The sequence below is a fragment of the Blastococcus sp. DSM 46786 genome (assembly GCF_900109665.1).
GTDB lineage: Bacteria > Actinomycetota > Actinomycetes > Mycobacteriales > Geodermatophilaceae > Blastococcus > Blastococcus carthaginiensis.
In genome coordinates, this window is record NZ_FOAO01000027.1 from 1 (window position 1) to 57,671 (window position 57,671).

Here is a 57,671-nt window from a genome sequence, read left to right on the forward strand (position 1 = left end):
CCGACAACGCGCCACCCGCCACGGCATCGGCAAGATCACCACACGGAACCATCCCGACACCCACAACCAACAGGTCAGGGGTTAAACGGCAAGCTCAGGGCGCCAGGACGACGGGCGGCGGGCCGGGGACGGCGTCGTCGCGGCCGTGCCGGCCGAGGCCGTCGTCGGCGGCCACCAGCGCGCAGCCCAGGTAGACGAGCAGGGCGGCGAAGGGTGCGGCGGCCAGACCGGGCAGCGAGCTCAGCACCAGCCCCGTGGTGACCTGCGCGCCGACCTCGGACAGCTGCGCCTCCGACGGCGAGGGTGCGAGCAGCTCACCGACCTGCCAGGCGAGCACGGCGGCAGCCGACGCCCCGACCGCGAGGGCGACCAGCATGCCCACGCCGCGACCACGGCGCACCTGCCACGCCGCCGCGCCGGCCAGCAGGCCGAGCCCCAGCAGCAGGAGGACGAGGACGGCGTCGTCGGCCACCCGGACCTCGGCCGCCGGCGCGCCGACGGCCACCGGCCCGGTCTCGGTCAGCCGGAACTCGGCGCGCGGCGCGAGCAGCCACCAGAGCACCCCCGTGGGCAGCCCGGCGAGCACCAGCCCCACGAGCAGCGGCCGGGCGGCGTGCAGGTCCTCCCGGACCTCCGCCCTCCCCCGCCAGTAGGCGTGCACCGGCACGCCCGGGGCGGGCTGGACGGGCAGCGGTGAGGTGCTCACCCTCCCAGTGAACAACGATCGCGCGGCCGGGGTCGGGAGGACCCTCCTACAGCAGCGCCACGCTCGTCGGCCCGAGAAGGGCCTTGATGTCCCCCATCAGCGCCGTGCTCGGGCGCACCCGGAGCCCCTGGTCGAGCCGGAGCACCGTCTCGCGGCTGCCGTTGACGAGCTTGAGCTGCACCTCCGTGGTGCCCGGGTGGCTGCCCAGCACCTCGCGGAGGCGCTCGACGACCGGCGGGGTGCAGCGGGCGGCGGCCATCGACACCAGCACCGGCCCGCGCGGCCCCTCGGTGAGCTCGGGGATGGTGACCTCGGAGCCGAACAGCGAGGGCTGGTCGTCCCGCCGGCTGATCCGGCCCTTCACCACGATGATCTGGTCGCGGACGACCTTCTCCGAGACCTCGGCCCAGGTCTTGGGGAAGAACAGCACCTCGATGCCGGACTCGAGGTCCTCCAGCGTGGCGATCGCCCACGGCGCGCCCTGCTTGTTCGTGCGCGGTGAGACGGCGGTGAGGATGCCGGCGATGGTGACGTTGGCGCCGTCCTCGACGCCGCCGGCGTTGATCTCGGCGATCGGGGTGTCGGCGTTGGCCGCGAGCACGTGCTCCACCCCGTGCAGCGGGTGGTCGGAGACGTAGAGGCCGAGCATGTCGCGCTCGAACATCAGCCGCTCGCTCTTGGACCAGTCGGCGGTGGGGATCGTGATGTCCAGCGCGCTGCCGAAGGGGTCGTCGGCCGCGTCGCCCTCGCCGAAGCTGCCGAAGAGGTCGAACTGACCCTCGGCCTCCTTGCGCTTGAGGCCCATGGCGGAGTCGACGGCCTGCGCGTGGATCGCGACGACGCCCTGGCGCGAGTGGCCGAGCGAGTCGAAGGCGCCGGCCTTGGCCAGGGACTCGATGACCTTCTTGTTGCAGGCCACCGTGTCGATCTTGCGCATGAAGTCGGCGAAGTCCTTGAACGCGCCCTTCTCCTCGCGGGCCCGGACGATCGACTCGACGACGTTGGTGCCGACGTTGCGCACCGAGGCCAGGCCGAAGCGGATGTCGGTGCCGACGGCGGTGAAGTCCCAGGAGGACTCGTTGACGTCCGGCGGGAGGACCTTGATGCCCATCCGGCGGCACTCGGCCAGGTAGACCGGCCGGCGGTCCTTGTCGTCCTGGACGCTGGTGAGCAGCCCGGCCATGTACTCGGCCGGGTAGTTCGCCTTGAGGTAGGCCGTCCAGTACGACACGAGGCCGTAGGCGGCCGAGTGGGCCTTGTTGAACGCGTAGTCGGCGAACGGGACGAGGATGTCCCACAGCGTCTTGATCGCGGCGCCGGAGAAGCCGTTGGCCTTCATCCCCGCCTCGAAGCCGACGAACTCGGCGTCCAGGACCGACTTCTTCTTCTTGCCCATCGCGCGGCGCAGCAGGTCGGCCTTGCCGAGCGAGTACCCGGCGACCTTCTGCGCGATCGCCATGACCTGCTCCTGGTAGACGATCAGGCCGTAGGTCTGGCCGAGGATCTCCTCCAGCGGCTCGGCCAGCTCCGGGTGGATCGGCGTGATCTCCTGCTGGCCGTTCTTGCGCAGCGCGTAGTTGGTGTGCGAGTTCGCGCCCATCGGGCCGGGGCGGTAGAGCGCGCCGACGGCCGAGATGTCCTCGAAGTTGTCCGGCCGCATGAGCCGCAGCAGCGACCGCATCGGCCCGCCGTCGAACTGGAAGACCCCGAGGGTGTCGCCGCGGGAGAGCAGCGCGTAGGTGTTCGGGTCGGTCAGGTTCTTGCTGATCTCGTCGAGGTCGACCGGCTCCTTGCCGTTGATCACGATGTTGCGCAGCGCGTCGTCGATGACCGTGAGGTTGCGCAGCCCCAGGAAGTCCATCTTCAACAGGCCGAGCGTCTCGCAGGTCGGGTAGTCGAACTGCGTGATCACCGCCCCGTCGGCCTCGCGCCGCATGATCGGGATCGAGTCGATCAGCGGGTACCGGCCGATGATGACGCCGGCGGCGTGCACCCCCCACTGGCGCTTCAGCCCCTCGAGCTTGCGGGCCTGGTCGACGACCTCGGCCGCGCCCGGGTCGGACTCGTAGCGGGCGCGGAACTCCGTGGCCTCCTTGTAGCGCGGGTGGGCCGGGTCGAAGACACCCGAGAGCGGGATGCCCTTGCCCATCACGTCCGGCGGCATGAGCTTGGTCAGCTCGTCGCCCACCGAGTACGGCCGGTCCAGCACGCGGGCGGCGTCCTTGATCGCGGCCTTGGCCTTGATCGTCCCGTAGGTGACGATCTGGCTGACCCGCTCCTCGCCGTACTTCTTCGAGACGTACTGGATGACCTCCCCGCGCCGGCGGTCGTCGAAGTCGATGTCGACGTCGGGCATGGAGACGCGCTCGGGGTTGAGGAACCGCTCGAAGATCAGCCCGTGCTGCAGCGGGTCGAGGTCGGTGATGCCCATGGCGTAGGCGGCCAGCGAGCCCGCCGCCGAGCCACGGCCGGGACCGACGCGGATGCCGTTGTCCTTGGCCCAGTTGATGAAGTCGGCGACCACGAGGAAGTACCCCGGGAAGCCCATCTGGGTGATGATCCCGACCTCGTAGTCGGCCTGCTTGCGCACGTGGTCGGGGATGCCACCCGGGTAGCGCTTGTGCAGGCCGCGCTCGACCTCCTTGACGAACCAGGAGGTCTCGTCCTCCCCCGGCGGCAGGGGGAAGCGGGGCATCAGGTCGGCGCCCTCGGTGAAGCTCACCTCGCACTGCTCGGCGACCAGCAGGGTGTTGTCGCAGGCCTCGCGGAGATCGCCGGTGAACAACGCGCGCATCTCCGCGGCGGACTTCAGGTAGTAGCCGTCACCGTTGAACTTGAAGCGGTTGGGCTCGTTGAGCCGCGACCCCGTCTGGATGCACAGCAGGGCGTCGTGGGCCTCGGCGTCCTCCTTGTGCGTGTAGTGCAGGTCGTTGGTGGCCAGCAGCGGGATGCCGAGGTCCTTGGCGATCGCCAGCAGGGCCGGGCGGGTCTTCTTCTCGATGGACAGCCCGTGGTCCATCAGCTCGGCGTAGAAGTTCTCGCGCCCGAAGATGTCCTGGAAGTCGGCGGCCGCCTGGCGCGCCTTGTCCTCCTTGCCGGCGCGCAGCCACATGTTCACCTCGCCCGACGGGCAGCCGGTGGTGGCGATCAGGCCCGTGCCGTAGCGCTCCAGCAGGTCGCGGTCGAACCGCGGCTTGCGGTACTGCCCCTCCAGGCTGGCGAGCGAGGAGATGCGGAAGAGGTTGTGCATCCCCTCGGTGGTGCGGGCCAGCAGGGTCATGTGGGTGTAGGCGGCCTTGCCCCGGTTGGAGCCGCCGTCACCCTCCTCGTCGATGAGGTTGTCGCCGAAGTCGAACGGCGCACGGTCGAAGCGCGATCCGGGGGTGTAGTAGCCCTCCATGCCGATGATCGGCTTCACGCCGGCGGCGCCCGCCTGCTTGTAGAAGTCGTAGGCGCCGAAGACGTTGCCGTGGTCGGTCATGGCCAGCGCCGGCATGCCCTGCTCGGCCGCGGCCTTGGTGACCTCCGGCAGCTTCGCCGCGCCGTCGAGCATCGAGTACTCGGTGTGCACGTGCAGGTGCACGAACGAATCGGACGGGCTGCTCACAGCGGGTCTGGCTCCTCACGGGTCGTGCGTGCCCGGCCGGCGTCACGCGGCGGGCGACCGGCGGGGAAGACCGGCGGTGCGTGCGGGGGCGGCCGGCACCGGCGGGCCGGTGGGTCGATCCTCGCACTGGTTCGGTTCTACGCCGAGGGTCTGACAGGACGTGTCTTCTCACACCGGACCGTTCCGTCACACGGGTGCCTCAGGGCAGCGCACGCCGCATCGTCACGTGGGGGATGCCGGCCTCCGCGTAGACCTCGCCGACGGCCGTGTAGCCCTCCCGCTCGTAGAAACGGCGGGCCGGGAGCTGCGCGTGCAGTTCCACCTCGGTGGCGCCCCGGGCGAGGGCCTGGCGGTGCAGTTCCGCGAGCACCGCGGCGCCGTGGCCGCGGCCGCGCATCCCGGCGTCGGCGGCCATCCGGCCGATCCGCGCCGTGACGCCGTCGAGCAGCAGCCGCCCGGTCGCCACCACCCGGCCCGCGTCGTCCCGGCTGAGCACGTGGACGGCGGTCGCGTCGGCGTCGTCCTGCTCGATCTCGGGCGGGACGCCCTGCTCCTCGACGAACACCCGGGTGCGCAGGGCCAGGGCCTCGGCCCGGTCGGCGGGGGCGGCGACCTGCGCGGTGGGGCTCGGCACGGCCCCATTCTGGCGCCCCGCCCCGCCGGGCCGGTCAGCGCCCCGGCGGGCCGGTCAGCGCCCCGGCGGGCCGTCCGCCTCGTGCACCGACACGGGCAGCGCGCTGGCGGGCACCAGCAGGAACCGCAGGTCGATCAGCGCGTGCAGCAGGACCGGCAGCAGCAGCGATCCGGTGTCCACGTAGATCAGCGCCATGACGCCGCCCAGCACGCCGGTCAGCACGATCCCCGCGCGGCCCTGGTAGGCGTGCGCCAGGCCGAACGCCACCGCGGCGACGACCACCAGCGCCCAGGCGGGCGGCCCGCCGGCCATGGCGGCGACCACGGCGAGGAAGAACCCCCGGTACAGCCACTCCTCGCACACGCCGGCGGTGACCCCGACCAGGGTGAACAGCCGCCGCTCCCCCCCGGTCCGGGGCAGCAGCGCCAGCGTGGACTGCCCGGGCGGCTCGGCGTGCCGCCCCCGGGCGGGCGGGTGGTGACCCGGTCGGCTCGGCCGAGCCGCCTCCAGCAGCGCCCCGGCGCGCAGCTGGCGGGTGGAAGCGACCACGAGCAGCAGCACCACCACGACGACGACGGCGGTCGCCGGCCCGGGCCACTCCTTCGGCCACAGCAGCCCGACGGCCGCGGCGTCCACACCCGGGGAGGCCAGCCAGACGACGAAGGCCACCACCGCCAGGCCCCACTCGAGCACCAGCAACCGCCGGTAGAACGAGCGGCGCGCCCCGGCGTCGGTGCGCAGCCGCCCCTCGAACCGGCGGTGCAGCACGTGGCCGACGACGGGCTCGCCCACCACCAGGTAGACGGCCACGACCACCGCGGCCAGCGCCGCCGGGCCGAAGGCGTCGAGGGCGACCGGCAGGGTCGTCACCGCTGGCGGGTCAGGCCTCGGCGCGCAGCAGGGCCAGCGCGCCGGCGAGGTCGGGCGGGTACTCGCTGGTGAACTCGACCCACTGCCCGTCGGCCGGGTGCGGGAAGCCCAGCCGCACCGCGTGCAGCCACTGCCGCGACACCCCGAGCCGGGCGGCCAGCGTCGGATCGGCGCCATAGGTCGTGTCGCCCACGCACGGGTGGCGCAGGGCCGAGAAGTGCACCCGGATCTGGTGCGTGCGCCCGGTCTCGAGCCGGATGTCGACCAGGCTGGCGGCGGCGAACGCCTCGGTCACCTCGTAGTGGGTCACCGACGGCCGGCCCCCGCTGACGACGGCGAACTTCCAGTCGTGCCGCGGGTGCCGGTCGATGGGCGCGTCGATGGTGCCGCGCGAGGGGTCGGGGTGGCCCTGCACGAGCGCGTGGTAGCCCTTCGCCACCGTGCGCTCCTTGAAGGCGGCCTTCAGCGCGGTGTAGGCCCGCTCGCTCTTGGCGACCACCATGACGCCGGTGGTGGCGGCGTCCAGCCGGTGCACCACGCCCTGCCGTTCGGCGGCACCGGACGTGGAGATGCGGTACCCGGCGGCGGCCAGGCCGCCGATGACCGTGGGCCCGTCCCAGCCGGGGCTGGGGTGGGCGGCGACCCCGACCGGCTTGTCGACGGCCACCAGGTCGTCGTCGTCGTGGAGGACCGTCATGCCCTCGACCGGCTGCGGGGGCGCGGGTTCGCCGGGCGGGGGTGGCAGCTCGACCTCGAGCCAGCTGCCCCCGGTGAGCCGGTCCCCCTTGCCGCGCACCCGGCCGTCGACGACGACGTGGCCGGCGTCGGCCAGCTCGGCCGCCGCCGTGCGGGTGAGGCCGAAGAGCCGGGACAGGGCCTGGTCCACCCGCTGGCCCTCCAGGCCGTCGGGCACCGGGAGGGCCCGGTGCAGGCCGGGAGTGCTGGTCACGGCGTCCATTGTGCGGGTCGGGCCGGACGACATGGTGGAACGGCCCGCCTGCAAGGTCCCGGCGCGAGGCGGCGAACGGCGGGGAGCAGGCGGGTCCTCCTACCGGGCGGCGCTGGGCCGCCCGTCCACGCCGCTGCGGGTGCCGTCGAACTCGATGCCCCGCAGCGCCAGCAGCACCCCCAGGATGCCCCCGCAGACGATGGCCGAGTCGGCGACGTTGAACACCGGGAACACGCTCCCGTCGGGGCCGAACACCGAGAGGAAGTCGACGACGCCGCCGCGCAGGAACCCCGGGTCGCGGAACACCCGGTCGATCAGGTTGCCCACCGCCCCGCCGAGGACCAGCCCCAGCGCGACGGCCCAGCCGGTCGACCGCAGGCGGCGGGCGGTGCGCACGATGACGACGGAGACGACGGCCGCGATGAGGCTGAACAGCACCGTCGCACCCTCCGCGAAGGAGAACGCGGCGCCGGTGTTGCGGAGGTTGGTGAGGTACAGCGCACCGCCCAGGACGCGGATGTCCTCCCCCGGCTCGATGGTCGCGACGACCACCAGCTTGGTGACCAGGTCGAACGCCAGGACGGCGGCGGCGAGGGACAGCAGCAATCGGGTGCGCGGCCGGCCGGACGGCTCGGCGGCGGAGGAACCGCCGTCCGCGCCGTCGGCCGGGTCGACGTGCTCGGACAGGTCGGGCTCCTCGCTCGGTCGGCACCGGCCGGCCGACCCGGCGGTGCCGACGACGATAGCCGGGCCCGCCACCGGCGCTGCGGCGGCGGGCCGGGTGCCCGCTCAGCCCACGCCCACCGCCGTCGCCCCGCCGCGGGCGTCGGTCTCGCGGCCGCGAGCGTCCTCGGCCTGCTCCAGCCGGTCCTGCGTGGCCAGCCGGGTCAACTCGGCGCCGGCCTCGGCGTCGCGGGTGAGGTTGTCGCCGGTCTCGGGGTCGAAGACGTGGACCTTGCGGCTGTCCAGCCAGAACTCGGCCTCCCGGCCCTCTCGGATCCGGCTGGTCGCGTCGATCGAGACAATGGCCTGGGTGCGCAGCTCCTCGGAGTCGAGCTCCTTGGACAGGTCGCGCAGCTGCGCCTTGATCGAGTCGGGGGCGTCGTAGGGGATGTAGGCGTACTGCGAGTCGCCCAGCCACTCGGTGACGTCCACCCGCGCCCGGAAGGTGGAGCCGACCGGCCGCTTGGCCTCGTCGACCAGCGTCGCGTCCTCGAAGTACTCGGGCCGGATGCCCACCAGCAGCAGGTCGCGCCCGGCGACCGCCGCGGCCCGCTTCTCGTCGAGCTCGATGTCGCCGAAGGGCGTCTTCAGGCGGTTGCCCTCCGGCGTCGCGGGGAGGAAGTTCATCGGCGGGGAGCCGATGAACCCGGCGACGAAGAGGTTGACCGGCTGCTCGTACAGCTCGCGCGGAGAGGCGACCTGCTGGATCTTGCCCTTGCGGAGCACGCAGACCCGGTCGCCCAGGGTCATCGCCTCGGTCTGGTCGTGGGTGACGTACACGGTGGTGATCCCCAGCCGGCGCTGGAGGCGGGAGATCTCGGTGCGCATCTGCCCGCGGAGCTTCGCGTCCAGGTTCGACAGCGGCTCGTCGAAGAGGAACGCCTCGGCGTCACGGACGATGGGCCGCCCCATGGCGACGCGCTGCCGCTGACCACCGGAGAGGTTGGCCGGCTTGCGCTCCAGGTGCTCCTGAAGCTCGAGCACGTCGGACGCCGCCTCCACCTTGCGGCGGACCTCGTCGTCCGGGGTCTTGGACAGCCGCAGCGGGAAGGCGATGTTCTCGTACACCGTCATGTGCGGGTACAGCGCGTAGTTCTGGAACACCATCGACAGGTTGCGGTCGCGGGGGGCCAGGTCGTTGACCCGCTTCCCGCCGATCACCATGTCGCCGCTGGTGATGTCCTCCAGGCCGACGATCATCCGCAGCAGCGTCGACTTCCCGCAGCCCGACGGGCCGACCAGGATCATGAACTCCCCGTCGGCGATGTCCAGGCTGACGTCGTTCACCGCCGGGAAGCCGTCGCCGTACTGCTTCACGATGCTCTTCATCTCGATGGAGGCCATCAGGATTCGTCCCCTCGCTGGGTCGATGAGGTGCAACTGCGGTCGGTCACGGCGCTCAGCCCTTGACCGCGCCGTTGGTGAGGCCGGCGACGATGCGCCGCTGGAAGAGCAGGACGAGGACCACCACGGGGATGGTGACGATCACCGCGGCCGCCGAGATGGCGCCGGTCGGCTCCTCGAACTGCGAGGCACCCGTGAACAGACCGAGCGCCGCGGGCACCGGGCGGGCCGCCTCCGTGGAGGTCAGCGAGATGCCGTAGATGAAGTCGTTCCAGGCGATGAAGAACGCGATGATCGCCGTGGTGAAGACGCCGGGGGCGGCGAGCGGGACGATCACCTTGCGGAACGCCTGCCAGGTGGTCGCGCCGTCGACCTGCGCCGCCTGCTCCATCTCCCACGGGATCTCCCGGAAGAACGCCGACATCGTCCAGATCGAGATCGGCAGGGTCAGCGACAGGTACGGGATGATCAGCCCCGGCCAGGTGTCGTACAGGCCGATGTTCCGCCAGAGGTTGAACAGCGGCGTGACGATCGAGATGACCGGGAAGATCGCCACCGCCAGCGCCGTGGAGAGGATCAGCTTCTTGCCCGGGAAGTCCAGCCGGGCGATCGCGTAGGCGGCGAACATCGCCAGCAGGCAGGAGATCGCCGTCGCGATGAGGCAGATGCCGAAGGAGTTCACCAGGGCCGGCAGGAAGAGGTCGCTGGCCCCGCCGAACAGGATCAGGTCGTAGTTCTGCCAGGTGGGTGTGCTGGGCAGGAAGCTCCCGTTGGAGAGGTCGCTGGGCGCCTTGAGCGACACCGAGACGATCCAGGCGATCGGGAACAGGCAGTAGACGACGATGAGCGCGCCGCCGATGCCCCAGAGCACCTTGTTCCGCGTGGACATGGGTCACTCCCCCCGCGCCTGGGACAGGTCGACCTTGAAGAGCTTGATGAAGCTGAAGGCGATCAGCACGACCGCGAGGAACAGCAGCACCGAGACCGCGGACCCCAGGCCGATCTCCAGCCGGGCGATCGTCTGCCGGTAGGCCAGGAACGACACCGACTCGGTGCCGTTCGCACCGTTGGTCATGATGAAGATGCTGTCGAACACCCGGAACGCGTCGAGGGTGCGGAACAGCAGGGCGACCATGATCGCCGCCTTCATGTTGGGGATCGTCACCTTCCACAGGCGCTGCCACCGCGTCGCGCCGTCGACCTTCGCCGCCTCCTGCAGCACCTCGGGCACCTGGGCCAGCCCGGCGAGCAGGAGCAGCGAGATGAACGGCGTGGTCTTCCAGATCTCGGCGAGGCAGATGACCAGCAGCGCCGTCCAGCGGTCGCCGAACCAGTCGGTGTTCTCCGAGACCCCGGGCAGCCAGGCGAACCACGAGTTCACGAACCCGGACTGGATGTCGAAGGCGAACTGCCAGGCGAACGCCGACACGACGGTGATGACCGCGTACGGGATGAGGATCGCCGCCCGCAGGACCGGCCGCAGCGCCCGCAGGGCCTTGACCATCACCAGCGCCAGCCCGAAGCCGAGGACCAGCTCGACGGCCACCGTGACCACCGTGATGAAGGCGGTGACGCCGATGGACTGCCACCACAGGGAGTCGGTGAGGATCACCCAGTAGTTGGTGAGGCCGGTGAAGGAGCGGTTCTCCGGGTCGGTCAGCCGGTAGTCGAACAGCGACTCGTAGGTCGCCTGCAGGATCGGGTACGCGGTGACGAGGAGCATCACCGCGAACGCCGGCCCGGCCAGCAGCCACCCCAGCCGCTTCTCCCCGCGGGCCCGGTCGCTGGCCCTGACCTTGGGCGCCGAGACCGGTGCGTCCTTCTTGGTCGGGGGGAGCGTCGTCGTGCTCACGAGGACTCCTCGCCGGCGCTCGTGCCCCGCGGTCGCGGGGCTGCTCTGCCCATCGGTGCGCTCGCGAGCTCGCTCACAACAGATCCTCCTTCGCCAGGACCGCCTTGATGAGCTCGGTCGCGTTCTCCCCCGTCTCGCCGGGCTGGACGCTCGACGGCGGGTGGTAGCTGCGCTGGATGCCGACCGAGATCTCGTTGTAGTAGGGCGTCTGCGGCCGGGGCGCGGCCTGCTCCAGGGACTCCCGGATCACCGGGGCCATCGGGAAGGCCTCGAGCACCTCGGGGTCGTCGTACACCGCCGTGGACGACGCCGGGTTGCCGTTGGTCACGAAGTAGTAGGCCTGGTTCTCGTCCGAGACGATGCACTCGGCCGCCTCGTAGGCCAGCTCGGGGCTCTCGCTGAAGGCGCTCACCGCGAGGTTGATGCCGCCGTACGGCGGGGCGGCCGGCGTCTCCTCGTCCACCCGCGGGTAGATCGTCGCGGCGTAGTCCTCGGGGACCGACGGATCGAGGGTCCCGGCCTCGGCCGCCCCCAGCGCGCGGGGGTAGACGAAGGGGTAGTTGACCTGGAACCCGCCGGACTCGCTCTCGAAGCCGGTGGCGGTGGAGTCCTCGTTCGCCGTCGAGAAGGCGGCCCCGACCGCGTCGGACTCGGCGACCATCTGCATCACCTCGGTGGCCCGGACGCCGGCCTCGGAGGTGAGCCCGAGCTCGATCTGGGACGGGTCCCCGGGCGACGCCTCGGTGATGATGGAGCCGCCGGCGGACTCGATCAGGGCGTTGAACCAGACCGTCAGCGACTCGGCGCGGGTGCCCTGGGCGCCGACCAGCGTGCCGGTCTCCTCGGCCGCCTGGACGATCTGCTCCCAGGTCACGGGCTCGGACATGTCCAGCCCTGCCTCCTCCGCCACCGACTCCCGGTACCAGAGCAGCTGCGTGTTCGCCCAGAAGGGGACCGCGACGAGCTCACCGTCCCAGGTGGACCCCTCGACGGCGCTCTCGACGACGCCCTCGGTCACCCGGTCGGCGACGTCGTCGGGCACCGGGGCCAGGAAGCCGGCCTGGGCGAACTCGGGGATGAACGGCGGGTCCAGGCTCATGAGGTCGATCGAGTCGTCGTTGGCCGCGAGACGCCGGATCAGCTGCTCGCGCTGCGACGCCGCGTCGCGGGGCAGCAGGGCCGTCTCGATCGTGTACCGGCCGTCGGCCTCCTCGGTGCACCGGGCGGCGATCTCGGCCTGCCCGCCGGCGTCCGGGTTGATGTACCAGGTGAGCGTCGAAGCATCCCCGCCCCCGCCGCCGCAGGCCGCGAGCCCGGAGGCCAGGAGCGCGCCGGCGGCTGCACCCGCGAGGCGCCGCGGCCGGGCCCTGCCCTGGCCGGGAACCCCCGTGCGGGCTCGGGGCGAGTGGGGATCGGGGATCGCTGACACGCGCATCGCCTCCGTTGGCGCTCGGTGCAGCCCGATGATCTCGGGGGTGCTTGGAGCGTCGTACCGTCGCCGGAGGCTGTCAAACCGAACGAGACGTGCACGTGACACCGGGCCGACCGGCCCGTCACCTGCGGTTCATCCCCGGCCGGCGATGACCGAGGGCGTGGTGAGCTCCTGCGGCGTGCCCGGCAGGACGTTATCGAAGTAGGAACGCGCCGCCTTCGTCGTCCCGACGTCGCGCCCGGCCTTCTCCGACAGGAACCAGCGGTGCTCGAGGACCTCGTGGAAGACCTCGGCCGGCTCCAGCCGGCCGCGCAGGTGCTCGGGGATGGCGTCCACGACCGGCTGGTAGACCTCACCCAGCCAGCGGTGGCCGGCGATCGTCTCGGGCACCGACTGCCCCGACTTCTGCTCCAGGTACGCCCGGAAGGCCCGGACGTCGTTCAGCAGCCGCTGCGCCTGGCGCTCCCGCACCTCCAGCCCGGTGAGACGGAACAGCTCGCGGCGGTTGTGCCCGGGCTCGGCGACCCGGGTCTCCACCCGCAGCCGGGTGCCCTCGTCGGTCGTGAGCAGCTCCACCTCGCCGACGTCGAAACCGAGCTCGTTCAGCCGCTGCAGGCGTTCGGCGACGCGGTAGCGCTGCTCGTCGGTGCGGAAGACCTCCTCACGGGTGACCTCCTCCCACAGCGACTCGTACCGCCGCGGCAGGCCCTCGGCCACCTCGATGGGGTCGATGTCCTCGGGCAGCAGCCCGCCGAACTGCAGGTCGAGCAGCTCCGCGCCGACCCGCTCGCAGGCCAGGTCGACATCGTAGCGGCGCTGGCCGGGCGACAGCCGCGGGTGGCGCTCGACGGTCTCGGCGTCGACCAGGTAGGCGGCGAAGGTGCCGGCGTCGAGGCGGAAGAGGGTGTTGGACAGCGAGCAGTCGCCCCAGAAGACGCCGGCCAGGTGCAGCCGCACCAGCAGCACGACCATCGTGTCGAGCAACTGGTCGGCAGACTCGCCACCGCGCGGGCCGGAGAACAGCCAGCGGTAGGACATCGAGTACTCGAGGTAGCGGGTGACCAGGATCGCCGCCTGGCCGTCGGGCCGGTCGACGCAGATGCCGAGCACCGAGACGGTGGGCAGACCCTCGTTCTCGAACTGGGCCAGCAGCGCGTACTCGTGGCGGGCCAGCCGCTCGTCGATCTCCTTCAGCGCGTAGACCCGGTCCTCGACGGCGACGAAGCGCACGACGTGCCGGGAGATGCCGCGCGAGGGGACGTCGAGCAGGAGGTCGTCGTCCCACTCGTCCAGCGGCTGGTCCCACGGCAGCGACAGCAACCCGGTCGCGTCCGTGGCCGGTGGTCGGAAGAGGTACCGCATGGCGCGCTCCGGGGGGAAGACAGGTGCTGGCCGTCACGATCCCACGCCGCAGCCACCGCGACGTGGGGGAAGGGTGGTCCGTCGTCAGTCGGTCTGGTCGGGGCGGCCGTCCTCGCCACGCCACATGGCCAGCCGGCCGGCCCGGCTGACCGCCCGCAGCCGGCGTTCGGCCTCGGGCCGCGACGCGCGCGCCGAGACCAGCAGCGCCTGGTCGCCGTGCATCAGGCGGGTCGTCTCGTCGGGCACGAACGCCCGGCCCCCGCGCACGATGAGCACCACCGCGGCGTCCTCGGGCAGCCGCAGCTCGGGCAGGTAGACGCCGTGGAGGCGCGACCCCTCCGGCACCCGCATCTGCATCAGCTCGGCGTCCAGCTCCTCCAGTGGTGCGGCCTCCACCTGGATCTCCCGCGGCGCGATCGGCGCGCCGATCCGCAGGCGGCGGGCCACCCAGGGCAGCGACCAGCCCTGCACGAGCGTGAAGACGACGACGAGCACGAACACGGTGTCGAAGATCCGCGCCGCGCCGGGCACCCCGGCCGTGACGGGGAACGTGGCGAGGACGATGGGCACGGCACCGCGGAGCCCGGCCCACGACACGAACGCCTGCTACGGCCACGGCCACCGGAACCACACCAGCGACAGGGCGACCGACAGCGGCCGGGCCACCAGCAGCAGCGCGCCACCGACGACGAGGGCCGGCACCAGGGCGTCGAGCAGCCGCGGCGGCGAGACCAGCAGGCCCAGCAGCACGAAGAGCCCGATCTGGGCGAGCGACGCCATGCCCTCGGCGAAGCCGATGCTCGCCGTCCGGTGCGGCAGCGCGGCGTTGCCGAGCACGACGCCGCACAGGTACACCGCGACGATGCCCGAGGTCCAGGCCAGCGTGGCGGTCGCGAAGGCGAGCACGCAGAGCGACAGCGTCGCGAGGGGGTAGAAGCCGGCCAGCGGGAGCGCCACCCGCCGCAGCAGCTCCGCGCCGAGCAGCCCGATGACCACGCCGACGACGGCCCCGCCGACGAGCTGGCCGACCACCTGCAGGACGACCAGCCACCAGGCACCGGCCGCCGCGTCGGTGAGCACGGCGGCCAGCGTCGTCACCAGCAGGATCGCCGGGGCGTCGTTCAGCCCGCTCTCGGCCTCGAGGGCCGCGGCGAGCCGGCGCGGGAGCGGCAGCCGCCGGAGCGCCGCGAACACCGCCGCGGCGTCGGTCGAGCCGATGACCGCGGCCAGCAGGAGCGCGAACCCCCACGACGCGTCCAGCAGCCACACCGTGATCCCGGCGGTGACCGCCACGCTGACCGCGACGCCCACGGTGGCGAGGGTCAGCCCCGGGCCGATCGCCCGCCGGACGTCGGCCCACCGGGTGGTCAGCCCACCCTCGGCGAGGATGACCACGAGCGCGGCGACGCCGAGGTTCTGGGTGAGCTCGGCGTCGTCGAACTGGATGCCGAGACCGCTCTCCCCCAGCGCCACGCCGATCGCCAGGTAGAGCAGCAGGCTGGGCAGCCCGAGCCGGTCGGCCAGGCGCAGGGCCACGGCCGCGAGGAGCACGACGCCGGCGCCGAGGGCGAGGGCGACGGTGACCGTCGTGTTCACCGTCGCCGCCCCATGGGGGCAGTCTCCCGCACGGCCTCGCGGGCTCCCCCGGACTGCTGCGGGACGGCGGGTCGGCGGCACCCGGGGACGCACCGCCGGACCAGTTCGCCCGTGCGCCGCCGGAGGCGTCGGGTTCCCCACCGGAGGTGTGTTTGCCGTGCGCCGCCGGAGGCGTCGGGTTCCCCACCGGAGGTGTGTTTGCCGGTTCGGGGAGAATGGGCCGCGTGAGTGCCCCCACCGGTCCCTTCGGCGCGCTGCCCCCGCAGGTCGACCTCCCCGCCCTGGAGCACCGCATCCTCGAACGCTGGGAGAGCGAGAAGGTCTTCGACCGGTCGCTGGAGGCCTCCCAGGGCCGCCCGCAGTGGAACGTCTACGAGGGCCCGCCGACGGCGAACGGCCGCCCCGGCACCCACCACATCGAGGCGCGCGCGTTCAAGGACGTCTTCCCGCGGTTCAAGACGATGCAGGGCTGGCACGTGCCCCGCCGCGCCGGCTGGGACTGCCACGGCCTCCCCGTCGAGATCGCCGTCGAGCAGGAACTGGGCTTCGCCGGCAAGCCCGACATCGAGCGCTTCGGCATCGCGGAGTTCAACGCCCGCTGCCGCGCGTCGGTCGAGCGCCACGTCGACGCCTTCACCGAGCTGACCCACCGCATGGGCTACTGGGTCGACATGTCCACCGCGTACTGGACGATGGACCCGGCGTACATCGAGAGCGTCTGGTGGTCGCTCAAGCAGGTGTTCGAGAAGGGCCTCCTGGTCGAGGACCACCGGGTCGCGCCCTACTGCCCGCGCTGCGGCACCGGGCTCTCCGACCACGAGGTGGCCCAGGGGTACGAGTCGATCACCGACCCCTCGGTGTACGTCCGCCTGCCGATCACCGACGGCGAGTGGGCCGGCCGGGCCGACCTGCTGGTGTGGACGACGACGCCGTGGACGCTGCCGTCGAACACCGCCGTCGCGGTGCACCCCGAGGTCAGCTACGTCGTCGCCCGCCCCGCCGGCACCGACGACGTCCCCGTGGTGGTGGCCGAGCCGCTGCTGGCCGCCGTCCTCGGGGAGGACGCCGAGGGCCATGGCATCGAAATACTTGGCCGGGCGCCCGGCCGTGACTGGGAGCGCACCCACTACCGGCGGCCGTTCGAGCTGGTCGAGTTCCCCGAGGGGGACGCCCACTTCGTCGTCCTCGCCGACTACGTCACCACCGACGACGGCACCGGTCTGGTGCACCAGTCCCCCGCCTTCGGCGCCGACGACCTGGTCGTCTGCCGGGGCTACGGGCTGCCCGTGGTGAACCCGATCGACGCGACCGGGCACTTCCTGGCCGAGGTTCCGCTGGTGGGCGGGCACTTCTTCAAGGCCGCCGACCCGGCCCTGGTCGAGGACCTGGAGAGCCGCGGCGTGCTGTTCCGCGAGATCCGGTACGAGCACAGCTACCCGCACTGCTGGCGCTGCCACACGCCGCTCATGTACTACGCGCAGCCGTCCTGGTACATCCGCACCAGCGCGATCAAGGACCAGCTGCTCGCCGAGAACGCGCGCACCACGTGGTACCCCGAGAGCATCAAGACCGGCCGCTACGGCGACTGGCTGAACAACAACGTCGACTGGGCCCTCTCCCGCGACCGGTACTGGGGCACGCCGCTACCCATCTGGCGCAACGACGCCGACCCGGCGCGGATGGTCGTCGTCGGCTCGCTCGCCGAGCTCTCGGAGCTGACCGGCCGCGACCTCTCCGACCTCGACCCGCACCGGCCCTTCATCGACGAGGTGACCTTCACGCTCACCGGCGAGGAGGGCACCTACCGGCGCGTGCCGCAGGTCATCGACGCCTGGTACGACTCCGGCTCGATGCCGTTCGCCCAGTGGGGCGCGCCGTACCGGAACCAGGAGCGGTTCGAGGCCGCCTACCCGGCCCAGTTCATCTGCGAGGCGATCGACCAGACCCGCGGCTGGTTCTACTCGCTCATGGCCGTGGGCACCCTGGTGTTCGAGGAGAACTCCTACGAGAACGTGCTGTGCCTGGGCCACATCCTGGCCGAGGACGGCCGGAAGATGAGCAAGCACCTGGGCAACATCCTCGAGCCCATCCCGCTGATGGACCGGCACGGCGCCGACGCCGTCCGCTGGTTCATGCTCGCCGGCGGTTCGCCCTGGTCGGCCCGGCGGGTCGGGCACGAGACGCTGTCCGAGGTCGTCCGGAAGGTGCTGCTCACCTACTGGAACACCGCGAGCTTCTTCACCCTGTACGCGGAGACCAACGGCTGGGACCCGGCCGCCAGTCCGGCGCCGCCGCGGACCGAGCGCCCGCTGCTGGACCGCTGGGCGCTGGCCGAGCTCGCCGCCGTCACCCGTGACGTCACCGCGGCGCTGGAGGACTTCGACACCCAGGGCGCGGGCCGCCTGCTGGCCCAGTTCGTCGACGACCTCTCCAACTGGTACGTGCGCCGCTCCCGTCGCCGGTTCTGGGACGGCGACCTCTCCGCCCTGGGCACCCTGCACGAGGTGCTCGACGGGCTGACCCGGCTGATGGCCCCCTTCACCCCGTTCGTCACCGACGAGGTGTGGACCCGCGCCGTCGTCCCCGGCCTGGGCGGCTCGGACGTGCCGGACTCAGTGCACCTGGCCTCCTGGCCCGTCGTGGACCCCGACGCCCTGGACGACGCCCTGGTCGAGCAGATGGCGCTGGTCCGCCGGCTGGTGGAGCAGGGCCGCTCGGCCCGGACCTCCGCCAAGGTGCGCACCCGGCAGCCGCTGGCGCGCGCCGTCGTCGCAGCCCCGGGATGGGGTTCGCTCCCCCGCGACCTGGTCGCCGAGGTGGCCGACGAGCTCAACGTGGCCGAGGTGCTCGAGCTCGCCGCGGTCGGCGGTGACCTGGTCGACGTGAGCGTGAAGATCGACTTCCGCGCCGTGGGCCGCCGTCTCGGCAAGCAGGTGCAGGCGGTGGCCAAGGCCGTCGCCGCCGCCGACGCCCCGGCGCTGGTCGCCGACTACCGGGCCGGCACCGCGAGCGTCGAGGTCGACGGGGCGGAGGTCGAGCTCGTCGACGGCGACCTGATCGTCACCGAGACCCCGCGGGAGGGCTGGACGGTGGCCAGCAGCGGCGGGCTCACCGTGGCGCTCGACCTCGCGCTCACCCCGGAGCTGGAGCGGGCCGGGCTGGTGCGCGAGGCGGTCCGCCTGGTGCAGGAGGCCCGCAAGGGCAGCGGCCTGGAGGTCAGCGACCGGATCGAGCTGTCGTGGACCGCGGACGGCGCCATGGCGGAGGCGCTCACCGAGCACGCCGAGCAGCTCGCCGGTGAGGTGCTCGCCGTCGCCGTGCACGCCGGCACCCCCGGCACCGGGGAGGGCGTCGAGGGTCCGGAGGGCTCGCGCTTCTGGGTGGCCAAGGCCTCCGTCTGAGGGGACCCGGGGCGCGGCTCAGGCGCCCCGGGACCGGCGGGCGCGGGCCCGGTCGGCGAGCTGCCGGTCGGGCCGGCACACGCCGCAGGGGGTGAAGCCGTCGGTGCGCGCCTCGTCCAGCGGCAGCGGGATCGGCTCGTGGCGGCGGAGGTGGACGCAGCCGGGCAGGTGGTAGCGCGGGTGCTCGTCCACGACCAGCACCTCGTCGGTGAGGTCCACGATGATCAGCAGGTCGGTCACCTCGACCTCCTCGACCGGCGGATCCTCCAGCTCGGGTGGCGCGCCGACCGCGGTGCGGCCGCCGGCCGGAGGTCCGGTCGGCTGAGCCGGGAGCACGGGCTCGTCCGGCTCCACCGCGACCAGTTCGGAGGCGGGCGGGGTCGGGGCGGCGGCCGGTTCGGCGGCGGGCGGTTCGACGGCGGCCGGGTCGACGGCGGGCGGGTCGACGGCGGGCGGGTCGGCGGCGGCCGGCGGAGCGGTCACGGGCGGGACCGAGGTCGCACCGGTGGCGAGGTCCGGCCCGGTCGCCGCGGGGCCGGCGTCGGACGCCGGGACGCCGTCCGCCGTGGACGACGCCGGAGCCGTGGACCGCGCGCTCGACGCCGTCGACCCGGTGCCCACCGCCGGCGCGCCCGCCGGCTCCTCGGCGCGGGCGGCGAGCTGCCGGCGGGCCACCACCAGGACCCCCGCGGCGACGGCGCACGCCGCCACGCAGGCCCAGTACAGCGCGGTGCTGCCCGTCAGCAGGCCGCCCACGAAGAGACCGAGGCCCAGCAGCAGGAGCAGCGCGGCGATCACGATCACAGCAGGGACTGTAGGGCGCGGCCGGCCGGAGGCGCCCGCTGGACGCCCCCGGTGCGGCGGGTGTCAGCCCGGGGTCTGGGTGACCCGGAGCCCGGTCTCCGCGGAGAAGAGGTGCGCCTCGCCCGGGCGGATCGCGACGTGGACCACCTCGCCCTTCATGGGTGGGCGACGGGGGTCGGCCCGCAGCACGAGCTGCCGGTCCTCACCGCCCGCCTCCCCCGCGGCCAGCCGGCCGTAGGCGAAGGCGTCCGAGCCGAGCTCCTCCACGATCAGGACCTCGACCGGGATGCCCTGACCGGCGGCGACGAACTCGACCGACTCCGGCCGGAACCCGAGGGTCGCGGTGGCACCGCCCTCGCGGGCGATCGCGGACAGGGCCTCGCGCGGCAGCGGGACGGTGTGCCCGGCGACCTGCGCCCCGCCCTCGGTCAGCGAGACGGGGACGATGTTCATCGCCGGCGACCCGATGAAGCCCGCAACGAACACGTTGGCCGGGTTGTCGTAGAGGTTGCGCGGGGTGTCGACCTGCTGGAGCACGCCCTCGCTGAGCACCGCGACCCGGTCACCCATCGTCATCGCCTCGACCTGGTCGTGGGTGACGTAGACGGTGGTGACCCCGAGCCGGCGCTGCAGGGCGGCGATCTCGGTGCGGGTCTGCACCCGCAGCTTGGCGTCGAGGTTGGACAGCGGCTCGTCCATGAGGAAGACCTGCGGCTGGCGCACGATGGCCCGCCCCATCGCGACGCGCTGCCGCTGGCCACCCGAGAGCGCCTTGGGCTTGCGGTCCAGGTAGGGCTCGAGGTCGAGGATGCGGGCGGCCTCCTTGACCCGGGTCGACCGCTCCTCCTTGGAGACCCCGGCGATCTTCAGGGCGAAGCCCATGTTCTCGGCGACGGTCATGTGCGGGTAGAGCGCGTAGTTCTGGAACACCATCGCGATGTCCCTGTCCTTGGGCGGGAGGTGGGTGACGTCCCGGTCCCCGACCCGGATGGCGCCGTCGGTGACCTCCTCCAGGCCGGCCAGCATGCGCAGCGACGTCGACTTGCCGCAGCCGGACGGGCCGACCAGCACCAGGAACTCGCCGTCGGTGATCTCGAGGTCCAGCGCGTCGACCGATGGGCGGGTCGCGCCGGGGTAGACGAGCGTGGCGTGGTCGAACGTGATGGCGGCCATGGGTCCCTTCCTGCGCCGAACGGTGCCGTCACTCTGGCACGCCCGGGGCCACCGGGACCACCATCACGTCGCCGTCGTCCCCGACCGGGTCACCCGGTCCGGACAGATTCCTCCCCCGATCGTGCACCGAGCACGGGACACCGTGGGAGCGCTCCCATATGCTCGCCGACGCAGCCACCGCCGAAGGAGCCACCACCGCTCGGAGGCTGCACAACCGTTACGGCAACGTTGCCGCCGGGGATCTCCCGCGCGGCTAATGTCGCCGGACGGATGTGGCGGCCGCACCCGGGATCGGGTGCCGGGCACGAGTCACACGATGCGGCGACGGAGCCGCAGGAGTCTGGAGGGGACCACATGACCAAGCGTGCGAGAGGCCGCGGCGCGGCGGCGCTGGCCGGCGGGCTGGGGCTGACGCTCCTGCTCACCGGGTGCGGCGCCGACGAGGTCGACGGCGGCGGCGGTGGCGGCGCGGCGGCCGCCGACACGGAGATCGACTGCGCGCCCTACGAGGAGTTCGGCGACCTGGAGGGCGAGACGGTCTCCGTCTACACCTCGATCGTCGACCCCGAGGACCAGCCGCACATCGACTCGTACGTGCCCTTCGAGGAGTGCACCGGCGTCGACGTCGAGTACGAGGGTTCCCGGGAGTTCGAGGCGCAGCTCGTCGTCCGCACCCAGAGCGGCAACGCGCCCGACATCGCGTTCATCCCGCAGCCGGGTCTGCTGGCCAACCTCGTCCGCTCCGGCGACGTCGTGGCCGCTCCCGCGCAGACCGAGGCGAACGTCGACGAGTACTGGGACGAGAGCTGGAAGGAGTACGGCAGCGTCGACGGCGAGTTCTACGCCGCGCCGCTGGGTGCCAACGCCAAGTCCTTCGTCTGGTACTCGCCGTCGGCCTTCGAGGAGGCCGGCTACGGGGTGCCGCAGACCTGGGACGAGATGATCGCGCTGTCCGAGGAGATCGCCGCCACCGGCGCCAAGCCGTGGTGCGCGGGCATCGGCTCCGGTGACGCCACCGGCTGGCCGGCCACCGACTGGCTGGAGGACGTCGTCCTCCGCACGGCCGGCCCCGAGGTCTACGACCAGTGGGTCAACCACGAGATCCCGTTCAACGACCCGCGGATCGTCGAGGCGCTGAACACCGTCGGCGAGATCCTCAAGAACCCCGAGTTCGTCAACGCCGGCCTCGGCGAGGTGCAGTCGATCGCGTCCACCGAGTTCGGTGACGCCGGTCTGCCGATCCTCGACGGCAGCTGCTGGATGCACCGGCAGGCGTCCTTCTACCAGGCCAACTGGCCGGAGGGCACCGAGGTCGGGCCGGACGGCGACGTCTTCGCCTTCCCGCTGCCGCCCATCGGTGGCGACGGCACGGCCCCCGTTCTCGGTGGTGGCGAGTTCACCGCGGCGTTCAACGACGACCCGGCCACCCAGGCGTTCCAGACCTACCTGTCCTCCCCGGAGTGGGCGAACATCAAGGCCCAGGTCTCCGGCCCCGGCTGGGTCAGCGCCAACACCGGCCTGGACGTCGACAACCTGGAGTCCCCGGTGGACCAGCTCTCCGCCGAGCTGTTCCAGGACCCGGAGTCGGTGTTCCGGTTCGACGGGTCAGACCTGATGCCGGCCGAGATCGGCGCCGGCCGCCTGTGGACCGAGCTCACCAACTGGATCGCCAACGACAAGTCCAGCGAAGCCGTCCTCACCGACGTCGAGCAGGCCTGGCCCGCGTCCTGACCTCTCGGTCGTGACACCGGGCGCCCGGCAGCCACCTGGCTGACCGGGCGCCCACCAGCCCGGATGCCGGGGGACGGCTGCAGCCCAGCCGCCCCCGGCATCCACCGTCGGAAGGAGGTGGCCACGGGTGCAGTGGCTCCTGGAGGCGAACACCGCAGGTCACAAGATCGCCCTCATGGTGGTCGCCATCCTGCTGTTCGCCGTCGTGATGGGCGCGATCCTGTTCGCCGTCGACCGGCCCAAGCGGGTGTCCACCTGGGTGATCGTGGCCGGCTTCCTCGGCCCCACGTTCGTCCTGCTGCTGGTCGGCCTGGTGTACCCCGCGCTGGAGACGGTGCGCGGCTCGTTCTACGACAAGGACGGCTCGGAGTTCGTCGGCTTCGACAACTACGCCACCGTCTTCACCGACGACAACTTCCAGCGCGTGCTGCTCAACACCGTGCTGTGGGTCCTGCTGGTCCCGGCGGTCACGACCGCCCTCGGGCTGGTCTACGCCTACCTGGTCGACCGCACCCGCTTCGAGTCCCTGGCCAAGGCGCTGGTCTTCCTCCCCATGGCGATCTCCATGGTGGCGGCGGGCGTCATCTGGAAGTTCGTCTACGAATTCCGCCCCGACCAGCCGGGGGTCAACCAGATCGGCCTGCTCAACCAGCTGCTGGTGTCGATCGGCTTCGAGCCCCAGCAGTTCCTGCTGACCGCGCCGGCGAACACCTTCTTCCTCATCGTCGTGATGATCTGGATCCAGGCCGGGTTCGCCATGACGGTGCTCTCCGCGGCGATCAAGGCGATCCCCGACGACATCATCGAGGCGGCGCGGCTCGACGGCGTCGGCGGCCTGCAGATGTTCCGCTACGTCACCGTGCCGAGCATCCGCCCGGCGCTGGTCGTGGTGCTCACCACGATCGCGATCGTCACGCTCAAGGTCTTCGACGTCGTGCGCACGATGACCGGCGGCAACTTCGGCACCAGCGTCGTGGCCAACGAGTTCTACACGCAGGCCTTCCGCCAGTTCAACTTCGGCCTCGGCGCCGCGCTGGCGGTCCTGCTCTTCCTGCTGGTCATCCCGATCATCGCCTACAACGTCCGCCAGCTGCGCCTGGCCGAGGAGATCCGATGACCACCACGACCCCCGTCATGGCCCCGGTGCCCGGGGAGGCGGACACCCGCGGCCGGACGCACACCCGGGCGGAGCGGGCCAAGAAGCGGCTCACCTCCCCCGCCGCGTCGCTGATCGCCATCGTCATCGCCGTCCTCTGGACCGTGCCGATCCTGGGCCTGCTGGTCACCTCCTTCCGGCCGGAGCTCGACATCCGCCGCTCGGGCTGGTGGACGGCGTTCACCGACCCCGAGTTCACCCTCGACAACTACAACCAGGTGCTCTACGGCGGCACCGACTTCGCGGGGCTGTTCGTCAACTCGCTGGTCATCACCCTGCCGGCGGTGGTCATCCCGATCACCCTGGCGCTGCTGGCGGCCTACGCCTTCGCCTGGGTGCCGTTCCGGGGCCGCAGCATCCTCTTCGTCGCCGTCTTCTCGCTGCAGGTGGTCCCCATCCAGGTGACCCTCATCCCGCTGCTGAGCCTGTACGTCGACGCCGGGCTGGCCGGGTCGTTCTGGACCATCTGGCTCTCGCACGCGATCTTCGCGCTGCCCCTGGCGATCTTCCTGCTGCACAACTTCATGAAGGAGATCCCGCCCTCGCTCGTCGAGGCCGCCCGCATGGACGGCGCGGGGCACGTGAAGATCTTCTTCCAGGTGCTGCTGCCGCTGCTCACCCCGGCGATCGCCGCGTTCGCCGTCTTCCAGTTCCTGTGGGTGTGGAACGACCTGCTCGTCGCCCTCACCTTCGCCGGTGGCGCCCAGGGCGTCTCCCCGCTCACGGTGCGGCTGGCCGACATGGTGGGCACCCGCGGCTCGGACTGGTACCTGCTCGCGGCCGGCGCCTTCGTCTCCATCATCCTGCCGCTGATCGTCTTCCTGGCGCTGCAGCGCTTCTTCGTGCGCGGTCTGCTGGCGGGCAGCGTCAAGGGGTAAGGACCTCGTTCCCCCCACCCCTCACGAGCTCGGGGCGGGCCCCTGAACGAGGCCGTTCCAGCACGTCACCTCCCCGCCGCGCGGAGGGCCCCGGACCGCCCCACCGGTCCGGGCACCGGCCGGCCGCAGGCCCCGGGGACGGGGAAGGCCCCGGACCGTGGGGTCCGGGGCCTTCCTCGAGCGGTGCTCAGGCGCTGGCGTGCTGGTTCTGCCGGCCGGCGGCGGCGGGCTCGGCCGAGCCGCGGCTGTCCAGGTCGCGCAGGTGCGACTCGAGGTAGGACCGCAGCCGCGTGCGGTACTCGCGCTCGAAGGTGCGCAGCTCCTCGATCTTGCGCTCCAGGCTGCTGCGCTTCTCCTCGAGGCCGCCCATGACCTCGACGTGCCGGCGCTCGGCGTCCTGGTCGAGGGCGGCGGCCTTGGCGCGGGCCTCCCGCTCCATCGTCTCGGCGCGCGTCCGGGCGTCGCCGATCATGGAATCGGCCCGGTGCTTGGCCTCGGCGACCATCTGCTCGCTCTTGGCGCGCGCCTCGGTCACCATCCGGTCGCTGTTGGTCTTGGCACCGGTGAGCATCTGCTCGGCCTGGGTCTTGGCCTCGTTGACGTAGCGGTCAGCGGTCTCGGTGGCCAGCGCGAGCATGCGCGAGGCCCGGGCGCTGTCGTCCTCGCGGGGCTGCTGCACCACGGGCGGCGCGGGAGCCGGCTGCGGTGCCGGAGCCGGGACGGGGGCCGGCGGCTCGGGCCGCTCCTCGACGCGCGCACCGGCCCGGCCGGCGCTGGAGCGCAGCTCGTTGTTCTCCTCGATCAGGCGGGCCAGCTCGGCCTCCACCACGTCGAGGAAGGCGTCGACCTCGTCCTCGTCGTAGCCCCGCTTGCCGATGGGCGGCTTCTTGAAGACGACGTTGTGCACGTCGGCAGGCGTGAGTGGCATCGCAGGTCACCTCAGGTCGGACGGCGGAACAGGGCGGTGGGAGCGGCGGCGGGGCGCCACCGTCCGACGGCTCTGACCCGGGGGGTTTCAGCGGTCATGCGAGTGCGAGCGTGACGTTCCGGAGGACCACCACGGCGATCAGCAGCACCATAAACCCGAGGTCCAGCCGGATGGACCCCAGGTTCAACGGCGGGATCACCTTCCGCACCGCCTTCAGCGGCGGGTCGGTGGTGGAGTAGACGATCTCGAGACCGGCCGCGACCGCCCCCGAAGGCCGCCAGCTGCGCGCCAGCACCATCACCCAGTCGACGACGAACCGCGCGAAGAGCAGGACGAGGAAGACGAGCAGCACCGATGAGACGATCTGCCAGAAAAGAGACACGGGCCCCGCTCGATCAGGGCACCACCCGGTGCCGACTCCACTGCGCCGCTCAGGACTTCTCGGAGAACCCGCCCTCGCGGATCTTCGCCTTGTCCTCAGCGGTGACGGCGACGTCCTGCGGGCTGAGCAGGAACACCTTCGCCGTGACGCGCTCGATACTACCGCGCAGACCGAAGCTCAGGCCCGCAGCGAAGTCGACGAGGCGCTTGGCGTCGGCGTCGTCCATCTCGGTGAGGTTCATGATGACCGGCATGCCGTCGCGGAACCGCTCGCCGATGGTGCGTGCCTCGTTGTAGGTGCGCGGGTGCAGGGTGACGACCTGGTAGCTCTTGGCCACGGGTGCGGGTGCCGCCTCGGGCTCGGGTTCGGGGGCCACCACCGGCTCGCGGACGGCGAGGCCGGCCGCGGCGACGGGGCCGCTGGTGGTGCTCAGCACGCGCGAGCCGGTCGCGCCGGCGCCGGTCGGGGCGAGGCCGAGGGGGCGGGCCTGGACGCGGCGCACCGAGAGGGGCTCGGGGTCGCGGGCCGGGGGCACCGGGGCGACGTCGTCGTCGGCGTAGTCGTCGGCGTACTCGTCGTCGGCGTAGCCGCGATCGGCGAAGCCCTCGCCGTAGCGGTCCTCGTCGTAGCGGCCGTAGCGACGGTCGTGCTCGAGCTCGTCGGACGGGCGGGCGTCGTACCGGCCGTAGCCGCGGGGCACGTCGTCCTCGACGAGCCCCAGGTAGATCCCCATCTTCCGCATGGCTCCAGCCATCGGACCTCCCCCTCTACTGGTGTCCTCAGCGTCGCGTCTGCACGGTCGTCGTCACATCGTCCCGGGCCGCCCCCGTTCCTGGCGCGGCTCGTGCGACTGCTGTGACTCGCGTGGCTGGTGTTGCTCGAACTCACCGCAGGGTAGGGGGCGGTCGCCGAACAACGCGGTTCCGACACGCACGATGGTGGCGCCCGCGGCGATCGCCTCCTCCAGGTCGCCGCTCATCCCCGCCGAGATCTCGACCGCGCCGGGGTGGTCGGCCCGCAGGCGCTCGGCCACCCGGGCCAGCCGGGCGAACGCGGGCGCCGGCTCCTCCCCCCGGGGCGCGACGGCCATGACACCGCGCAGCCGCAGGCCGGCGGCCGACGCCACCGCGTCGGCGAGCGCGGGTACCTCCTCCGGCGGCGCCCCACCGCGCGCGGCGGCGGCCCCCTCGGGGCCGCCGAGGTCCACCTGGAGCAGCACGTCCACGGGGCGGCCGGCCTCCTGGCCGGCCCGATCCAGCGTGGTGGCCAGCGAGGCGCGGTCCAGGGAGTGGACGACGGCCCCGGTGCGGGCCACCGCGGCGGCCTTGTTCCGCTGGAGCTGGCCGACGACGTGCCACCGCACGTCGACGCCGCCGAGCTCACCCGCCTTGCCCAGGAGCTCCTGCACCCGGTTCTCGCCGAAGTCCCGCTGCCCGAGCGCGGCGAGCGCACGCACGTCCTCGGCGGGCCAGGTCTTGCTGACCGCCAGCAGCCGCACGGTCGCGGGGTCGCGCCCGGCGGCCCGGGCGGCCCGGTCGATGCGGGCGCGCACCGCGCGCAGGTTCTCAGCGAGCGAGCTCACGGCGCAGATTGTGCGCGCAGCGACCGGCCCCGGTGCAGGGGCCCGCCGCGAGCCTGCGCGCGACGGGGGGCACGGGGGGGGCCTTCCCCTTCCTCAGCCCAGCCAGACGAGACCGGCCTGGCGGCCGGTGACGCCGTCGCGGCGGTGGGAGTAAAGCGTGGGGTCCTCGACGGTGCAGCGGGGGTCCTGCACGACCTCCGGGATGCCGGCGCGCCGGAGGATCTCCTCGACGCCGGCGCGCAGGTCCAGGCCGGCGGTGCCGGCCCGGGTGGGAACCGCCGCGGCGGGCGCGATCCGCGCCACCTCGCGCTGCATCTCCCCGGGCACCTCGTAGCAGGCCCCGCAGACCGCCGGGCCCAGCAGCGCGGTCACGTTCCTGGCCCGGGCGCCGAGGCTCGCCATGGCGGACAGGGCCGCCGGGAGCACGCCCTTGCGCACCCCCTCGCGGCCGGCGTGGACCGCCGCGACGACGCCCGCCTCGTTGTCGGCCAGCAGGACCGGCACGCAGTCGGCCGCGAGCACGGCCAGGACCAGCCCAGGGGTGGCGGTCACCAGCGCGTCGGTGGCGGGCACCGGCCCGTCCTGCGGCCGCTCGACAACGGCGACGCCGGTGCCGTGCACCTGGTCCATCCAGACCAGCCGGTCCTCCCCCACGCCGAGCTCCCGGGCCACGCGGGCCCGGTTGGCGGCGACGTCACCGGGGTCGTCACCCACGTGGGAGCCCAGGTTGAAGGAGTCGTAGGGCGGACGGGAACGGCCGCCCCGCCGGTCGGTGACGACCCTGCGAGGTCGCACCGCCGACGGAGCGGCCGGATTCGTATGCATCGGACGTCAGACTACGGCCTGGCGAGCCCGCGGAACGGCCCTGCTGCAGGGCCCCGCCCTGAGCCTGCGAAGGGTGGGGGGCAGCAGGGTCCTTCAGCCCTTGAGGAACTCGGGGATGTCCAGCTCTTCCTCGAAGTCCTCGTTCGACAGCGGCCGGCGACCGTTGGTGCCCGCGGAGCCCTGGATGGGCGGCAGCGGGGGCACGGTCAGGCCGCCCCCGGTGCCCGGCCGCCCGCCGGAGGCCGGCGGGGCCTGCTGGGCGAGCCGCTCCCCCGTCACCGGGGGGGCAGCGGGGGCCGGAGCCGCAGCCGGCGCGGAACCGGTCGACGGCGGCGGTGCGGCGGCCACCGGCGGGGCGGCCACCGGGCGGCGGTGCGCGGCGAACGGTGACGCGCCCCCGGTGGAGAGCGGCGCCTGCGGCGCACCGCTCGCCGCCGCGCCGTCCTTGCGCGTGTTGGGCCGGCCGCCGTCGAAGCCGGCGGCGATGACGGTCACCCGCACCTCGTCACCGAGCGCGTCGTCGATCACCGCGCCGAAGATGATGTTGGCGTCGGGGTGCGCAGCGTCCGACACCAGCGAGGCGGCCTCGTTGATCTCGAACAGGCCGAGGTCCGACCCGCCCGAGATCGACAGCAGCACGCCGTGGGCGCCCTCCATCGAGGCCTCCAGCAGCGGGCTGGCGATCGCCTGCTCGGCGGCGAGCAGCGCCCGGTTGTCACCGCGCGCGCTGCCGATGCCCATCAGCGCCGAGCCCGCCCCGGACATGACCGACTTGACGTCGGCGAAGTCCAGGTTGATCAGGCCGGGCGTGGTGATCAGGTCGGTGATGCCCTGGACACCGGAGAGCAGCACCTGGTCGGCGGTGCGGAAGGCGTCCATGACGCTGACGTTCCGGTCGCCCAGCTGCAGCAGCCGGTCGTTCGGGATCACGATGAGCGTGTCGCACTCGTTGCGCAGCTCCTCGATGCCCGATTCGGCCTGCACCGCGCGCCGCTTGCCCTCGAAGGCGAACGGGCGGGTGACGACACCGATGGTCAGCGCGCCGAGCTTGCGCGCGATGGAGGCCACGACGGGCGCGCCACCGGTGCCGGTGCCACCGCCCTCGCCCGCGGTCACGAAGACCATGTCGGCGCCCTTGAGCACCTCCTCGATCTCCTCGCGGTGGTCCTCGGCGGCCTGCCGGCCGACGTCGGGCTGCGCACCGGCGCCCAGCCCGCGCGTGAGCTCGCGGCCGACGTCGAGCTTGACGTCGGCGTCGCTCATCAGCAGCGCCTGCGCGTCGGTGTTGATCGCGATGAACTCGACCCCCTTGAGGCCGACTTCGATCATGCGGTTGACCGCGTTCACCCCGCCGCCGCCGATGCCGACGACCTTGATGACCGCTAGATAGTTGTGCGGAGGTGTCATGCGGCGCTCCTACCGTGTCCCTCAACCTCGAGTTCAGCCTTACAGTTATGTCAACCAGGTCGACGGGTTGAAGTTAGGTGCGTGCCGAGAGGCGCTACAAGCACCCTCTCCGGGTCGGCGTGTCGGTGGACGGGGATCGCACCAGACTCCTGCGACCCGTTGGTCACATCTGCACCACTGGCTGTGACGACTCGCGCCGGAAACGTCTCATCCCGTGATCCAGGCGCCGCCGCCGCGCGTGCGCAGAAAGATCCGTGACCGGGGTGCGTGTCGGGCGTGTCGCGGACGACGGCGTGTCGCGGAGGGAGCCCGCCCGAGCCGGTGCGCACCCGCGCGGCCACCGAGCGCCACCGGCCCGGCGTCGGGGTCAGCGCAGGACGACGGCGTCGGGTGCGCTGACGTCGACGAGGTCGGCCGGCTCGAGCTCGCCGTCCGCGATCCGGTCGAGCAGCGCGACGAGGACCTGGCCCTTGGTGGCCGACTCCTCGGCGCCGCCCCAGACGACCACCGTGCCGTCGGCCAGGGTGAGCGTGATCGACTGCGCTGCGGGCGCGGCGACCTCGACGACGTCCGCCCGCAGCTGCTCGGGCAGGGCGCGGATCGCGGCGATGCCCGCCATGGTGGCCGGGTCGGCCGGCGCCGGGTCGTCGACGGTCAGCGGGACGACGCCGCGCGGGGCGTCCCCCGTGACCGAGTCGAACAGCACGCCCTCGGCGTCGACCAGCGACCGCCGCCCGGGTGGGCCGACGACCGCCACCGGCACGCGCTCGGCGACCGTGATCACGATCCGGTCGGGCCAGCCCCGGGCCGCCTCCACGCCGCGGACCTGCGGCAGCCGGGCCACCCGGTCCTCCACCGCGCCGAGGTCCACCCGGAGCAGGGGCACCCCCTCGGGCACCTGGGCCACCTCCCGCACGCGGTCGGCCGTCAGGGTCGCCGTCCCGTCCACCTGCACGGCGCGGACCGCGAGCCACGGGCCCAGCCAGAGCAGCCAGCCGATCGCCGCGACGACGGTCAGCGCCGCCGCCACCTGGAGCGACCGCCGGTGCCGGGGCCGCCTCCGCGCCGGGCGGCGGTCGGGCAGCGGGGTGACCCGGGTGCCGCGGCGGTCGGCGGACCGGCGGTCGGCCGGGCCGCGGCCGCGCCGGCTCCGGTCACGCGTGGTGCTGCCGGTCCGGTTCACCGGCCGGCGTCCGGCGCGTCGTCCTCCCCGCCCGGCTCACCGGCACGGAGGGCGTCGAGCACCTCCGGCCCCACCATCGAGACGTCACCGGCGCCCATCGTCATGACCAGGTCCCCGGGACGTGCCCGGGCGGCCAGCGCCGGCCCGGCCGCCGACCAGGAGGGCTCGAAGCGCACGTGCTCGGCGGGCAGCGGGACGGCGTCGGCGACCATCGCACCGGTGACGCCGGGCACCGGGTCCTCGCGGGCGCCGTAGACGTCCATCACCACGACCTCGTCGGCCAGGCCGAGCGCCGCGCCGAACCCTTCGGCGAACTCCTGGGTGCGGCTGTAGAGGTGCGGCTGGAAGGCGACGACGAGCCGCCCGTCCCCCGCGACCGCGCGGGCGGCGCGCAGCTGCGCGGCGACCTCGGTCGGGTGGTGGGCGTAGTCGTCGTAGACCCGCACGCCCCCGGCGGTCCCCTTGAGTTCGAACCGCCGGTGCACGCCGCCGAAGCGGGCGAGCCCGTCCACGAGGCCGCGCGCGGGCAACCCCAGCTCCAGCCCGGCGAGCAGCGCCGCCGCGCTGTTGCGGGCCATGTGCTCGCCGGGCACCCGGATCTGCACCCGGCCGACCTCGGTGCCGTCCAGCACCGCGGTGTACGCCGTGTGCTCCCGGCCGACCTCGAGGTCGAGCATGCGCAGGTCGGCGTCCTCGGCGGTGCCGTAGGTGCGCACCCGCGCCGGGCCGGGGACCCCGGCCAGCCGCGCGGCGCCCGGGTCGTCGGCGCAGAGGACGACGAAGCCCGCGGGGTCCACCGTCTGCAGGAACCGGTCGAACGCGGCCTCGACGGCCGCGAGGTCGCCGTAGTTGTCGAGGTGGTCGGCCTCGACGTTGGTGACGATCCCGGCGAACGGCGAGAGCAGGAGAAAGGAGCGGTCGCTCTCGTCGGCCTCCGCGACGAAGACGTCCCCCTCCCCCGCGTGCGCGTTGCTGCCCGACTCGTTGAGGTTCCCGCCGATGGCGAAGGACGCGTCGACGCCGCACGCCTGGACGGCGACGGTGAGCATCGAGGTGGTGGAGGTCTTCCCGTGCGTGCCGGCCACGGCGATGCTGCGCCGGCCGGCCATCACCGCGGCCAGCGCGACGGCCCGGGGCAGCACGCGCAGACCGCGCTCGCGCGCGGCGACGAGCTCGGGGTTGTCCGCCCGGATCGCCGTGGAGACCACCACGGTGTCGGCATCGCCCACGTGGGCGCCGTCGTGGCCGACCTCCACCCGCGCGCCCAGGGCCCGCAGGGCCAGCAGCGTCGGGCCGTCCCGGCGGTCGGAGCCGGACACCGGCACCCCACGGGCAAGCAGGATGCGGGCGATGCCGCTCATGCCGGCACCCCCGATCCCGATGAAGTGCACGGCCCCCAGCTCGGGCAGCGAGGGCACCGGACCGGTCCAGGCCGCAACGGAGTCGGCGCTCACGCGCTCGCCACCTCGCAGACGATGTCGGCCAGCCGTTCGTCGGCGTCGGGGACGCCGGCCGCGGCGGCGTGGCGGGCCAGCCCGGCCAGGGCGGCGGGGTCGGTGAGCAGGGGCAGCAGGGTCGCGGTGATCCAGCCGGGGTCCAGGTCGGCGTCCTCGACGAGGAGGCCGCCGCCGGCCTCGATCACGGGCAGGGCGTTCCGGCGCTGCTCGCCGTTGCCGATCGGCAGCGGGACGAACGCCGCCGGCAGCCCCACGGCGGAGAGCTCGGCGACGGTCACCGCGCCCGAGCGGCACAGCGCGAGATCCGCGGCGGCGTAGGCGAGGTCCATCCGCTCCAGGTAGTCGACGAGGACGTAGGGCGGCTCGCCGGCCGGCCGCTCCGGCACGACGACGTCGGTGTTCTTCGGTCCCCGGGCGTGCAGCACCTGCACGCCCGCCGCGGCGAGGGCCCCGGCCGCGCCGACGGCGGCCCGGTTGAGCGAGGCGGCCCCCTGGGACCCGCCGAAGACCAGCAGCGTCGGCCGATCGGGGTCCAGGCCGAACCCGACCCGGGCCTCGGCGCGGCGGGCGGCCCGGTCGAGGGAGGAGATGACCCGGCGCAGCGGCATGCCGACGTGCTCCCCGCGGTGCAGCGGCGTGCCCGGCGCGGTGACCGCGACGCGGGCGGCGAGGCGGGCGCCGATGCGGTTGGCCAGCCCCGGCAGGGCGTTCTGCTCGTGCACCACGATCGGCGTCCCGGTGCGCCGGGCGGCCAGGTAGGCCGGCAGCGCCACGTAGCCGCCGAAACCCACCACCACGTCGGCCTGGAGCTCGTCGAGCAGCGCGCGGGTCTCCGCCACCGAGCGGCGCACCCGGCCGGGCACGCGCAGCAGGTCGGGCGTGGGCTTGCGGGGCAGCGGCACGGGCGGGATGAGCCGGAGGTCGTAGCCCCGCGCGGGCACCAGCCGGGTCTCCATGCCCCGGGCGGTGCCCAGGCAGGTCAGCCGCAGCGCGGGGTCGCGCCGCCGGAGGGCGTCGGCGAGGGCGAGCATCGGCTCGATGTGCCCCCCGGTGCCACCCCCGGCGAGGACGACCGACCGGACCGCGCTCACCGCTGGCCCCCCGGGCGACCGCGCGGGACGACCGGCCGCTGCCGGGGCGCGCCGTCCCGCGGCTGGTCCCGGAGCGGCGAACCGCTGCGGGAGGCGGGGCGGGGCCGTGCCGGGGCGCCGGCCCGCGCGCCCGGGGTGGGCGCCGGCGACCGGCGGGGCTCGGCACCGCGTGCGTGCAGCAGCGTGCGGGCGCCGCCGACCACCGGCCGCGCGGGGACGTCGGCCGCGGGGTGCCGCCGCGGCCGCACCTGGTCGACCGCCACGGTCGGGGCGGGCGCGAGCAGCCGGGCGAGGCGGCCGCGCTCGGCCGTGCGCAGTGCCTCGATGGCGGCGGGCTCCGAGCGGGCGAACCGGGCCAGCAGCCCGACGATGAAGAGGGTGAGGATCAGCGAGGTGCCCCCCGCTGAGATGAGCGGGAGGGTCACGCCGGTCACCGGGAGCAGGCCCACCACGTAGCCCATGTTCATGGTCGCCTGGCCGATGAGCCACACGGTGATCGCGACGCAGGCGAGCTGGACGAACCGGTCGGCCGAGCGGCGGGCGATGCGGAAGCCGGCGTAGGCCAGGACGCCGTACAGGGTGACGACCACCAGGCAGCCGAGGAAGCCCAGTTCCTCGCCGATGATCGCGAAGATGTAGTCGGACTCGGCCTCGGGCAGGATGTTCCACTTCATCGCACTGTTGCCCAGGCCGACGCCCCAGAGGCCGCCGGTGGCCAGCGCGTACATGCCGCGGATCGCCTGGAAACCGGTGTGGTCCGGGTCGGCGAACGGGTCGAGGAACGCGGTTATCCGCGCCATGCGGTAGGGCGCCGCCCACACCATGACCCCCATCGCCGCGACCGCGACGCCGGCGAACGCGCCGAACCAGCGCATCGGCATCCCGCCGGCCCAGAGCAGGCCGACCAGGACCAGGCCGAGGCTCACCACCCCGCCGAAGTCGGGCTCGAGGATGAGCAGGCCCGAGAGCAGCACGAAGACGGGGAGAACCGGCACGAGCAGCGACGTCGTCGTCAGGTAGCGCTCGCGCAGCGCGATGACGTGCGCGCCCCAGAGCGCGAACACCAGCTTGCCTGCCTCCGAGGGCTGGAAGTCGGTGACGCCGAGAGGGATCCACTGCCGGGCGCCGTTGCGCTCCAGGCCGATGCCCGGGATCAGCACGAGCACCAGCAGGCCGATCACCACGAGCAGCGCGATGGGCGACCAGCGCCGCACCAGGCCCACCGGCAGCCGCATCGCGACCACCATCGCGCCCAGGCCGATGCAGGCCAGCACCAGCTGCTTGACGCCGGGGGCCCACGCCGGCTCGTCGGCCAGCGCCGCCTCGATGGCGGAGGCGGAGAAGACCATGACCAGGCCGATGAGCAGGAGCAGACCGGCGGCGCCCAGCACCAGGTGGCAGCTGGTCAGCGGCCCGTCGAGCCACGCGGGGCCGGTCCAGCGGCGCGGCGGCGTGCGCGGCGCCGCGGGGCGGGTGCGGCCGCGGGCGGCACGCACCTCGCGCAGCGGTCGCTCGGTGGTGGTCATCGCCCGGCCCCGAACGCCCGCACCGCTTCGGCGAAGGCGCGGCCGCGGTGCGCGTAGTCGCGGTAGACGTCCATGGAAGCCGCCGCCGGGGCCAGCAGCACCGTGTCCCCCGGCCGCGCGAGCCCGGCCGCGGCGGCGACGACCCGCGTCGTCGTCGCCTCGGCCGTCACACCCGTCCCGTCCATCCCGCCATCGTCGCCGCTCGGCACCTCCACCACCGGCACCGACGGGGCGTGTCGCGCCAGCGAACGGGCCACCACGGCGCGGTCGCGGCCGAGCAGCACCACGCCGGCCAGCCGCGGGGCGACCGCGGCGACCAACGGGTCGACGTCGGCGCCCTTGAGCAGCCCCCCGGCGATCCACACGACCCGCGGGTACGCCGCGAGCGAGGCCCCGGCCGCGTGCGGGTTGGTGGCCTTGCTGTCGTCGACGTAGTCCACCCCGTCGATCGTGGCGACGAGGACGTTGCGGTGCGCGCCGCCGGAGAAGCCGGCCAGCCCCCGGGCGACCGCCTCCGCCGGCACCCCGGCCGCGCGGGCCAGCGCGGCGGCGGCCAGCGCGTTCACGACGTTGTGCGGGCCCGGCACCGGCAGCCGGTCGCGCTGGAGCAGCACCTCCCCCGCTGGGTCCGCGGCGAACGCGCGGTCGACCAGGGCGCCGTCGCGCACCCCGAGCTGCCCCGGGGCCGGCTCGCCGAGGGTGACCGTCACCGGCCGCGGGTGCGCCCCCACCAGGGCGGCGGCGACCGGGTCGCCCGCGTCGCCGACGGCGACGGGGGTGCGCTCGAGGATGCGGGCCTTCGCGTCGCGGTAGGCGGCGGAGGAGCCGTGCCAGTCGGTGTGGTCGTCGGCGACGTTGAGCACCGCGGCGGCGGCCGGGGCCAGCGAGGAGGACCAGTGCAGCTGGAAGCTGGAGAGCTCGACGGCGAGCACGTCGTAGGCCGGGGTGCCGTCGTCGTCGCGGGCGGTGACCACCTCGACCAGCGGCCGGCCGACGTTCCCCGCGGCGACCGCCTTGCGGCCGGCCGCGAGCAGGATCGCCTCGAGCATGGTCACCGTCGTCGTCTTGCCGTTGGTGCCCGTGACGGCCAGCCAGGGCGCGGGGGCGCCGTCGGGCCCGGCGACGCGCAGCCGCCACGCCAGCTCCGGCTCGCCGACCACCTCGACCCCGCGCGCGGCGGCGTCGACCAGCAGCGGCGCGTCCGGGCGCCAGCCCGGGGAGGTGACGACGAGGTCCACGCCCGCGGGCAGCGCCTCCGTCGCCCCCAGCCACTCCGCGCCCGCGCCGGTCAGCTCGTCGACCGTGCCCGGCCGGGCGGCGTCGGTGAGCAGCACCCGGGCACCGGAGGCCAGCAGCACCCGCGCGGCGGCCGCACCGGAGACGCCGAGCCCGGCGACGAGGACGGTGCGGCCGGCGACGGCGGAGGGCCCGGTCACAGGCCCACGAAGCTCAGCCAGTCGGCGTAGAACAGGCCGAGACCGAACGCCACCGCCATGCCGGTGACCAGCCAGAACCGCACGATGACGGTGTTCTCGGTCCAGCCGGCGAGCTCGAAGTGGTGGTGCAGCGGCGCCATGCGGAACACCCGGCGGCGGGTGGCGCGGAAGAACGCCACCTGGATGATCACCGACAGCGTGACCGCGACGAACAGGCCGCCGAGGACGACGAGCAGCAGCTCGGTGCGGGTGACGATCGCCAGGCCGGAGAGCAGGCCGCCGAGCGCGAGCGAGCCGGTGTCGCCCATGAAGATGCGGGCCGGGCTGGTGTTCCACCACAGGAAGCCCAGGCACGCGCCCATCCCGGCGGCGGCGACGAGGGTGACGTCCAGCGGGTCGCGGACGGTGTAGCAGCCCTCGATCAGCTCGTTGGCGCAGTCGTGGGTGAACTGCCAGAACGAGATGACGATGTAGGAGGCGAGGACCATCGCCGAGGCCCCGGCGGCCAGCCCGTCCAGGCCGTCGGTGAGGTTGACCGCGTTGGAGAACCCGGCGATGAACAGGTAGGCCAGGATGACGAACGCGATCGGGCCGAGGGCCAGCGGTGCGATGTCGCGGACGTACGAGACGACGGTGGAGGCGGGCTCGACGCCGTCGCCGTTCGGGAAGTTGATCGCCAGGACGGCGAACGTGACGCCCACGACCAGCTGGCCGACCAGCTTGGCGGTCTTGTTCAGGCCCAGGCTGCGGCGGTGCCGGATCTTGAGGTAGTCGTCGAGGAAGCCGACCGTGCCCATGCCGACCATGAGGAACAGCAGCAGCAGCCCGGTGGCGCTGAACCCCCAGCCGGACTCGCCGACGAACACCAGGTGCGCGGCGAGGTAGCCGACCACGGTGGCCCCGACGATGACGGTGCCGCCCATCGTGGGCGTGCCCTTCTTCGAGAGGTGGCTCTCGGGGCCGTCGTCGCGGATCTCCTGGCCCAGGCCCTGCCGGCGGAACGCCCGGATGGCCAGCGGGGTCAACAGGATGGAGACGATCAGGCCGACCGCCGCCGCGATGAGGACGCTCCTCACTGCGCGGCACCACCCAGCAGGTCGGCCGCCAGGAGCTCCAGGCCGTGGGACCGGCTGGCCTTCACGAGGACGACGTCGCCCGGTCGCAGCACCTCCGACAGCAGCGCAAGGGCAGCGGCCCGGTCCGGCACGTGCACCGACTCCTCTCCTGCGCGCCGCCCCGCGGCGGTCGCACCTCCCGCTATGCCTACCGCATCGGCGCCCACCGCAACGACCAGGTCGACCCCGGCGGCGACCGCGTCCCGGCCCAGCCGTTCGTGCTCCGCGCCGGCGTCCGGCCCGAGCTCGGCCATGCCGCCCAGGACGGCGATGCGCCGCGTCCCGGCCAGCCCGGTGAGGGCGGCGAGCGCGGCCCGCATCGATTCGGGGTTGGCGTTGTAGGCGTCGTTGACGACGGTCACGCCGTCGGCGCGCCGGTCGATCTCCATGCGCCAGCGGCTGCGCTGTTCCGCGGCCGACAGCGCCGCGGCGACGGCGGCCGGCGCCAGGCCGACGGCCAGCGCCGCGCCCGCCGCCGACAGCGCGTTGGCGACCTGGTGCTCGCCGACGACCCGCAGCGCCACCGGGTGCCGCTCGCCGCCCGCGACGAGCGTGAAGCGGGCGCGGGCGCTCTCGTCCAGCACGACGTCGACGGCCCGGACCGCGGCCTGCTCGCTGCGGCCGGTGGTGAGCACCCGCGCCTCCGTACGGGGTGCCATGCCGAGCACCCGGGCGTCGTCGGCGTTGAGGACGGCGGTGCCCTCGGCGGGCAGCACCTCCACGAGCTCGCCCTTGGCCTGCGCGATGCCGTCGGCGGTGCCGAACTCGCCGAGGTGGGCCGATCCCACGTTGAGGACGACGCCGATCTCGGGGCGGGCCACCCGGCACAGGCGGGCGATGTGCCCCGGCCCGCGGGCGCCCATCTCCAGGACGAGGAACCGGGTGCCCGCGTTGGCGGAGAGCACGGTCAGCGGCAGGCCGATGTCGTTGTTGTAGGACCCGGGAGGGCTGACCGTGGGCCCGGCCGCGGCGAGCACCTGGCCGAGGAGGTCCTTGGTCGACGTCTTGCCCGAGGAGCCGGTGATGGCCAGCGTGCGCACGCCCCCGGCGGTCAGCCGCTCGTGCACGCCGGCGGCCAGCCGGCCCAGCGCCGCCACCGGGTCGTCGACGACGACGCACGGGAGCGCCGGGTCCGGGCGGGTGGCCAGCGCGGCGACCGCACCGGCGTCCGCCGCCGCACCGAGGAAGTCGTGGCCGTCGACCCGCTCCCCCACCACGGCGACGAAGAGGTCCCCGGCGGCGACGGCGCGCGAGTCCAGGGTGACCGTGCCGGTGACCGCGCCGTCCGGCGCACCCTCGAGCCGGCCCCCGGCGAGCTCGGCCACCTCGCTCAGCGACAGCCGGATCATGCCGGCGTCCCCGATGCGGCGAGCACCTCGCGCAGCTGCGCGCGGTCGTCGAAGGGGTGCACCGTGCCGGCGACCTCCTGGCCCGTCTCGTGCCCCTTGCCGGCCACGAGCAGGGTGTCCCCCGCCCGTGCCAGCGCCACCGCGGCCGCCAGCGCGGCCCGGCGGTCGCCGATCTCGAGCACCTCGGCGCGCCGGCCGGCCGGCACGTCCCGGGTACCGGCCAGCATCGCCGTCCGGATCGCCGCAGGATCCTCCGAGCGCGGGTTGTCGTCGGTGACCACCAGCACGTCGCTGCCCTCGGCCGCGACCCGCCCCATCTCGGGGCGCTTGCCCGGGTCGCGGTCGCCGCCGCACCCCAGGACGGTGATCAGCCGGCCGGTGGTGGCCTCGCGCAGGGCGGCGAGCGCCGTCCGCACGGCGTCGGGGGTGTGCGCGTAGTCGACGACGGCGACGAACGGCTGCCCCGCGTCCACCGGCTCCATGCGCCCCGGCACCACGGTCCCGGCGAGACCTGCGACCGCGTCCTCGACGGCGACGCCGACGGCGTCCAGCAGCGCCACGGCCAGGACGGCGTTGGCCACGTTGAACCGCCCGGGCAGCCGGACGCGCGCCGGCCAGCTGCGGCCGTCAGGGCCGTGCAGGGTGAACGCCGAGCCGCCGTCGGGCACGGTCCGGACATCGCTCGCGGTCCAGTCCGCCGAGCCGGTGAGCGACACGGTGCCCGCGTCCGGCCGCAGCGCGCCCAGGCGGCGGCCGGCGTCGTCGTCGACGGTGACCAGCTCCACGGTGGCGCGGCCGTCGAACAGGAGGGCCTTGGCCTGGAAGTAGTCCTCCATGTCGCGGTGGAAGTCCAGGTGGTCCCGGCCCAGGTTGGTGAACCCGGCGGCGGCGAAGCGGACGCCGCCCACCCGGCCCTGCACCAGGGCGTGGCTGGAGACCTCCATGACGACGGCGTCGACCCCGGCGTCGGCCATCCCGGCCAGCAGCGCGTGCAGCGCCGGCGCCTCCGGCGTGGTGCGGATGCTGGGCAGGGCCGTGACGGTGCCGTCCGCGGCGCGGGTGCGGGCCTGCACCGTGCCGATCAGGCCGGTGGCCCGGCCGGCCGCGGCGAGCCCCGCCTCGACCAGGTAGCTCGTCGTCGTCTTGCCGTTGGTGCCGGTGATGCCGAGGACGGCGAGCCGGCGGCTGGGCCCGCCGTAGACCCGGTCGGCGACCGCCCCGAGCACCTGGCGCGGCGCGTCGACGACGCAGACCGGCAGCCCGGTCGCCAGCGCGTCCGCGCGGCCGGTCGGGTCGGTGAGCAGCGCGACGGCACCGCGGGCGGCGGCGTCGCCCGCGAAGCGGACGCCGTGGGTCCGGGCGCCGGGCAGGGCCGCGTAGAGGAAACCCGGGGCCACCTCGCCGGAGGCCAGCGTGACCCCGGAGACCGCGACGTCGGTGCCGGGGCCCTCGGGCGGGCCGATCAGGTCGGCCAGCTCGGCGAGGGGCAGCGGGCGGTTCCCCGTGGGCCGCGGGGCCGTCCCGGGGTCGGTCGGGGTCACAGGGCTCCAATCTACCGGCGGCTGGTGTCCGCACCGCGTCACCGCGCCCAGGCGCCGCTGCAGGGCCCCGCCGCGAGCGTGCGAGCGGTGGGGGGCAGCGGGGTCCTTCCTCAGGGGGCGCCGGTGAGCCGGAACTCGGGGCGTGCGGTGCCCGAGGGCACGACCCCGTCGGCCATGAGCGCCGCCCGCATGACGTCGGCGAACACGGGCGCGGCCACCTGCCCGCCCTCGGCGGAGCTGGTGGGCCGCTCCAGGTCCACCGCGACGACGTACTGCGGGTCGTCGGCCGGGGCGAAGCCGACGAACGTGGTCACGTAGCCGCCCCCGGCGTAGCAGTTGCACTCGGGGTTGGCGCGCTGCGCGGTGCCGGTCTTGCCGGCCACCCGGAAGCCCTCGACCTGGGCCAGCGGCGCGGTGCCACCGGGGCCGACGACCGCCTCGAGCATGTAGGCCATCTGCTCGGCGGTGGACTCGCTGACGACCCGGGTGCGGGCGGGCTCGGGCGTCTCCGCCGGGCGGCCGTCGGCGCCGGTCACCGACTGCACGACCCGGGGCTCCACCCGCACGCCGCCGTTGGCGATCGCCTGGTAGATCGAGGCCATCTGCAGGGTCGTGACCGAGACGCCCTGACCGATGGCCACGTTGGCCGCGCGCACCCCGCTCCACTCCGCCGAGTCCTGCAGGATGCCGCGGCTCTCTCCGGGGAGCTCGATGCCGGACTTCTCGCCGACGCCGAAGGCCCGCAGGTACTCCTCGAGCTTCTCGTCGCCCACCTCACGGGCCAGCATGATCGTCCCCACGTTGCTGGACTTGGCGAGGATGCCGGTGACCGTCCAGTCGATCGGGTCGTGGTCGTGGGCGTCGGTGACCACCCGGTCACCGGCCTCGATGTGCCCGTCGACGGTCATGACGCGGTCCGGGGTGGCGTGCCCCTCCTCGACGGCGGCCGCGAGGGTCACCGCCTTCATGATCGAGCCGGGCTCGAAGACGTCGCTCACCACGGGGTTGCCCAGCAGGTCGGGGTCGGTCGTGGAGTAGCTGCCGGGGTCGTACCCGGGGCAGGACCCCATGGCCGCGACGCGCCCGGTCGCGACCTCCAGGACCACGGCGGAGGCCCGGGTGGTGGCGCCGTCGGCGCACGCCTCCGCCAGCCGTTCGTCGGTGACGAACTGCAGGTCCTCGTCGAGGGTGAGGGTGACGTCGCGGCCGTCCACGGCCTCGGTGACCTCGTCGATGCCCGACGGGATGGGGTGCCCGCCGCTGCCGACCTCCACCGTCCGCTGGCCCGCGGTGCCCGAGAGCTCCTCCTCGAAGACCTGCTCGATGCCGGCGAGCCCGGTGCCCTCGCGCCCGACGAAGCCGACCACCTGACCGCCCACCGCGCCCACCGGGTAGAGCCGCACCGGGTCGTCGCGGAGGTAGACGCCGGCGAGCTCGAGCGCCTCGACCGCGTCGGCCGTCTCGGGGACCAGCTGGGTGGCCAGGACGACGTAGCGGCTGTCGTCGGTGAGCTTCTCGGTGAGCTCGGGCACGGGGACGTCGAGCAGCGTGGTCAGCGCCAGCGCGGTGCGCGCCGGGTCGCGGACCACCGTCGGGTCGGCGACCACCTTGGACGCGTCGACCGTGTAGGCCAGCGGGTTGCCGTCGCGGTCGAGGATCTGCCCGCGGATCGCCGCCAGCGGGATGGTGCGCAGCCGGTCCTGCTCGGCCGCGCTGGCGTAGGCGGCGCCGTCGATGCCCTGGAGCACCACGAGCCGACCGACGACGAGCACCAGCAGGGCCACGAGCACCACCAGGCCCCACCGGTTGCGGCGGCCGCGCTGCTCGACCGACAGCCCGGCCCCGCTGCTGCGCCGGGTGCCGGGGGCGCGGCGGGAGACGAACGGCCCGCTGTCCGCCCGTCCGATCGGGGTCGGGCGGGGGGGGCGGGGGCCGGGACCGCGGACGCTGCTCGGCACGGGTCAGTTCCCGCCCGCGGGGGCGGGGCCGGCGTCGGGCTGAGGTGCGGGTGCGGGGGCGGATGCGGGCACGGGTGCCGGTGCCGGTGCGGGCTCCGGTTCCGGCGCAGGCTCCGGTGCCGGCGCGGGCTCGGGGGTGCCGCGCAGCGCCGTCGTCCCGTCGTCCCCGAGCACCAGGTAGCCGGCGACGCCGGCCGGGACCAGGCCGGCGGCCTCGGCGGCCCGGGCGACGTCCGCGGGGGTGTCACCGGCGACGACGAGCTGCTCCAGCCGCTGCACCTCCTGGGCGCGCTCGGCGTTCTCGGTGCGCATCTGCGTCGCCTGGAGGGAGTCCACCGCGATGGCGGTGTTGAGCACCAGCAGCCCGAGGGTGGTGAGGGCGAGCAGCCCCACCACCAGGAGGACGAACGGCGCCTTGCGGGACCGCTCCGCGTCGCGGGCGGGCCGGCGCGGCCGGGCGGCGGCGCCGGTGGGCACGAGCCGCAGCTCGGGGCGGGGGGTGGCCCGGCCGGTGCCGCGCACCCCCGACGGCGAGGTCCGCGGCGCGGGGCCGGTGGCCCGGGTGGCGGCGGTGCGGGATGGCGCCGTCCGGGGAGGACTGGTGCGCACGGCCGCGGCGCGGGTCACGCCGCCCGCCGGATGCGCTCGGCCGCCCGGACGCGGGCCGACGCCGCCCGGGGGTTGCCGGCCGTCTCCTCCGGCCCGGCGGCCTCGCCACCGCGGGTGAGCAGCCGCAGCACCGGGCCGTGCTCGGGGAGCGGCACCGGCAGGTCCGGCGGGGTGCGGTCCGCCGCTCCCGCGGCCAGGGTCTGCTTCACGATCCGGTCCTCCAAGGAGTGGAAGGTGATGACCGCGACCCGGCCGCCCACGGCCAGGGCGTCGATCGCGGCGGGGAGGGCGCGCTCCAGCGCCCCGAGCTCGTCGTTGACCTCGATGCGCAGCGCCTGGAAGGTCCGCTTCGCGGGGTGGCCACCGGTCCTCCGGGTCGCGGCGGGGATGGCCTCGCGGACCAGCTCGGCCAGCCGGGCGGTGCCGGCGAACGGCTCGCGGGCGCGCTCGCGGTCGATGGCGGCAGCGATCCGGGAGGCGAACCGCTCCTCGCCGTAGACCCGCAGCACGCGCGCCAGCTCGCGGGGCGGGTACGTGTTCACGACGTCGGCGGCCGTCCGGGGCGCACCGGGGTCCATGCGCATGTCCAGCGGGGCGTCGGTGGAGTAGCTGAAGCCGCGGTCGGGCCGGTCGAGCTGCAGCGAGGAGACGCCCAGGTCGAACAGGACGCCCTGCACCTCGGCGATGCCCAGCCGGTCGAGCACCTCGGGGAGCTCGTCGAAGACCGCGGGGACGACCGTCACCCGCCCGGCGTGGCCGGCGGCCTCGATGCGGCGGGTCGCCTCGGCGCGCGCGTCGGGGTCGCGGTCCAGCCCCACCACGCGCAGGCCGGGGTGGGCCTCGAGCATGGCGAGGGTGTGGCCGGCCAGGCCGAGCGTGGCGTCGACCATGACCGCGCCGTCGGCGGCGCAGGCGGGGCCGAGCAGCTCGACGACGCGGTCCAGCAGGACCGGCACGTGCACCGGGGGCTGCGGCGGCCCGGAGGCCGCGGCAGGTCCGGTGCTGCTCATCGTCTGCTGCCTCTCGACTGGTCCTGGCCTCCCCGCGATGGTGCCGCGCCGCGCCGGGCGGCAGGGGGACGCGGCGGCGGGGGCGTGCGGGAGCGGGCGGGTGGGGCGCAGGGGGTGGGTGGGACGCGGACCCCGGGTGGGGCGCGGTGGGGCCGGTGGGGCGGAGTGGGGCGGCGGGACGAGGGATCCACGGGGATGTCCGGCCCCGCGGGTCCGCCTGGCGTCGGGGAAGAGCGTCAGGTGGGTCTCCGCGGGGCCGGTGGGGTCACCCCCCGCCGGCCGGGGCCGGCAGGTGCCCGCTGGTCCGTGCGGCCCTCCGTCGTGGGACCGAGCCGCGGGGAAGGCGGCTGGGGCCCGGTCCGGTCGAGCCGCGGGGAAGGCGGCTCGAACGGGTGCGGCGCGGGGGCCGGTGGGAGCGGGTGGGCGTTCCCGGGATCACGACAGCGTCGGCATCCCCTCGCTCTCCATGTCGGCGAAGGCGGCTTCCTGCTCGGCCACGTAGGCGTCCCAGGTCGCGGAGTCCCAGATCTCGAAGCGGGTGTCCACGCCCACCACGACCACGTCGCGGTCCAGGTGGGCGTACTCCCGCAGGCTCGCGGGGATGGTGATGCGGCCGGTCTTGTCCGGCTCGAGCTCGACCATCGAGCCGAAGCTCATGCGGGCGCGCATGCGGGCGCCGGCGGTGTCGGACGGGGCCATGGCGGCCATGGCGGCGCTCTGCTCGGCGACCCGGGCCATGGTCAGCCCGTAGATGCAGCGGTCCTGGCCCTTCTTGATCACCATGCCGTCGGCCACCTGGTCGCGGAAGCGGACCGGGAGCGCGAGCCGGCCCTTCTCGTCGAGCCGCAACTGGTAGCTGCCGACGAACACCGGATCACCTCCCGCATCGGTCCTCCCATGGCTCTGCAGCTCCCCGGACGGGACCCTGCCTCCCCACCGGCCGACACAGTAACCCACTAGCCCCCACTGGACACCACTCGAGGCCGTGTCGTGACCCGCCGCCCCCACCGGCGCCTCCGCTCCGCCGGCGGCTGCCCGGAGCACCGTGATCAGCGACCGGGACGGGGTGTCGCGCGGCACGTACGGTGGAGCGGTGACGGAGGCGACACGGTCCGCCGACGGGACGGCCGACGCGTCGGTCGACGTCGCCGCGGAGGGCGCACGCATCGCGGGCTCGATCGGTCGCGTCGTGCAGGGCAAGGACCATGTCATCCGGCTGGCGCTGGTCGTGCTGCTGGCCGAGGGGCACCTGCTGATCGAGGACGTGCCCGGGGTCGGCAAGACGACGCTGGCCAAGGCGCTGGCCGGCTCCGTCGACGCCAGCGTGCGGCGCATCCAGTTCACGCCCGACCTGCTGCCCAGCGACGTGACGGGCGTGGCGGTCTACGACCAGGAGACCCGGGCGTTCGAGTTCAAGCCCGGCGCGATCTTCGCCAACGTCGTCGTCGCCGACGAGATCAACCGGGCCTCCCCCAAGACCCAGTCGGCGCTGCTCGAGTGCATGGAGGAGCGCCAGGTCACCGTCGACGGCGTCAGCTATGAACTGGCCCGGCCCTTCCTCGTCATGGCCACGCAGAACCCGCTGGAGATGGAGGGCACCTACCCCCTGCCCGAGGCCCAGCGGGACCGCTTCACCGCGCGCGTGTCGATGGGGTACCCCGACCCGGCGGCGGAGCTCGCCATGCTGGACGACCGCTCGACGGCCGACCCGCTCACCGCCCTGCGCCCGGTGGCCGACGCCGCCCTCGTCCGGTCCCTGGTGGCCGCCGTGGGCCGGGTGCACGTCGCCGAGGCCGTCCGCCGGTACGTGGTCGCCCTGGTCGAGGCCACCCGCCGCTCACCGGACCTCCGGCTGGGCGCCTCGCCGCGCGCGGGCCTCCAGCTGCTCCGCGCCGCCCGCGCCTCGGCCGCGCTCGACGGCCGCGACCACGTGCTGCCCGACGACGTCCAGGCCCTCGCCGTGCCGGTGCTCGCGCACCGGCTGCTGCTCGCCGGTGAGGCGGTGGTCGCCCGGCGCAGCGCCGAGCAGGTCGTGGCCTCGCTGGTGTCCTCCGTACCGGTCTCCCGCGGGCGCTGAGCGTGCGCGGCGGTCCCGACCGGGCCCTGGGCTCCCTCACGTCCCGCGGCCGCTGCCTGCTCGCCGGGGGCCTCGCCCTCGGGCTGGTCGGCGTGGTGCTCGGGGAACGGTCGCTCGTCCAGCTGGCCGCGTTCGTGCTCGTCCTGCCGCTGCTCGCCGGCGTCACCGTGGCGCGGGGGCGGTTCCGGGTCACCACCCGGCGCACCGTCACCCCGCAGCGGGTGCCGCGCGGCACGGCGGCCGACGTCGAGTTGCGGCTGCAGAACGTCGACGCGCGCCGCGGCGGGCTGTGGCTGCTGGCCGAGCAGCTGCCCGCGACGCTGGGGCGCCCGTACCGGTTCACGGTGGCCGGCCTCGCCCCCGGCGCCACGACCACCGTCCGGTACCGGCTGGACGGCCGGCACCGCGGCCGCTACCGGCTGGGGCCGCTGCGGCTGCGGGTCCTCGACCCCTTCGGGCTGGTCGAGCGCACCGCCGTGGGGTCGGACACCGCGCCGCTGGTCGTGGTGCCCCGCGTCCGCCCGCTGGGCCGCGGGGGCCCGGGCGGCGGCAGCGGAGGGGGCGACGGGGCGCACCGCGCGTTCGCCGTCCACGGGGACGACGACGTCAGCATCCGCGAGTACCGGCGCGGCGACGACATGCGCAAGGTGCACTGGCGGGCCAGCGCGCGCACCGGCGAGCTCATGGTGCGGCTGGAGGAGCACCCCTGGCGCGCCCAGGGCACGCTGCTGCTCGACACCCGGGCCCGCGCCCACCTCGTCGCGCCCGCCCGGGACGCCGGCCGGCGGGTCGCCGGGCCGCCGGACGACCCGTCGCCGCCCGGTGACAGCTTCGAGTGGCTGGTCGAGGCGGCCGCGAGCATCGGGGTCGCCCTGGCCCGGCGGGGTGCGCGGCTGCGGGTGGTGACCGGCAGCGACGACCCGGCGCCGGGGGCCGCCGGCGCCGCGCTCGGCGCCGAGGAGCTGCTGGACCGGCTGGCCGTGCTGGGGGCCTCGCGGGCGCGGGACCTGTCCGACGCCGTGCCTGCCGCGTGCCGCGCCGCGGGCGACGGTCCCCTGGTCTGCCTGCTCGGCGCGGTGGGACCCGACGACGTCGCCGAGCTCGTGCGGCTGCGCCAGGGGCCGGTGCCCGGTCTCGCCGTGCTGCTGGACGTCGCGTCGTGGGGCGAACCGGGCCGGGGCCGGCGCGGCGCCACGGGCGCCGCGCTCGACGCCCTGGCGGTCCAGCGCGACCAGGCCGTCGCCGTCCTCGCCGGGGCGGGCTGGCGGGTCACCACCGCGTCGGCCGGCCAGGACGTCGGCGAGGTGTGGGCTGCGCTCACCGGGACGCCCGCGGGTGCGCCGGCATGAACCCGACCGACGTCCGGACCCCGGTCGCCGCCGCCGCGGCCACCCTGCTGGGAGCCCTGGCGCTCACCCCCGTGTTCACCAGCCGGGCCTGGGTGCCGCCGGTGGTGACCGTCGTCGTCGCCGTCCTCGCCGGTGGCCTGGCGCTGCGCTCGGCGGTGACCCGGTTCGCCGGCGACCGCGCTCCCGGGCTGCTGGGCGCCGTGGCCGTGCCGTTCGGCCAGCTCGTCCTCGTGGTCTGCGTGCTCGCGGCGGTGTTCGTGCCCGACACCGCGCTCGCCGGGCTGCTGCCCACCCCGACGACGATCGCCCGGCTCGGCGAGGTCTTCGGCGCCGGCACGGCCGAGATCCGCGAGCAGGCCACCCCCGCTCTCCCGCTGACCGGCCTGCTCGCGCTCACCACGCTGTTCGTCGGGCTGGTCGCCGTCGTCGTCGACTCGCTGGCGGTCGCGGGCCGGCAGGGGGCCGTGGCCGGGGCGGCCCTGCTCGCGCTCGTGTGCGTGCCGGTGGGCACGGTCACCGGCGGCATCGGGCTGGTGGCGCTGGTCGGCCCGGCCGCCGGCTTCGCCGTCCTGCTGTGGGCCGACCAGCGCCGGGACCTGCCGGGCCTCACCGGCGGCGCGGGGGCCGCCGTGCGGACCGGTGTGGTCGCGGTGGCGGCCGGCGCCGTCCTCGGGACCGCGGTGCCCACGCTGCCCGAGGGGTCGTTCGCCACCGGGCTCGGCGGCGGGACCGGATCGGCGACGGGGACGTCCCTGGACCCGGCGGCGGAGCTGCGCGGGCAGCTGACCCTCCCCGAGCCCGTCCCGCTGCTGCGCGTGGGCAGTTCGGTCGAGGACCCGGGCTACCTGCGCGCCGTCGCCCTCGACGAGTACGAGCCGGCCGAGGGGTGGTCGCTGAGCAACCTCGACGGCGAGACCTCCGTGGCCGACGACGGCTTCCTCGCCCCGCTCCCGGACCGGCAGCCCACGCGGCAGGTGACCGCCGAGGTGGAGGTGCTCGAGCACGACGACCGGTTCCTCCCGGTGCCGCCTTCCCCGCTGACGGTCCGCGTGGACGGCGAGGCGGCCGCGTGGCGCTTCGACGAGGCGACCGGCACGGTGTTCGGCCGGGGCGTGACCAGCGCGGGGCTGGCCTACGGGGTGACCGCGGTCGAGCCGCGCCCCTCCGAGGAGCTGCTCGCGCGCGCCCTCCCCCCGCCGCCGGACGACCCGGTGCAGGAGCGCTTCGGCGGGCTGCCCGAGCTGGACCCGGCGATCGCCGAGCTCACGGCGGGGCTGACCGCCGGCGCCGCGACGCCCTACGAGCGCGTGCTGCGCATCCAGGGGTACCTCACCGACCGGGCCAACGGCTTCGTCTACAGCCTCTCCACCGCGCCCGGCACGAGCGGCGACGACCTGGTGGACTTCCTGCGGCTCAAGCGCGGCTACTGCGAGCAGTACGCCGGCGCCATGGCCGTGCTGGTGCGGCAGGCGGGGCTGCCGGCCCGGGTGGCCCTGGGGTACACCCCCGGTGAGGTCCAGCCCGACGGCACCCGGCTGATCACGAGCGACGACGCGCACGCCTGGGTGGAGGTGTACTTCGACGGGATCGGCTGGGTGCCCTTCGACCCCACCCCGCTGGCGGCCGACCGCCAGGTCGAGCTCCCCTGGTCGCCGCGGACCACGGCGGAGGAGCGGGTCGACGCCGCCCCCGCCGTCCCGGCGCCCACGGCCGTGCCGCAGCCGGCGGTCCCCCGGACGGACCGGCTGCCGGGGGCGGTGCCCCAGGCCACCCCCCTGGCGGAGACCGCGACCGACCGGGGCCCGCTGCTGGTCACCGCCGGGGTGCTGGTGCTCGGCGCCGTCGTCGTCGCCGCACCGGCCGGGGTGCGCGCGCTGCAGCGCCGCCGCCGGCTGGCGGGGGGCGACGCCGCCGGGCCGTGGGCCGAGCTGCGCGCCGTCGCCACGGACCTCGGCGTGCACCTGCAGGCCTCGTGGACGCCACGCCGGGTGGCCGAGGCCCTCGTGCTCACCCTGAACCGCGGCCCGGGCGGCCCGACGGCGGAGTCGGCGGTGGCGGCCGTGCGCCGGCTGGCCCGGGCGGAGGAGGCGGCCAGCTACGGGCGGCCGGGCAGCGAGCCCCCGGCCGCCGAGCTGCGGGCGGCGCTGCGGGCGGCCCGCCGGGGACTGCTCGCGGCGCGCCCCCGGTCGGTGCGGCTGCGGGCGCTGCTGTGGCCGGCCTCCCTCGTGGCGGGCACGCGGGCGTGGGCCGCACGGTGGACCCGGGACGAGTCCGGCCGCCGTCCGGGGCGGACGGCGGCCGGGAACGCGGTGCGCGAGGGCTACTGGTCGTAGCGGCGGCGGAAGCGCTCCTCCAGCCGGTTCTTCATCGGCTGCCGCCCCCGCCGGCCGCCGCGGCCGGCAGCGGTCGAGCCGCGCGGCCCGGCCGGGCCGGGCGCCTCGACGGCACCGGTGGCCCCGCGGTAGTGCAGCACCCCGAGGGCGGCACCGCCGAAGGCGACCAGGAAGCCGAGGACCCCCAGCGGGACGGACTCGGCGACGGCGCCGGCGACCAGGACGGCGAAGCCGACCAGGACCAGCAGCCCGCCGAGCTGCAGTTTGCGGCGAGCCTTCTGACGGCGATCGCCGGTGCGGACCGAGGATGCGAACTTCGGGTCGTCATCGACGAGGGCGCGCTCGATCTGCTCCAGCAGACGCTGCTCGTGCTCGGAGAGCGGCACGTCGACCTCCAAATGGGCGGAGCCAGTTCCGTCGGAGGCTCCCGCCGACGGTGTCTCCGAGGATACGAGCCGATTGCACGTGGCGAAAGGCGACGCCTCGGCGAGCCGCCGAGCGCGTCCGGCGATCACTCCTCCGGGTGCAGCCCCGGGCACATCACCCCTGGTCAGCGAGCCGGTCGTCCGGACCCGCCCGAGGAGCCCAGCAGGGTGGCCGGGCGGACCGCGCCGGCACCGAACCGCCGGGCGGCCCGGTCGGCGGCCAGCTCCGCCTCCCGGCGGCCGTGCTCGCGGGCACCGAGCTCGAGCTGCCGGGGCGCCGAACCCGCCGGGACGAGCCGCTCGGCCCGGACCCCGACCAGCCGGATGCGGGTCCGGGCCAGCCCCAGGGCGTCGTAGAGGGCGCGGGCCGTGTCGTAGAGCTCCTGCCCCACGTCGGTGGGCGCCCCCAGGGTGCGGCTGCGAGTGATCGTGGTGAAGTCGGCGAAGCGGATCTTGATGCTGACCGTGCGGGCCAGCCAGCCGGTCGAGCGCAGCCGGCCGGCCGTCCGCTCCGCCAGGCGCAGCAGCTCCCGGTGGACCACGCGGGGGTCGTCGACGTCGGTGGCGAAGGTCTCCTCCGCCCCGGTCGAGCGCTCGGGCTCGTCGGGGACCACCCGCCGCGGGTCGCGCCCCCAGGCGAGCTCGTGCAGGTGGGTGCCCGCGGCGGCACCCAGCGCCCGCTGGAGCGTCCTCGCCGGCACGTGGGCGAGATCGCCCACGGTGCGCAGCCCCAGCCGCAGGAGCGTCTCCTCCGTCTTCGGGCCCACCCCCCACAGCGCGCCCACCGGCAGCGGGTGGAGGAAGCCCATGACCTCCGGGGGGCGGACGACGAGCAGCCCGTCGGGCTTGGCGTGCGTGGAGGCCAGCTTCGCCACGAACTTGGTGCCGGCCACGCCGACCGAGCAGGTGATGCCCTGCTCGTCGAAGACCCGGGCGCGGAGGAACTCGCCGATCTCCGCGGCGTCGCCCAACCGGCGACCGGTACCGGCGACGTCCAGGAACGCCTCGTCCATGCTCAACGGCTCGACCAGCGGGGTGACCGACCGGAACAGCGCCATGACCGCCCGGGACACCTCGGCGTAGAGCGCCATGTCCCCCGGGAGGACCGTCGCCGTCGGGCACAGCCGCAGCGCCCGCGCGGTGGGCATGGCCGCGTGCACGCCGTAGCGACGGGCCTCGTAGGTGGCCGAGGTGACCACGCCGCGGTTGCCCGCCCCGCCGACGATCACCGGGGTGCCGGCCAGCTCGGGCCGCCGGCACACCTCGACGCTGGCGAAGAACGCGTCCATGTCGACGTGCAGCACGGTGCAGCCCTCCGCACGACCGATCTCCCGCGCCACGCCGCCCACCCCTCCACACGTCGACCCCGGTATCGAACAAGTGTTCGATACCGGGGTCGACGATAGCGGTGCGGGAGGCCGTCAGGCGCCCGCGACCCGCTGCCGCTCGGCGTCCGTGCGGCTGGGCCACATCTTGGCGCCCAGCACGCCGCCGAGCGCCGCGGCGGTGATCCCCAGCCCCAGGCCCAGGACGGCCCAGCTCGCGCTCGCGGTCGCCACGTCGGCCACCTGGCCGGCGGCGACGTCGGGCAGGTTCGCCTGCTCGATGCCCGTCACGTCGGTGACGACGCCGGCGAGCGAGCCCAGCAGGGCTCCGCCACCGAACAGGGTCAGGAAGACGATCGAGACCACCGTCAGCGCCCAGACCAGGATGCCGTGGAGCAGCCCGTCGCTGAACCCGCGCCAGATCGCGCTGGCGCCCGCCGTCAGCCCACCGAGGAACAGGGCGATCAGCCCGTTGATCCCGCTGATCCAGTCAGCGTCGTTCCCGGTGACCCCCGGACCGACGTCCCACCAGCCCAGGGCCAGCGTGGCCAGCTGCAGCAGCAGGAAGGTGGGGACGGCGACGATCAGGCCGGCCCACACCGGGCCCCACCGGACCCGGTCTCGCCGGGGCGGGGCGGCGACGGCCGGGCCTGCCACCGGCGCCGTCGCGGTCGCCCCCTCGGCCGGCCGGTCGACCGTCCTCTCGCGGACGAGGTTGTCCTCGAACGTGGTGTCCGTACGCGTACGACTCTCGGTCACGGGTGATCTCCTCCGGTCGTCGTGCAGTTGCCTCGCTGCGGGGCGCGGTGCCACGTCCCGCACCCTCGTGGGTGCCCGCTGGAGCCCCGGTCGCCCACGTCGCCCGGCGAGCCGTGACCGGATCGTCACATTCCTGCCCGGGCCGTTCCCAGGCGCTGGACAGCTCGTGGTCCCGGGGCAGAACCGCTGGTGGGAGCGCAGGTGTCAACGCATCACGCGGGAGGTACAGCACCGTCCGGGGCCGCCGCACGGCGGTCCGCACCGACAGGAGCGGAGGAGCCCATGGCGCTCGACGACGAGATGACCAGCACGGACGGCGGAGCCGACGGCGGCGCCGACGGCGGCGCGCACGGCCCGGCCGACAGCAGCGCGGGCCCGGCCGACCACGGCGCGGCCGGTTCGCCCAGCGGTCACGACGGCGGGGCGGACGGCGGCGCGGACGGCGGCGCGGACAGCGGTGCCGACGGTGGCGCGGACGGCGGCGCCGACGGTGGCGCCCACGGTCCCGCCGACGGTGGTGCCGCCGGCGGTGGCTCCGACGGCGGTGCCGACGGTGGCGCCGACGGCGGCGCGGACGGTTCGGCCTGACCGAGGACCCGACCGCGCAGGGCCGGGCGGAGCAGGAGCTCCGCCCGGCCCTGCGGCGGTGCACGGACATGGCCCCCGAGCGGTTCGCCCGGGGGCACTGGGCGCAGCACCCGCTGCTGACCCGGGCCGAGGACACCGGCAACTCCTTCACCGACCTGCTGGACCTGCCGGCGGTCGACGAGCTGCTCTCCCGGCGCGGTCTGCGCACACCGTTCCTGCGGATCGCCAAGAACGGCGCGGTCGTCGATCCCAAGCGGTTCACCACCTCGGGCGGGGCGGGCGCCGAGATCGCCGACCAGGTCTCCTCCGACGCGGTGCTGCGGCTGTTCGCCGACGGGAGCACCGTCGTCCTGCAGGGGCTGCACCGGCTCTGGCCGCCGCTGATCGAGTTCGCCGACCAGCTGGCCGCCGACCTGGGCCACCCCACGCAGATCAACGCCTACATCACCCCGCCGTCCTCGCAGGGATTCAGCCCCCACTACGACGTGCACGACGTCTTCGTGCTGCAGGTCGCCGGCGAGAAGCACTGGACCATCCACGAGCCGGTGCTGCCCGACCCGCTGCGCACCCAGCCGTGGAACGACCACGCGGCCGAGGTGGCCGCCGCCGCCGGGCGCGCGCCCGTGATCGACGCGGTGCTCCGCCCCGGTGACGCGCTCTACCTGCCGCGGGGGTTCCTGCACTCGGCGAAGGCGCTGGGCGAGATCAGCGCGCACCTGACCGTCGGCATCCAGTCGGTGACCCGCTGGGCGGCCGCCGAATCCGCGCTGGACCTGGTGCGCACCCTGGCGGCCGAGGACCGGGCGCTGCGCGGCTCCCTGCCGCTCGGCCTGGACCTGAGCCGCCCCGAATCCGTGCGCGACGACGTCGCCGCGGTGATCGCCGGCCTGCAGGAGTGGCTGGGCCGCGTCGACCCCACCGAGGTCGCCGACCGGCTGCGCGAGCGCACGTGGGCGCAGGTCCGTCCTGAACCGGTCGCGCCGCTCGCCCAGGCGTCCGCGGCCGCGGCCCTCGGACCCGGGACCGTCCTGCGCCTGCGCCGGCGGTTGCGGTGCTCGCTGCGGAACGACGCCGACGGCCGGGTGACGCTCGTGGGCGGGCGGCGCACGCACTCCTTCCCGGGCGAGGTGCGGGCGGCGCTGACCGCGCTGCTGGATGCCGGCGAGCTGAAGGTCGGCGACCTGCCCGGCCTCGACCCGGAGGACCGCCTGACGCTGGCCCGCCGGCTGGTCACCGAGTCGATCGCCACCGTGCCCGACGCCGAACTGCCGGCCGCCGGGGCGCCCCGGTGACCCGGTGGGAGGCGTGACCGCGACCGGCCCGGCGGGGAAGGACGACTTCTGCCGCGCCGACGTCCCCGCCCGCCCGCTGGGCCGGCTGGACGCGACCCGCTGCTCGGTGCAGGCGCTCGAGCGCGGCGACTCCGGGGTGGCGACGGCGGCCCCGGTGTCGCGGTGGCTGCTGATCGAGCAGCCGGGGCCGTGGGGGCGGCAGGCGCTGCTGCAGTCGCGGTTCGACGCGCGGGTGGCGCGGCTGCTCACGGAGCGCGCGCAGCGGGAGGGCGTGCGGGTGCTGCTGGTCCGCCGGCCCGGTGACCGGCTGGCCGACTCCGGCCGGCGCTGGGCCTACGCCGACGGCCGGCTCGGCCGCGAGGGCCTCTGGTGGTCGGTGCGGTCGGCCGACTCCGACCTGCTCACCGCCCCGTGGGACGGATCGGTGGGCGAGCCGGCTCGCGGGCCCACCTACCTGGTCTGCACGCACGGCGGCCACGACGCCTGCTGCGCGCTGCGCGGCCGGCCGCTGGCCCGGGCCCTGCCCGCGCCCGGCCCGACCGACGTGTGGGAGTGCAGCCACCTGGGCGGTGACCGCTTCGCGGCGAACATGCTGGTGCTCCCCCACGGCTTCTACTACGGCCAGGTCCCGGGGGACGGCGGGCTGGTCGTCGCCGCCCACGACCGCGACGAGGTGGCCCTGCCGTGGCTGCGCGGGCGGGCCGGGCTGGCCGCACCGGTACAGGCCGCCCAGCACTACGCGCGGGAGGAGTTCGGCGCCCTCGGGGTCGACGACCTGCCCCCGATCCGCGTCGACCCGCAGGACGCGGGCGAGCCGGGCGTGGAGCGGTGGGCGGTCGCGCTCGCCCACGCGGCGGGCACCGTCGTCGTCACCGTGGAGAGCCGGCCGTCACCGGAGGCGGTGCACCTCACCTGCCAGGCCACCACCCCCGGCCGGGCGCGCACCTGGCACCGGCTGTCGCTGTCGCGGGGCTGAGCGGTCAGGACAGGGCGCGACCGTGGGCGACGAGCAGCGGGATCGCCAGTTCCGTCGCGGTCAGCGACCCGTGGTAGGCGGCCAGCCGGCTGGGTCCGGGTTCGAGGCGGGGGCTGACCAGGGCCCAGCTGCCGCGGGCGAGCGCCACCACGTCGCCGATGCGGGCCGCCAGCGGCTCCTCCACCGGCCCGAAGACGCCGCTGGCGATGGCCTCCTCGCGCCCCACCACCCACGCCCGGTCGCCGAGGACGCCGCGCCAGCGCGCGAGCACGTCGGCCTCCGCCCCGGGTTCGGTGTGCACGTAGCGGGCGCGGGGCTCGCCGGCGAGCAGCCGCACCCCGTCTGCGAGGTCGGGCTCGTCGTCCAGGTCCAGCCGGGTGGCGGCGGGCACGTCGAGCATCCCGTGGTCGGCCGTGACCAGCAGCGCGGCGTCGTCGGGCAGGCCGTCGACGAGTTGCTCGACGACGCGGTCGACCAGCGCGAGCTGCGCCCGCCAGCTCGGCGAGTCCACACCCCGGACGTGCCCGGTGAGGTCGAGCTCGGCCATGTACCCGTACACCAGCGCCCGGGGGCCGGCGTCCAGCGCCGAGCGCATCAGCGCGGTGAGGTCGCCCGGGCCGACCGCACCGGTGTAGCCGGCGCCCCGGTAGGCGGCCACGGTGAGGCCCGAGCCCGCGTACGCCCACGGGCCGACGGCGGTGACCGTGGCGCCGCCGGCGGCGACCCGCTCGAACACCGTGGGCTGGGCCTGCCAGTCGGCGGGGTCGGGGTCGTCGCCCCACTGGGTGTGGTTGAGGGTGCGGCCCTCCCCCGGCACGTCCGTGACGAAGCCCAGGATGCCGTGGCTGCCCGGGGGCAGGCCGGTGCCGATGGTGGCGAGGCTGACCGGGGTGGTGCTCGGGCAGGGCGCCTGCAGGGTGCCCACCGGCGCGGCCAGGGCGGCCAGGGTGGGGGCGATCTCGGCGTGCGCCCGGAGCAGGTCGGCGCCGAGGCCGTCCACGAGCAGGACCGCCACGCGACGGGCACCGTGCAGGGCGCCGGCCAGGCCCAGCGGGTCGCCGGGCAGGTCCCCCCGCGGCACGGGCGTGCCCAGGGCCGCCGCCACGCCGGGCAGCACGTCGGCGAGGGTCGCGACGCCGTAGGCCGGCCGGTGCAGGTCGGGCGGCAGCGCGCCGTCGACCGCCCGGGTCACGCGCGGGTCGCCAGCAGGTGGAGGCCCGCGGCGACCTCGCGGTAGGGCGAGGTGTCGGCGAGCGCGAGCTCGAGGTCCCGGACGGCGGCCGGGTCGGCGCCCGACGCCGTGTCCAGCAGGTCGGCGACGACGGAGACCCCGCGCCAGGTGCCCGGGGTCAGACCCGCGCCGCCGACGAGCGCCACGAGGTCGTCCGGGGCGAACCGGCGGCGGGCCGGGCGGCCGGGGGTGGCCTGGTCGCGCAGGTGCGCGAGGGCCTCGGCAGGGTGGCCGGCGACGGCGCGGGCGAGCACCGCGCCCGCCCGGTTGGCGACGGCGAGGCTCACCCGGCCCCCGGGGCGCAGCGCGCCGGCGATCTCGGCCAGGGTGACGGCGGGGTCGTCCACGACCTCGAGCACGGAGTGGCAGAGGGCCAGGTCGTAGCCGCCGTCGTCGGCGAGGACCTCGTGCAGCAGGTCACCGTCGCCCTGGACGCCGCTCACCCGCTCGCCCACACCGGCGGTCTCGGCGCGCCGGCGCAGGGTCGCGAGCGCGTCGGCGCTGGGGTCGACGACGGTGACGCTGTGGCCCAGGCGCGCCAGGGGCACGGCGAACATCCCGCTGCCGCCGCCGACGTCCAGCACGCGGAGCGCGTTCCCGGCGCTGACCAGCGGATCGAGCGCGGCCCACACGGCAGCGGTCCGGACGGGCAGCTGCTCCGCGGTCGGCGAGGCGGGAACGGTCGGCACCCACCGGAGCCTAGCGGCGGACCGCGGCGCCCACCGCTTCCCCGCCGGTGGGCGCCGCGTGGTCGTTCAGGCGGGGACGCCGTCGGCCGCCCGCCGGATCTCCGCCATGTCGATGCGCCGCATCTGCAGCATGGCCTGGGTGGCGCGCTGCGCCCGGCCGGGGTCGGGGTCGGTGGTCAGCGCGATCAGTTCCTCGGGGAAGACCTGCCAGGAAAGACCGAAGCGGTCCTTGAGCCAGCCGCACATGCTCTCCTCGCCGCCGTTCTCGGTGAGCCGGTCCCAGTAGTGGTCGGCCTCCTCCTGGTCCTTGCACAGGATCTGGAGGGAAACGGCCTCGCTGAACGTGAACTGCGGACCGCCGTTGAGGGCGGTGTAGGGCTGCCCGTCGAGGATGAAGTCGACGGTCAGGACGTCGCCCTCCTTCATCGGCGGGGGCATGTCCGGCCCATAGCGGGTGATGGCGCCGATGCTCGAGTTCGGGAAGAGCGAGGTGTACAGCGTCGCCGCCTCCTCGGCCTGGCCGTCGAACCACAGGCACGGGATCTGCTTGGGCATGGTCGGTTCCTCCTTGCTCCGGCCGGGTGCCGGTGTCGGTGGTGTGGACCCCGGTTGCCGGCCGGACTCATCGGTCGGCGGGCGCTCCCACCGATGTGGGCCGAGCCCGGCCGGGCCGGTCGGCCGCCGCCGTCCGTTTACCGGTCGGCGACCCGAGGGCACTCCTGGCTGGTCAGTGCACCGATGACCGAGGAGTTGCCATGACCCGCGCCACCCGTCCGCACCTGCTTCGCAGGACCGCGGCCGCGTTCGCCATCACCGCTGCCTCCCTCACGACGGTCGCCTGCGGGGAGGACGTCGTCGACGACAGCGTCGAGCAGAACATCCAGGAGGGCGTCGACGAGGTCGAGCAGGAGGTCGACGACGTCACCGAGCCCGAGGGCGGCAACGGCTGAGCCTGGGCGCCGTCCCCGGCCGGCGAGCGGCTGGGGGCAGCGGGGCCTTCCTCAGTGGCC

The 57,671-nt window shown here is 74.8% G+C and carries 51 protein-coding genes (1 of these 51 running past the window's edge); 11 read left to right on the forward strand and 40 right to left on the reverse strand.

Features of this window, described 5'->3' with window-relative positions; genetic code table 11:
* Positions 1-94: 94 nt before the first annotated feature.
* From BMW62_RS20085 to BMW62_RS20140, 13 genes are all read right to left on the reverse strand, one after another.
* Positions 95-706 carry a DUF2567 domain-containing protein gene (locus tag BMW62_RS20085; protein WP_170852486.1) on the reverse strand — a complete coding sequence of 204 codons (612 nt, stop codon included), beginning with the start codon at positions 704-706 and terminating at the stop codon, positions 95-97.
* 46 nt (positions 707-752) lie between these two features.
* Complete coding sequence (gene dnaE / locus BMW62_RS20090; protein ID WP_211435211.1) at positions 753-4,313, reverse strand: DNA polymerase III subunit alpha; 3,561 nt, start codon at positions 4,311-4,313, stop codon at positions 753-755.
* A 199-nt stretch (positions 4,314-4,512) separates the two neighbouring features.
* Positions 4,513-4,947, reverse strand: coding sequence for a GNAT family N-acetyltransferase (locus tag BMW62_RS20095; protein ID WP_091934860.1), 435 nt, complete (start codon positions 4,945-4,947; stop codon positions 4,513-4,515).
* A 54-nt stretch (positions 4,948-5,001) separates the two neighbouring features.
* Positions 5,002-5,817: a CPBP family intramembrane glutamic endopeptidase gene (locus BMW62_RS20100; RefSeq protein WP_091934863.1), complete on the reverse strand. Its 816-nt coding sequence runs from the start codon at positions 5,815-5,817 to the stop codon at positions 5,002-5,004.
* 10 nt (positions 5,818-5,827) lie between these two features.
* Entirely contained in the window at positions 5,828-6,775 is a 948-nt protein-coding gene (locus tag BMW62_RS20105; protein ID WP_091934865.1) for an RluA family pseudouridine synthase, read from the reverse strand.
* A 90-nt stretch (positions 6,776-6,865) separates the two neighbouring features.
* Complete coding sequence (lspA, locus tag BMW62_RS20110; protein WP_244524184.1) at positions 6,866-7,525, reverse strand: signal peptidase II; 660 nt, start codon at positions 7,523-7,525, stop codon at positions 6,866-6,868.
* A gap of 30 nt (positions 7,526-7,555) precedes the next feature.
* Positions 7,556-8,833, reverse strand: coding sequence for an ABC transporter ATP-binding protein (gene ugpC, locus BMW62_RS20115; protein ID WP_091934868.1), 1,278 nt, complete (start codon positions 8,831-8,833; stop codon positions 7,556-7,558).
* Between the two features lie 55 nt (positions 8,834-8,888).
* On the reverse strand, positions 8,889-9,722 hold the full coding sequence (locus BMW62_RS20120) for a carbohydrate ABC transporter permease (protein ID WP_091934871.1): 834 nt from the start codon (positions 9,720-9,722) through the stop codon (positions 8,889-8,891).
* A gap of 3 nt (positions 9,723-9,725) precedes the next feature.
* Complete coding sequence (locus BMW62_RS20125; RefSeq protein WP_091934874.1) at positions 9,726-10,685, reverse strand: carbohydrate ABC transporter permease; 960 nt, start codon at positions 10,683-10,685, stop codon at positions 9,726-9,728.
* Positions 10,686-10,758: 73 nt separating this feature from the next.
* Positions 10,759-12,120, reverse strand: coding sequence for an extracellular solute-binding protein (locus BMW62_RS20130; protein ID WP_091934877.1), 1,362 nt, complete (start codon positions 12,118-12,120; stop codon positions 10,759-10,761).
* A 129-nt stretch (positions 12,121-12,249) separates the two neighbouring features.
* Positions 12,250-13,479 (reverse strand): DUF4032 domain-containing protein, encoded by a 1,230-nt coding sequence (locus BMW62_RS20135; protein WP_091934880.1) that lies wholly within the window; start codon positions 13,477-13,479, stop codon positions 12,250-12,252.
* An 84-nt stretch (positions 13,480-13,563) separates the two neighbouring features.
* A complete protein-coding gene (locus BMW62_RS23325; RefSeq protein WP_244524185.1) occupies positions 13,564-14,049 on the reverse strand; it encodes a TrkA C-terminal domain-containing protein in 486 nt (161 codons plus the stop codon).
* A gap of 36 nt (positions 14,050-14,085) precedes the next feature.
* A complete protein-coding gene (locus BMW62_RS20140; protein WP_244524186.1) occupies positions 14,086-15,075 on the reverse strand; it encodes a potassium/proton antiporter in 990 nt (329 codons plus the stop codon).
* 224 nt (positions 15,076-15,299) lie between these two features.
* On the opposite strand from BMW62_RS20140, the gene ileS reads away from it, so the two are divergent.
* Positions 15,300-18,476 (forward strand): isoleucine--tRNA ligase, encoded by a 3,177-nt coding sequence (gene ileS, locus BMW62_RS20145; protein WP_211435212.1) that lies wholly within the window; start codon positions 15,300-15,302, stop codon positions 18,474-18,476.
* A gap of 18 nt (positions 18,477-18,494) precedes the next feature.
* Here ileS and BMW62_RS22830 read toward each other — a convergent pair whose 3' ends face one another.
* Positions 18,495-19,280: a hypothetical protein gene (locus tag BMW62_RS22830; RefSeq protein WP_170852488.1), complete on the reverse strand. Its 786-nt coding sequence runs from the start codon at positions 19,278-19,280 to the stop codon at positions 18,495-18,497.
* A 63-nt stretch (positions 19,281-19,343) separates the two neighbouring features.
* Positions 19,344-20,453, reverse strand: coding sequence for an ABC transporter ATP-binding protein (gene ugpC, locus BMW62_RS20155; RefSeq protein ID WP_091934886.1), 1,110 nt, complete (start codon positions 20,451-20,453; stop codon positions 19,344-19,346).
* Positions 20,454-20,807: 354 nt separating this feature from the next.
* Here ugpC (BMW62_RS20155) and BMW62_RS20160 point away from each other — a divergent pair, with 354 nt between their 5' ends.
* The 3 genes from BMW62_RS20160 (at position 20,808) to BMW62_RS20170 (ending at position 24,218) form a co-directional block, all read left to right on the forward strand.
* A complete protein-coding gene (locus tag BMW62_RS20160; RefSeq protein ID WP_091934889.1) occupies positions 20,808-22,184 on the forward strand; it encodes an ABC transporter substrate-binding protein in 1,377 nt (458 codons plus the stop codon).
* Positions 22,185-22,311: 127 nt separating this feature from the next.
* Positions 22,312-23,301, forward strand: coding sequence for a carbohydrate ABC transporter permease (locus tag BMW62_RS20165; protein ID WP_211435213.1), 990 nt, complete (start codon positions 22,312-22,314; stop codon positions 23,299-23,301).
* Positions 23,298-24,218 (forward strand): carbohydrate ABC transporter permease, encoded by a 921-nt coding sequence (locus tag BMW62_RS20170; RefSeq protein ID WP_091934891.1) that lies wholly within the window; start codon positions 23,298-23,300, stop codon positions 24,216-24,218. The genes BMW62_RS20165 and BMW62_RS20170 overlap by 4 nt, the downstream gene beginning before the upstream one ends.
* 187 nt (positions 24,219-24,405) lie before the next feature.
* On the opposite strand, the gene BMW62_RS20175 is transcribed toward BMW62_RS20170, so the two are convergent.
* From BMW62_RS20175 to mraZ, 18 genes are all read right to left on the reverse strand, one after another.
* Positions 24,406-25,146 carry a DivIVA-like cell division protein Wag31 gene (locus tag BMW62_RS20175; RefSeq protein WP_091934894.1) on the reverse strand — a complete coding sequence of 247 codons (741 nt, stop codon included), beginning with the start codon at positions 25,144-25,146 and terminating at the stop codon, positions 24,406-24,408.
* Between the two features lie 94 nt (positions 25,147-25,240).
* Positions 25,241-25,528 (reverse strand): YggT family protein, encoded by a 288-nt coding sequence (locus BMW62_RS20180; protein WP_091934897.1) that lies wholly within the window; start codon positions 25,526-25,528, stop codon positions 25,241-25,243.
* Positions 25,529-25,577: 49 nt separating this feature from the next.
* Complete coding sequence (sepF, locus tag BMW62_RS20185) at positions 25,578-26,282, reverse strand: cell division protein SepF (RefSeq protein ID WP_091934900.1); 705 nt, start codon at positions 26,280-26,282, stop codon at positions 25,578-25,580.
* A 51-nt stretch (positions 26,283-26,333) separates the two neighbouring features.
* A complete protein-coding gene (locus BMW62_RS20190) occupies positions 26,334-27,110 on the reverse strand; it encodes a YggS family pyridoxal phosphate-dependent enzyme (RefSeq protein ID WP_091934903.1) in 777 nt (258 codons plus the stop codon).
* A 93-nt stretch (positions 27,111-27,203) separates the two neighbouring features.
* Complete coding sequence (gene pgeF, locus BMW62_RS20195) at positions 27,204-27,824, reverse strand: peptidoglycan editing factor PgeF (RefSeq protein ID WP_244524187.1); 621 nt, start codon at positions 27,822-27,824, stop codon at positions 27,204-27,206.
* Positions 27,825-28,028: 204 nt separating this feature from the next.
* The gene (gene ftsZ, locus BMW62_RS20200) at positions 28,029-29,342 is read right to left on the reverse strand and encodes a cell division protein FtsZ (protein WP_091934909.1); all 1,314 of its coding nucleotides are present in this window, start codon (positions 29,340-29,342) and stop codon (positions 28,029-28,031) included.
* A gap of 367 nt (positions 29,343-29,709) precedes the next feature.
* Entirely contained in the window at positions 29,710-30,525 is an 816-nt protein-coding gene (locus BMW62_RS20205) for a cell division protein FtsQ/DivIB (protein WP_091934911.1), read from the reverse strand.
* Positions 30,522-31,979 (reverse strand): UDP-N-acetylmuramate--L-alanine ligase, encoded by a 1,458-nt coding sequence (gene murC / locus BMW62_RS20210; protein WP_091934914.1) that lies wholly within the window; start codon positions 31,977-31,979, stop codon positions 30,522-30,524. The genes BMW62_RS20205 and murC overlap by 4 nt, the downstream gene beginning before the upstream one ends.
* The gene (locus BMW62_RS20215; RefSeq protein WP_348271473.1) at positions 31,976-33,013 is read right to left on the reverse strand and encodes a UDP-N-acetylglucosamine--N-acetylmuramyl-(pentapeptide) pyrophosphoryl-undecaprenol N-acetylglucosamine transferase; all 1,038 of its coding nucleotides are present in this window, start codon (positions 33,011-33,013) and stop codon (positions 31,976-31,978) included. Before BMW62_RS20215 ends, murC begins: the two co-directional genes overlap by 4 nt.
* Before the next feature lie 56 nt (positions 33,014-33,069).
* Complete coding sequence (ftsW, locus tag BMW62_RS20220; protein WP_244524188.1) at positions 33,070-34,599, reverse strand: putative lipid II flippase FtsW; 1,530 nt, start codon at positions 34,597-34,599, stop codon at positions 33,070-33,072.
* A complete protein-coding gene (gene murD, locus BMW62_RS20225) occupies positions 34,596-36,035 on the reverse strand; it encodes a UDP-N-acetylmuramoyl-L-alanine--D-glutamate ligase (RefSeq protein WP_091934920.1) in 1,440 nt (479 codons plus the stop codon). Before murD ends, ftsW begins: the two co-directional genes overlap by 4 nt.
* Positions 36,032-37,111, reverse strand: coding sequence for a phospho-N-acetylmuramoyl-pentapeptide-transferase (mraY, locus tag BMW62_RS20230; protein ID WP_091934923.1), 1,080 nt, complete (start codon positions 37,109-37,111; stop codon positions 36,032-36,034). The genes murD and mraY overlap by 4 nt, the downstream gene beginning before the upstream one ends.
* Positions 37,108-38,499, reverse strand: coding sequence for a UDP-N-acetylmuramoyl-tripeptide--D-alanyl-D-alanine ligase (murF, locus tag BMW62_RS20235; RefSeq protein WP_091934926.1), 1,392 nt, complete (start codon positions 38,497-38,499; stop codon positions 37,108-37,110). The genes mraY and murF overlap by 4 nt, the downstream gene beginning before the upstream one ends.
* Positions 38,496-40,040 carry a UDP-N-acetylmuramoyl-L-alanyl-D-glutamate--2,6-diaminopimelate ligase gene (locus BMW62_RS20240; protein WP_091934929.1) on the reverse strand — a complete coding sequence of 515 codons (1,545 nt, stop codon included), beginning with the start codon at positions 40,038-40,040 and terminating at the stop codon, positions 38,496-38,498. The genes murF and BMW62_RS20240 overlap by 4 nt, the downstream gene beginning before the upstream one ends.
* Before the next feature lie 110 nt (positions 40,041-40,150).
* Positions 40,151-41,998: a peptidoglycan D,D-transpeptidase FtsI family protein gene (locus BMW62_RS20245; RefSeq protein WP_091934931.1), complete on the reverse strand. Its 1,848-nt coding sequence runs from the start codon at positions 41,996-41,998 to the stop codon at positions 40,151-40,153.
* Between the two features lie 3 nt (positions 41,999-42,001).
* On the reverse strand, positions 42,002-42,625 hold the full coding sequence (locus tag BMW62_RS22835; protein ID WP_170852489.1) for a cell division protein FtsL: 624 nt from the start codon (positions 42,623-42,625) through the stop codon (positions 42,002-42,004).
* Entirely contained in the window at positions 42,622-43,617 is a 996-nt protein-coding gene (gene rsmH, locus BMW62_RS20255) for a 16S rRNA (cytosine(1402)-N(4))-methyltransferase RsmH (protein WP_091934934.1), read from the reverse strand. The genes BMW62_RS22835 and rsmH overlap by 4 nt, the downstream gene beginning before the upstream one ends.
* A gap of 435 nt (positions 43,618-44,052) precedes the next feature.
* The gene (mraZ, locus tag BMW62_RS20260) at positions 44,053-44,487 is read right to left on the reverse strand and encodes a division/cell wall cluster transcriptional repressor MraZ (RefSeq protein WP_091934937.1); all 435 of its coding nucleotides are present in this window, start codon (positions 44,485-44,487) and stop codon (positions 44,053-44,055) included.
* Between the two features lie 223 nt (positions 44,488-44,710).
* Between mraZ and BMW62_RS20265 the strand changes: the two genes are divergently transcribed.
* The 3 genes from BMW62_RS20265 to BMW62_RS20275 are packed head-to-tail and all read left to right on the forward strand — an operon-like array spanning position 44,711 to position 49,376.
* On the forward strand, positions 44,711-45,694 hold the full coding sequence (locus BMW62_RS20265) for an AAA family ATPase (protein ID WP_091934987.1): 984 nt from the start codon (positions 44,711-44,713) through the stop codon (positions 45,692-45,694).
* A 2-nt stretch (positions 45,695-45,696) separates the two neighbouring features.
* Positions 45,697-47,043 (forward strand): DUF58 domain-containing protein, encoded by a 1,347-nt coding sequence (locus BMW62_RS20270; RefSeq protein WP_091934940.1) that lies wholly within the window; start codon positions 45,697-45,699, stop codon positions 47,041-47,043.
* The gene (locus BMW62_RS20275) at positions 47,040-49,376 is read left to right on the forward strand and encodes a transglutaminase TgpA family protein (RefSeq protein WP_091934990.1); all 2,337 of its coding nucleotides are present in this window, start codon (positions 47,040-47,042) and stop codon (positions 49,374-49,376) included. Before BMW62_RS20270 ends, BMW62_RS20275 begins: the two co-directional genes overlap by 4 nt.
* Here BMW62_RS20275 and BMW62_RS20280 read toward each other — a convergent pair.
* From BMW62_RS20280 to BMW62_RS20290, 3 genes are all read right to left on the reverse strand, one after another.
* Complete coding sequence (locus tag BMW62_RS20280; RefSeq protein WP_091934993.1) at positions 49,364-49,762, reverse strand: DUF3040 domain-containing protein; 399 nt, start codon at positions 49,760-49,762, stop codon at positions 49,364-49,366. The two genes, BMW62_RS20275 and BMW62_RS20280, sit on opposite strands and share 13 nt — an antisense overlap.
* Positions 49,763-49,926: 164 nt before the next feature.
* Positions 49,927-51,141: a DNA polymerase IV gene (dinB, locus tag BMW62_RS20285; RefSeq protein WP_091934996.1), complete on the reverse strand. Its 1,215-nt coding sequence runs from the start codon at positions 51,139-51,141 to the stop codon at positions 49,927-49,929.
* 81 nt (positions 51,142-51,222) lie between these two features.
* Positions 51,223-51,885 carry a permease gene (locus tag BMW62_RS20290; RefSeq protein ID WP_091934944.1) on the reverse strand — a complete coding sequence of 221 codons (663 nt, stop codon included), beginning with the start codon at positions 51,883-51,885 and terminating at the stop codon, positions 51,223-51,225.
* A 282-nt stretch (positions 51,886-52,167) separates the two neighbouring features.
* Here BMW62_RS20290 and BMW62_RS20295 point away from each other — a divergent pair, with 282 nt between their 5' ends.
* The 3 genes from BMW62_RS20295 (at position 52,168) to BMW62_RS20305 (ending at position 54,741) form a co-directional block, all read left to right on the forward strand.
* Positions 52,168-52,473: a BatC protein gene (locus tag BMW62_RS20295; RefSeq protein WP_091935002.1), complete on the forward strand. Its 306-nt coding sequence runs from the start codon at positions 52,168-52,170 to the stop codon at positions 52,471-52,473.
* A 68-nt stretch (positions 52,474-52,541) separates the two neighbouring features.
* Positions 52,542-53,765, forward strand: coding sequence for a cupin domain-containing protein (locus tag BMW62_RS20300; RefSeq protein WP_170852490.1), 1,224 nt, complete (start codon positions 52,542-52,544; stop codon positions 53,763-53,765).
* Positions 53,766-53,778: 13 nt separating this feature from the next.
* On the forward strand, positions 53,779-54,741 hold the full coding sequence (locus BMW62_RS20305) for a sucrase ferredoxin (RefSeq protein ID WP_244524189.1): 963 nt from the start codon (positions 53,779-53,781) through the stop codon (positions 54,739-54,741).
* Between the two features lie 4 nt (positions 54,742-54,745).
* On the opposite strand, the gene BMW62_RS20310 is transcribed toward BMW62_RS20305, so the two are convergent.
* The 3 genes from BMW62_RS20310 to BMW62_RS20320 form a co-directional block, all read right to left on the reverse strand.
* Positions 54,746-55,933 carry an alkaline phosphatase family protein gene (locus tag BMW62_RS20310; protein WP_091934950.1) on the reverse strand — a complete coding sequence of 396 codons (1,188 nt, stop codon included), beginning with the start codon at positions 55,931-55,933 and terminating at the stop codon, positions 54,746-54,748.
* Positions 55,930-56,661 carry a class I SAM-dependent methyltransferase gene (locus BMW62_RS23550; protein ID WP_091934953.1) on the reverse strand — a complete coding sequence of 244 codons (732 nt, stop codon included), beginning with the start codon at positions 56,659-56,661 and terminating at the stop codon, positions 55,930-55,932. Before BMW62_RS23550 ends, BMW62_RS20310 begins: the two co-directional genes overlap by 4 nt.
* Positions 56,662-56,727: 66 nt before the next feature.
* Positions 56,728-57,216, reverse strand: coding sequence for a VOC family protein (locus tag BMW62_RS20320; RefSeq protein ID WP_091934957.1), 489 nt, complete (start codon positions 57,214-57,216; stop codon positions 56,728-56,730).
* Positions 57,217-57,416: 200 nt separating this feature from the next.
* Between BMW62_RS20320 and BMW62_RS20325 the strand changes: the two genes are divergently transcribed.
* The gene (locus tag BMW62_RS20325; protein ID WP_091934960.1) at positions 57,417-57,611 is read left to right on the forward strand and encodes a hypothetical protein; all 195 of its coding nucleotides are present in this window, start codon (positions 57,417-57,419) and stop codon (positions 57,609-57,611) included.
* A gap of 51 nt (positions 57,612-57,662) precedes the next feature.
* Here the strand turns inward: BMW62_RS20325 and BMW62_RS20330 are convergent, their stop codons facing one another.
* Positions 57,663-57,671 carry the 3' portion of a DNA polymerase III subunit alpha gene (locus BMW62_RS20330; RefSeq protein WP_091934963.1) on the reverse strand. 3,834 nt of this gene lie beyond the right edge of the window, so 9 of the gene's 3,843 nt are visible here — the last part of the coding sequence; the start codon falls outside the window, past its right edge; it ends in the stop codon at positions 57,663-57,665.

Excerpts from the sequence above, each read along its gene's own strand:
- BMW62_RS20105 (WP_091934865.1), bottom strand. The coding sequence starts at position 6,775 with ATGGACGCCGTGACCAGCACTCCCGGCCTGCACCGGGCCCTCCCGGTG.
- ugpC (WP_091934868.1), bottom strand. The coding sequence starts at position 8,833 with ATGGCCTCCATCGAGATGAAGAGCATCGTGAAGCAGTACGGCGACGGC.
- BMW62_RS20120 (WP_091934871.1), bottom strand. The coding sequence starts at position 9,722 with ATGTCCACGCGGAACAAGGTGCTCTGGGGCATCGGCGGCGCGCTCATC.
- BMW62_RS20130 (WP_091934877.1), bottom strand. The coding sequence starts at position 12,120 with ATGCGCGTGTCAGCGATCCCCGATCCCCACTCGCCCCGAGCCCGCACG.
- BMW62_RS20135 (WP_091934880.1), bottom strand. The coding sequence starts at position 13,479 with ATGCGGTACCTCTTCCGACCACCGGCCACGGACGCGACCGGGTTGCTG.
- ugpC (WP_091934886.1), bottom strand. The coding sequence starts at position 20,453 with ATGGCCGCCATCACGTTCGACCACGCCACGCTCGTCTACCCCGGCGCG.
- BMW62_RS20160 (WP_091934889.1), top strand. The coding sequence starts at position 20,808 with ATGACCAAGCGTGCGAGAGGCCGCGGCGCGGCGGCGCTGGCCGGCGGG.
- BMW62_RS20170 (WP_091934891.1), top strand. The coding sequence starts at position 23,298 with ATGACCACCACGACCCCCGTCATGGCCCCGGTGCCCGGGGAGGCGGAC.
- BMW62_RS20175 (WP_091934894.1), bottom strand. The coding sequence starts at position 25,146 with ATGCCACTCACGCCTGCCGACGTGCACAACGTCGTCTTCAAGAAGCCG.
- sepF (WP_091934900.1), bottom strand. The coding sequence starts at position 26,282 with ATGGCTGGAGCCATGCGGAAGATGGGGATCTACCTGGGGCTCGTCGAG.
- ftsZ (WP_091934909.1), bottom strand. The coding sequence starts at position 29,342 with ATGACACCTCCGCACAACTATCTAGCGGTCATCAAGGTCGTCGGCATC.
- BMW62_RS20215 (WP_348271473.1), bottom strand. The coding sequence starts at position 33,013 with ATGCTCGCCCTCGCCGACGCCCTCCGGCGGCGCGACCCCGCGCTGCGG.
- ftsW (WP_244524188.1), bottom strand. The coding sequence starts at position 34,599 with ATGACCACCACCGAGCGACCGCTGCGCGAGGTGCGTGCCGCCCGCGGC.
- murF (WP_091934926.1), bottom strand. The coding sequence starts at position 38,499 with ATGATCCGGCTGTCGCTGAGCGAGGTGGCCGAGCTCGCCGGGGGCCGG.
- rsmH (WP_091934934.1), bottom strand. The coding sequence starts at position 43,617 with ATGAGCAGCACCGGACCTGCCGCGGCCTCCGGGCCGCCGCAGCCCCCG.
- BMW62_RS20275 (WP_091934990.1), top strand. The coding sequence starts at position 47,040 with ATGAACCCGACCGACGTCCGGACCCCGGTCGCCGCCGCCGCGGCCACC.
- BMW62_RS20295 (WP_091935002.1), top strand. The coding sequence starts at position 52,168 with ATGGCGCTCGACGACGAGATGACCAGCACGGACGGCGGAGCCGACGGC.
- BMW62_RS20300 (WP_170852490.1), top strand. The coding sequence starts at position 52,542 with ATGGCCCCCGAGCGGTTCGCCCGGGGGCACTGGGCGCAGCACCCGCTG.
- BMW62_RS20320 (WP_091934957.1), bottom strand. The coding sequence starts at position 57,216 with ATGCCCAAGCAGATCCCGTGCCTGTGGTTCGACGGCCAGGCCGAGGAG.
- BMW62_RS20325 (WP_091934960.1), top strand. The coding sequence starts at position 57,417 with ATGACCCGCGCCACCCGTCCGCACCTGCTTCGCAGGACCGCGGCCGCG.